The 56,896-nt window shown below is 72.0% G+C and carries 53 protein-coding genes, 1 tRNA gene and 3 pseudogenes (1 of these 57 cut by a window edge); 29 read left to right on the top strand and 28 right to left on the bottom strand.

Going from position 1 to position 56,896, the window contains the following annotated elements:
- Positions 1–32: 32 nt before the first annotated feature.
- From Voc01_RS34240 to Voc01_RS34250, 3 genes are all read right to left on the bottom strand, one after another.
- Positions 33–272 carry a helix-turn-helix transcriptional regulator gene (locus Voc01_RS34240; protein WP_203931791.1) on the bottom strand — a complete coding sequence of 80 codons (240 nt, stop codon included), beginning with the start codon at positions 270–272 and terminating at the stop codon, positions 33–35.
- Between the two features lie 3 nt (positions 273–275).
- The gene (locus Voc01_RS34245) at positions 276–1,109 is read right to left on the bottom strand and encodes an ABC transporter permease (RefSeq protein ID WP_203931792.1); all 834 of its coding nucleotides are present in this window, start codon (positions 1,107–1,109) and stop codon (positions 276–278) included.
- A gap of 61 nt (positions 1,110–1,170) precedes the next feature.
- The gene (locus Voc01_RS34250; protein ID WP_203931793.1) at positions 1,171–2,034 is read right to left on the bottom strand and encodes an ABC transporter ATP-binding protein; all 864 of its coding nucleotides are present in this window, start codon (positions 2,032–2,034) and stop codon (positions 1,171–1,173) included.
- Between the two features lie 65 nt (positions 2,035–2,099).
- Between Voc01_RS34250 and Voc01_RS34255 the strand changes: the two genes are divergently transcribed.
- Positions 2,100–3,680 (top strand): MFS transporter, encoded by a 1,581-nt coding sequence (locus Voc01_RS34255; protein WP_203931794.1) that lies wholly within the window; start codon positions 2,100–2,102, stop codon positions 3,678–3,680.
- Between the two features lie 138 nt (positions 3,681–3,818).
- Here the strand turns inward: Voc01_RS34255 and Voc01_RS34260 are convergent, their stop codons facing one another.
- Genes Voc01_RS34260 through bcp form a run of 4 tightly spaced genes read right to left on the bottom strand, consistent with a single transcriptional unit; the run spans position 3,819 to position 7,631 of the window.
- Entirely contained in the window at positions 3,819–4,637 is an 819-nt protein-coding gene (locus Voc01_RS34260) for a transglutaminase family protein (RefSeq protein ID WP_203931795.1), read from the bottom strand.
- A complete protein-coding gene (locus Voc01_RS34265; protein WP_203931796.1) occupies positions 4,637–5,578 on the bottom strand; it encodes an alpha-E domain-containing protein in 942 nt (313 codons plus the stop codon). The genes Voc01_RS34260 and Voc01_RS34265 overlap by 1 nt, the downstream gene beginning before the upstream one ends.
- Positions 5,572–7,140 carry a circularly permuted type 2 ATP-grasp protein gene (locus Voc01_RS34270; RefSeq protein ID WP_239160670.1) on the bottom strand — a complete coding sequence of 523 codons (1,569 nt, stop codon included), beginning with the start codon at positions 7,138–7,140 and terminating at the stop codon, positions 5,572–5,574. The genes Voc01_RS34265 and Voc01_RS34270 overlap by 7 nt, the downstream gene beginning before the upstream one ends.
- Before the next feature lie 23 nt (positions 7,141–7,163).
- Positions 7,164–7,631: a thioredoxin-dependent thiol peroxidase gene (gene bcp, locus Voc01_RS34275; protein WP_203931797.1), complete on the bottom strand. Its 468-nt coding sequence runs from the start codon at positions 7,629–7,631 to the stop codon at positions 7,164–7,166.
- 201 nt (positions 7,632–7,832) lie between these two features.
- Here bcp and Voc01_RS34280 point away from each other — a divergent pair, with 201 nt between their 5' ends.
- A complete protein-coding gene (locus Voc01_RS34280; RefSeq protein ID WP_203931798.1) occupies positions 7,833–8,570 on the top strand; it encodes an energy-coupling factor ABC transporter ATP-binding protein in 738 nt (245 codons plus the stop codon).
- Between the two features lie 9 nt (positions 8,571–8,579).
- A complete protein-coding gene (locus Voc01_RS34285; protein ID WP_203931799.1) occupies positions 8,580–8,963 on the top strand; it encodes a hypothetical protein in 384 nt (127 codons plus the stop codon).
- Between the two features lie 6 nt (positions 8,964–8,969).
- On the opposite strand, the gene Voc01_RS34290 is transcribed toward Voc01_RS34285, so the two are convergent.
- Both Voc01_RS34290 and Voc01_RS34295 read right to left on the bottom strand, forming a co-directional pair.
- A complete protein-coding gene (locus Voc01_RS34290) occupies positions 8,970–10,670 on the bottom strand; it encodes a copper resistance CopC/CopD family protein (protein WP_203931800.1) in 1,701 nt (566 codons plus the stop codon).
- Complete coding sequence (locus tag Voc01_RS34295; RefSeq protein WP_203931801.1) at positions 10,667–11,269, bottom strand: hypothetical protein; 603 nt, start codon at positions 11,267–11,269, stop codon at positions 10,667–10,669. The genes Voc01_RS34290 and Voc01_RS34295 overlap by 4 nt, the downstream gene beginning before the upstream one ends.
- Positions 11,270–11,337: 68 nt before the next feature.
- On the opposite strand from Voc01_RS34295, the gene Voc01_RS34300 reads away from it, so the two are divergent.
- The 3 genes and pseudogenes from Voc01_RS34300 (at position 11,338) to Voc01_RS34310 (ending at position 13,245) form a co-directional block, all read left to right on the top strand.
- Positions 11,338–11,958 (top strand): sigma-70 family RNA polymerase sigma factor, encoded by a 621-nt coding sequence (locus Voc01_RS34300; RefSeq protein WP_203931802.1) that lies wholly within the window; start codon positions 11,338–11,340, stop codon positions 11,956–11,958.
- Positions 11,955–12,351: pseudogene (locus Voc01_RS34305) on the top strand (MauE/DoxX family redox-associated membrane protein); the annotation flags it as partial. The gene Voc01_RS34300 and the pseudogene Voc01_RS34305, both read left to right, overlap by 4 nt.
- A gap of 111 nt (positions 12,352–12,462) precedes the next feature.
- Positions 12,463–13,245 carry a DsbA family protein gene (locus Voc01_RS34310; protein WP_203931804.1) on the top strand — a complete coding sequence of 261 codons (783 nt, stop codon included), beginning with the start codon at positions 12,463–12,465 and terminating at the stop codon, positions 13,243–13,245.
- Between the two features lie 197 nt (positions 13,246–13,442).
- On the opposite strand, the gene Voc01_RS34315 is transcribed toward Voc01_RS34310, so the two are convergent.
- On the bottom strand, positions 13,443–14,720 hold the full coding sequence (locus Voc01_RS34315) for a glycosyltransferase 87 family protein (RefSeq protein ID WP_203931805.1): 1,278 nt from the start codon (positions 14,718–14,720) through the stop codon (positions 13,443–13,445).
- 160 nt (positions 14,721–14,880) lie between these two features.
- Here Voc01_RS34315 and orn point away from each other — a divergent pair, with 160 nt between their 5' ends.
- Positions 14,881–15,498, top strand: coding sequence for an oligoribonuclease (orn, locus tag Voc01_RS34320; RefSeq protein WP_203931889.1), 618 nt, complete (start codon positions 14,881–14,883; stop codon positions 15,496–15,498).
- 68 nt (positions 15,499–15,566) lie between these two features.
- Positions 15,567–15,642, top strand: a tRNA-His gene (locus tag Voc01_RS34325).
- Between the two features lie 51 nt (positions 15,643–15,693).
- Here Voc01_RS34325 and Voc01_RS34330 read toward each other — a convergent pair.
- From Voc01_RS34330 to Voc01_RS34345, 4 genes and pseudogenes are all read right to left on the bottom strand, one after another.
- Positions 15,694–16,959: a WD40 repeat domain-containing protein gene (locus tag Voc01_RS34330; protein ID WP_203931806.1), complete on the bottom strand. Its 1,266-nt coding sequence runs from the start codon at positions 16,957–16,959 to the stop codon at positions 15,694–15,696.
- A gap of 93 nt (positions 16,960–17,052) precedes the next feature.
- Entirely contained in the window at positions 17,053–17,427 is a 375-nt protein-coding gene (locus tag Voc01_RS34335) for a globin (RefSeq protein WP_203931890.1), read from the bottom strand.
- Positions 17,428–17,988: 561 nt separating this feature from the next.
- Positions 17,989–19,359, bottom strand: a pseudogene (locus Voc01_RS34340) (MFS transporter); the annotation flags it as partial.
- Positions 19,360–19,582: 223 nt separating this feature from the next.
- The gene (locus tag Voc01_RS34345; RefSeq protein WP_203931808.1) at positions 19,583–20,713 is read right to left on the bottom strand and encodes a mechanosensitive ion channel family protein; all 1,131 of its coding nucleotides are present in this window, start codon (positions 20,711–20,713) and stop codon (positions 19,583–19,585) included.
- 235 nt (positions 20,714–20,948) lie between these two features.
- Here Voc01_RS34345 and Voc01_RS34350 point away from each other — a divergent pair, with 235 nt between their 5' ends.
- Entirely contained in the window at positions 20,949–21,485 is a 537-nt protein-coding gene (locus Voc01_RS34350) for an HNH endonuclease (protein ID WP_203931809.1), read from the top strand.
- A gap of 455 nt (positions 21,486–21,940) precedes the next feature.
- Here Voc01_RS34350 and kynU read toward each other — a convergent pair whose 3' ends face one another.
- Positions 21,941–23,197, bottom strand: coding sequence for a kynureninase (kynU, locus tag Voc01_RS34355; protein WP_203931810.1), 1,257 nt, complete (start codon positions 23,195–23,197; stop codon positions 21,941–21,943).
- 18 nt (positions 23,198–23,215) lie between these two features.
- On the opposite strand from kynU, the gene Voc01_RS34360 reads away from it, so the two are divergent.
- From Voc01_RS34360 to Voc01_RS34380, 5 genes are all read left to right on the top strand, one after another.
- Positions 23,216–24,607: an amidase gene (locus Voc01_RS34360; RefSeq protein ID WP_203931811.1), complete on the top strand. Its 1,392-nt coding sequence runs from the start codon at positions 23,216–23,218 to the stop codon at positions 24,605–24,607.
- Between the two features lie 59 nt (positions 24,608–24,666).
- Positions 24,667–24,981, top strand: a complete 315-nt coding sequence (gene ctaJ, locus Voc01_RS34365; protein WP_445009833.1) for an aa3-type cytochrome oxidase subunit CtaJ — start codon at positions 24,667–24,669, stop codon at positions 24,979–24,981.
- Positions 24,968–25,393, top strand: a complete 426-nt coding sequence (locus Voc01_RS34370) for a DUF5130 family protein (protein ID WP_239160671.1) — start codon at positions 24,968–24,970, stop codon at positions 25,391–25,393. The genes ctaJ and Voc01_RS34370 overlap by 14 nt, the downstream gene beginning before the upstream one ends.
- Before the next feature lie 87 nt (positions 25,394–25,480).
- A complete protein-coding gene (locus Voc01_RS34375) occupies positions 25,481–25,828 on the top strand; it encodes a hypothetical protein (protein ID WP_203931813.1) in 348 nt (115 codons plus the stop codon).
- Between the two features lie 69 nt (positions 25,829–25,897).
- Positions 25,898–26,125 (top strand): hypothetical protein, encoded by a 228-nt coding sequence (locus Voc01_RS34380; RefSeq protein ID WP_203931814.1) that lies wholly within the window; start codon positions 25,898–25,900, stop codon positions 26,123–26,125.
- Here Voc01_RS34380 and pepN read toward each other — a convergent pair.
- On the bottom strand, positions 26,093–28,654 hold the full coding sequence (gene pepN / locus Voc01_RS34385; RefSeq protein ID WP_203931815.1) for an aminopeptidase N: 2,562 nt from the start codon (positions 28,652–28,654) through the stop codon (positions 26,093–26,095). The genes Voc01_RS34380 and pepN overlap by 33 nt on opposite strands.
- Before the next feature lie 111 nt (positions 28,655–28,765).
- On the opposite strand from pepN, the gene Voc01_RS34390 reads away from it, so the two are divergent.
- The 4 genes from Voc01_RS34390 to Voc01_RS34405 all read left to right on the top strand — a co-directional run bounded on the left by Voc01_RS34390 (position 28,766) and on the right by Voc01_RS34405 (position 31,307).
- Positions 28,766–29,386, top strand: a complete 621-nt coding sequence (locus Voc01_RS34390) for a DsbA family oxidoreductase (protein WP_239160672.1) — start codon at positions 28,766–28,768, stop codon at positions 29,384–29,386.
- Positions 29,387–29,458: 72 nt separating this feature from the next.
- Positions 29,459–29,620 carry a hypothetical protein gene (locus tag Voc01_RS34395; protein WP_203931816.1) on the top strand — a complete coding sequence of 54 codons (162 nt, stop codon included), beginning with the start codon at positions 29,459–29,461 and terminating at the stop codon, positions 29,618–29,620.
- Between the two features lie 22 nt (positions 29,621–29,642).
- Entirely contained in the window at positions 29,643–30,824 is a 1,182-nt protein-coding gene (locus tag Voc01_RS34400) for a DUF1015 family protein (RefSeq protein WP_203931817.1), read from the top strand.
- Positions 30,825–30,836: 12 nt separating this feature from the next.
- Entirely contained in the window at positions 30,837–31,307 is a 471-nt protein-coding gene (locus Voc01_RS34405) for a ribose-5-phosphate isomerase (protein WP_203931818.1), read from the top strand.
- A gap of 7 nt (positions 31,308–31,314) precedes the next feature.
- On the opposite strand, the gene Voc01_RS34410 is transcribed toward Voc01_RS34405, so the two are convergent.
- Together Voc01_RS34410 and Voc01_RS34415 are read right to left on the bottom strand one after the other, a co-directional pair.
- Positions 31,315–31,587, bottom strand: a complete 273-nt coding sequence (locus Voc01_RS34410; RefSeq protein ID WP_203931893.1) for a hypothetical protein — start codon at positions 31,585–31,587, stop codon at positions 31,315–31,317.
- Positions 31,588–32,174: 587 nt separating this feature from the next.
- Positions 32,175–33,413 (bottom strand): GNAT family N-acetyltransferase, encoded by a 1,239-nt coding sequence (locus tag Voc01_RS34415; protein WP_203931819.1) that lies wholly within the window; start codon positions 33,411–33,413, stop codon positions 32,175–32,177.
- 70 nt (positions 33,414–33,483) lie between these two features.
- Between Voc01_RS34415 and Voc01_RS34420 the strand changes: the two genes are divergently transcribed.
- The 6 genes from Voc01_RS34420 (at position 33,484) to Voc01_RS34445 (ending at position 41,687) form a co-directional block, all read left to right on the top strand.
- Positions 33,484–35,058, top strand: a complete 1,575-nt coding sequence (locus tag Voc01_RS34420; protein WP_203931820.1) for a serine/threonine protein kinase — start codon at positions 33,484–33,486, stop codon at positions 35,056–35,058.
- A gap of 3 nt (positions 35,059–35,061) precedes the next feature.
- Positions 35,062–35,763, top strand: coding sequence for a tyrosine-protein phosphatase (locus Voc01_RS34425; protein WP_203931821.1), 702 nt, complete (start codon positions 35,062–35,064; stop codon positions 35,761–35,763).
- Complete coding sequence (locus Voc01_RS34430) at positions 35,760–36,962, top strand: MFS transporter (protein WP_203931822.1); 1,203 nt, start codon at positions 35,760–35,762, stop codon at positions 36,960–36,962. Before Voc01_RS34425 ends, Voc01_RS34430 begins: the two co-directional genes overlap by 4 nt.
- A 16-nt stretch (positions 36,963–36,978) precedes the next feature.
- Positions 36,979–39,174 (top strand): Hsp70 family protein, encoded by a 2,196-nt coding sequence (locus Voc01_RS34435; protein ID WP_203931823.1) that lies wholly within the window; start codon positions 36,979–36,981, stop codon positions 39,172–39,174.
- A gap of 99 nt (positions 39,175–39,273) precedes the next feature.
- Complete coding sequence (locus tag Voc01_RS34440; RefSeq protein WP_239160673.1) at positions 39,274–40,764, top strand: amino acid permease; 1,491 nt, start codon at positions 39,274–39,276, stop codon at positions 40,762–40,764.
- Positions 40,761–41,687 carry a universal stress protein gene (locus Voc01_RS34445; protein WP_203931824.1) on the top strand — a complete coding sequence of 309 codons (927 nt, stop codon included), beginning with the start codon at positions 40,761–40,763 and terminating at the stop codon, positions 41,685–41,687. The genes Voc01_RS34440 and Voc01_RS34445 overlap by 4 nt, the downstream gene beginning before the upstream one ends.
- A 12-nt stretch (positions 41,688–41,699) precedes the next feature.
- Here the strand turns inward: Voc01_RS34445 and Voc01_RS34450 are convergent, their stop codons facing one another.
- From Voc01_RS34450 to Voc01_RS34460, 3 genes are all read right to left on the bottom strand, one after another.
- Complete coding sequence (locus Voc01_RS34450; RefSeq protein WP_203931825.1) at positions 41,700–42,452, bottom strand: DUF1707 domain-containing protein; 753 nt, start codon at positions 42,450–42,452, stop codon at positions 41,700–41,702.
- Positions 42,453–42,521: 69 nt separating this feature from the next.
- Positions 42,522–42,980 carry a hypothetical protein gene (locus Voc01_RS34455; RefSeq protein WP_203931826.1) on the bottom strand — a complete coding sequence of 153 codons (459 nt, stop codon included), beginning with the start codon at positions 42,978–42,980 and terminating at the stop codon, positions 42,522–42,524.
- 265 nt (positions 42,981–43,245) lie between these two features.
- Entirely contained in the window at positions 43,246–44,094 is an 849-nt protein-coding gene (locus Voc01_RS34460; protein ID WP_307781600.1) for an alpha/beta hydrolase family protein, read from the bottom strand.
- Between the two features lie 179 nt (positions 44,095–44,273).
- Here Voc01_RS34460 and lon point away from each other — a divergent pair, with 179 nt between their 5' ends.
- On the top strand, positions 44,274–46,628 hold the full coding sequence (gene lon, locus Voc01_RS34465) for an endopeptidase La (protein ID WP_203931828.1): 2,355 nt from the start codon (positions 44,274–44,276) through the stop codon (positions 46,626–46,628).
- Positions 46,629–46,789: 161 nt separating this feature from the next.
- On the opposite strand, the pseudogene Voc01_RS34470 reads toward lon, so the two are convergent.
- Positions 46,790–47,653 (bottom strand): annotated as a pseudogene (locus Voc01_RS34470) (Sco1979 family transcriptional regulator); the annotation flags it as partial.
- A gap of 206 nt (positions 47,654–47,859) precedes the next feature.
- On the opposite strand from Voc01_RS34470, the gene Voc01_RS34475 reads away from it, so the two are divergent.
- The 3 genes from Voc01_RS34475 to Voc01_RS34485 all read left to right on the top strand — a co-directional run bounded on the left by Voc01_RS34475 (position 47,860) and on the right by Voc01_RS34485 (position 50,756).
- Positions 47,860–48,768: a TIGR03619 family F420-dependent LLM class oxidoreductase gene (locus Voc01_RS34475; protein ID WP_203931830.1), complete on the top strand. Its 909-nt coding sequence runs from the start codon at positions 47,860–47,862 to the stop codon at positions 48,766–48,768.
- Between the two features lie 9 nt (positions 48,769–48,777).
- Positions 48,778–49,392, top strand: a complete 615-nt coding sequence (locus Voc01_RS34480; protein ID WP_203931831.1) for a GrpB family protein — start codon at positions 48,778–48,780, stop codon at positions 49,390–49,392.
- Positions 49,393–49,577: 185 nt separating this feature from the next.
- Complete coding sequence (locus tag Voc01_RS34485) at positions 49,578–50,756, top strand: alanine--tRNA ligase-related protein (protein ID WP_203931832.1); 1,179 nt, start codon at positions 49,578–49,580, stop codon at positions 50,754–50,756.
- Here the strand turns inward: Voc01_RS34485 and Voc01_RS34490 are convergent.
- Positions 50,727–51,248 (bottom strand): GNAT family N-acetyltransferase, encoded by a 522-nt coding sequence (locus tag Voc01_RS34490; protein ID WP_203931833.1) that lies wholly within the window; start codon positions 51,246–51,248, stop codon positions 50,727–50,729. The genes Voc01_RS34485 and Voc01_RS34490 overlap by 30 nt on opposite strands.
- Positions 51,245–51,856 carry a TetR/AcrR family transcriptional regulator gene (locus Voc01_RS34495; protein WP_203931834.1) on the bottom strand — a complete coding sequence of 204 codons (612 nt, stop codon included), beginning with the start codon at positions 51,854–51,856 and terminating at the stop codon, positions 51,245–51,247. The genes Voc01_RS34490 and Voc01_RS34495 overlap by 4 nt, the downstream gene beginning before the upstream one ends.
- Positions 51,857–51,972: 116 nt before the next feature.
- On the opposite strand from Voc01_RS34495, the gene Voc01_RS34500 reads away from it, so the two are divergent.
- Positions 51,973–53,544: an MFS transporter gene (locus Voc01_RS34500; protein WP_239160675.1), complete on the top strand. Its 1,572-nt coding sequence runs from the start codon at positions 51,973–51,975 to the stop codon at positions 53,542–53,544.
- A 266-nt stretch (positions 53,545–53,810) separates the two neighbouring features.
- On the opposite strand, the gene Voc01_RS34505 is transcribed toward Voc01_RS34500, so the two are convergent.
- The 4 genes from Voc01_RS34505 to Voc01_RS34520 form a co-directional block, all read right to left on the bottom strand.
- Positions 53,811–54,611 (bottom strand): alpha/beta fold hydrolase, encoded by an 801-nt coding sequence (locus Voc01_RS34505; protein ID WP_239160676.1) that lies wholly within the window; start codon positions 54,609–54,611, stop codon positions 53,811–53,813.
- A 37-nt stretch (positions 54,612–54,648) separates the two neighbouring features.
- Positions 54,649–55,362, bottom strand: coding sequence for an SRPBCC family protein (locus Voc01_RS34510; RefSeq protein WP_203931835.1), 714 nt, complete (start codon positions 55,360–55,362; stop codon positions 54,649–54,651).
- Positions 55,355–55,963, bottom strand: a complete 609-nt coding sequence (locus Voc01_RS34515) for an ArsR/SmtB family transcription factor (protein WP_239160677.1) — start codon at positions 55,961–55,963, stop codon at positions 55,355–55,357. The genes Voc01_RS34510 and Voc01_RS34515 overlap by 8 nt, the downstream gene beginning before the upstream one ends.
- 557 nt (positions 55,964–56,520) lie before the next feature.
- Positions 56,521–56,896 carry the 3' end of a winged helix-turn-helix domain-containing protein gene (locus Voc01_RS34520; protein ID WP_203931836.1) on the bottom strand. The gene runs 863 nt beyond the window's last position, so the window shows 376 of its 1,239 coding nt (coding positions 864–1,239); its start codon lies off the right edge, out of view; the stop codon is at positions 56,521–56,523.

A 56,896-nucleotide genomic window follows, 5' to 3' on the forward strand; every position in this document is an offset into this window, starting at 1 on the left:
GAGGGGGGCCGCGGCGGGCCGCGGCGGCTGTGCTAGGCGGGTCGGTGGTCGGCGCCGAGCCTGGGGAACGGGGCGAGCGAGAACAGGACCTCCACCGGCACCTCGAAGTGCTGCGCGATCCGCAGCGCCAGGTGCAGGCTCGGGCTGTACTCGCCCCGCTCCAGGTAGCCCACCGTCTGGTAGTGGACGCCGAGCGCGTCGGCCAGCTGCCGTCTCGAGATCCCGCGTTCGGCGCGCAGCATCGCGATCCGGTTGTAGACGGACTCGTTCATCCCCTAGTAGCCCCGCGACATGATCCGTTGCTTGCTGGCCTGCACCGTCGAACCGGACTCGCGCCGCGCCATCCGCCGCAGCACCGCCGGCGCCAGCAGCATGCCGGCCACCGCCCACGCCCCGATCACCCCGGCAGCCTGCCACAGCCGCCACTCGCCGCCGAGTTCGGCCGCCGCCGCGGCGTCGGGCAGCAGTGCCGCCCGCACGCCGTGTCCGAGCCAGTACATCGGGAACACCTGCGCCACGGCCTGCAGCCAGCCCGGCATCGCGGTGACCGGGTAGAAGATCCCGGAGATGCCGACCAGCCCGCCGAGGATGAGGAACGTGAGCCCCGTGCTCGACGCCGACGACCTGGTCCGCGCGCCGATCATCGCGCCCCACGGCAGCACCGACGCGAGCCCCAGAACGACCACCCACGCCAGCACGAGCCAGTCGACGGTGAGGTCGTCGACGATGATCCGGCCGGCGGCGAGCATCACCACGATCGTGATGAGCGCGGTCGCGGCGGTGTAGACGATCCGCGAGACCAGGTACCCGACGATCCCGTTCGGGGTCGCCTTCGCCCGCAGCAGCGTGCCGTCCTCCCGGTCGTAGGCCAGCGAGCTCGACATCGCGAGGAACCCGCCGTAGGCGATCATGAGGCCGGCGAGGCTCGGCAGCGTGAGCGCGGCCAGCGGCAGCGTCGTTCCCTCGACCGTGGAGTCGCGCTGGAACCACAGCACCACGACCAGCGATCCGATCACGATGAGGTTGAACGCCCACTCCTGGAAGTCGGCGAGGCCGTGGCGCAGCTCGATGATCCCGCGCGCCAGCCCGGCCCTGATCGCGGCGCTCACGCTGTGCCTCCGAAATCCCGCACAGGCCCGCGGCCTGAACGCCTCCGCTCCGCTACGGCGCTCACGCCGCGACCGTCTCGTGTTCCCGGACCATCTTCATGTACGTGTCCTCCAGGCTGGCCCGGCGTACCTCGAGGTCGCCGATGCGGTCACCGTGCTGGGCGAAGAGTTCCCGCACGAAGCGGGTCGCGTCGTCGGAGGCGTGCACGAAGCGCTCGCCGCCGCGGGTCCAGCGCACCTCGGCGCGCGTCGACACCCGGCGGGCCAGCTCGTCGGCGCTGCCGTCGGCGACGATGCGGCCCCCGGCCAGGATCAGGATGCGGTCGGCCAGCTTCTCGGCCTCGTCGAGGTCGTGGGTGGTGAACAGCACCGTGGTGCCGTTCATGTCGGACAGGCGGTGCACCAGGTCGTGGAAGTCGCGGCGGGCCTCCGGGTCGAGGCCGGCCGTCGGTTCGTCGAGGAAGAGCAGCTCGGGACGCCCGACCACGCCGATCGCGACGTCGAGCCGGCGCCGCTGCCCGCCTGACAGCGTGCCGATCTTGCGGTCGACCAGCCCGGTGAGGCCGACGGCGGTGATCAGCTCGTCGACGTCGTACGGCGCGCCGTAGGGCACGTAGTACCGGGCGAGGTGCCGCAGCAGCTGGCCGACCCGCCAGCGGCGATGGTCGCGCCACGACTGGAGCACGATCCCGAGGCCGGCGCGCCACCGCTCGTCACCGTTCGCGGGATCGACCCCGAGCACGGTGACCTTTCCGGCGGACCGCAACCGGAAGCCCTCGAGGATCTCGATCGTGGTGGTCTTGCCGGCCCCGTTCGGGCCGAGCAGCGTGACGACCTCGCCCCGCGCGACGCTGAAGTCGACCCCGTCGAGCACGTCCACGTCGCCATAACGCATCCGGAGATCACTCACTTCGATCACGGTCATGCCTCATCTTGTAGTACACCTGCTATAGATCGCAAGACCATCATGAAGATGGGAGACTGATCAGCGTGAGCGAGGCGGTCTCGGCGTGGGCGCCGCTGCGCGTCGCAGCCTTCCGCAGCCTGTGGATCGCCCTCCTGGCGAGCAACATCGGCACCTGGATGCAGCTGGTCGGCGCCCAGTGGCTGCTGATCGACGAGCCGAACGCGTCGACGCTGGTCGCCGTCGTGCAGACGTCGCTCATGCTGCCCGCGCTGCTGCTGTCGCTGCCCGCCGGCGCCGTCGCCGACTCGTTCGACCGCCGCCAGCTGCTCATCGTCGTGCAGGCCTACCTGCTGATCGTCGCGGTGGTGATGACCGGGCTCACCGCCGTCGGCGAGATGCCACCGGCCCTGCTGCTGACGCTGACGTTCGGCCTCGGCGTCGGCCAGGCGCTCACACTGCCGGCCTGGCAGGCGCTGGTGCCCGAGCTGGTGCCGCGCGACCAGCTGCCGGCGGCGTCGGCGCTCGGCGGCATCAGCGTCAACGCCGCCCGCGCGATCGGCCCGGCCATCGCCGGCCTGCTGATCTCGCACGTCGGCGTCGCCGCCGTGTTCGGGTTCAACGGCGCCGCCTGCCTGGTCTTCGCGCTCGTCCTCGCGCTCTGGAAGCCCGACCGCAAGCGCCGCGACCAGGCCCCGGAGCGCTTCACCTCGGCCCTGCGCGCCGGCGACCGGTACGCCCGCCACTCGCCCGTGGTGCGGCGGATCCTCCTGCGGGCCTCGCTGTTCCTGGTGCCCGGTACCACGCTGTGGGCGCTGCTGCCGCTCGTGGCCAACAAGCAGCTGGGCATGGGGTCCAGCGGCTACGGCCTGCTCCTCGCGGCGCTCGGCATCGGCGCGATCGGTGGGGCGCTGGTCACCTCGTGGGCGCGCGCCCGCTGGCGGGGCAACCTCCTGCTCATGGTCACCACGCTCGGGTACGCCGCCTGCATGGCGGTGGTGGGGCTCTCGCGCAGCCCGGTGGTGGTGCTGCTCGTCCTGCTGCCGGCCGGCGCCATCTGGACCGCCGTGCTGTCGAGTCTCAACGCCGAGATCCAGATGTTCCTGCCGAGCTGGGTGCGGGCCCGCGGCATCGCCGTCTACCAGGTGGTGTTCGCCGGCAGCCAGGCCCTCGGCGCGCTGGCGTGGGGCCTGGTCGCCGACGTCGTCGACCTGCCGGTCACCCACCTCGTCGCCGCCGGGCTCATGGTCGTGGGCGGGCTCACCGTGCGTCTGTGGCCGCTACGGGACGTGCGTGGGCTCGGTCGCGAGCCCGCCGTCTACTGGCAGGAGCCGGAGCTGGTGGTCGAGCCGGCCGCCCACGACGGCCCGATCCTGGTGACCGTCAAGTACCTGGTGCTGCCCAAGTTCCAGGAGGCGTTCCAGATCGCCATGGACAACGTGCGCCTGGCCCGGTTGCGCACCGGCGCCACGCGGTGGGGCCTGTTCCGCTCCGGCGAGGAGAAGGACACGTTCGTCGAGGTCTACCTGATACCGACCTGGGACGTGCACCTGCGCCAGCACCACGGCCGCCTGACCGAGAACGACCGCCTCAACGAGGAGCGCGCCCACTCCCTGATCGAGGGCGACCCCCAGGTGACCCACCTGCTCCCCACCGACGCCGACTGACCCCCGCCGCCCCCGCCCCGGGGCGCAACCTCAGCCGTCGATCTTGCAGTTGTGGCCCCGTGTATAGCCCGATATAGCGCGATATGAGGGAGGCCACAAGTGCAAGATCGGCGGGGAACTGGCGGAGCCGGCGGGGAGCTACGTGACCCTCGTGATCTCCACCCGGACGCCGAGGTGGCTCGACGGCGGGCCGTGGTAGACGCCCTTCAGCGGCGGTACGTCGTCGTAGTCGCGGCCGCGTGCCACCACCACGTGCTGGGGGCCCACCGGGACGCCGTTGGTCGGGTCGTAGCCGACCCAGTCGCCGCACCACCACTCGACCCAGGCGTGGCTCTGACCCTCCACGGTCTGGCCGATCTCGGCCTCCCGCTTCGGGTGTAGGTAGCCGGACACGTACCGGGCCGGGATGCCGCGCTGCCGGAGCAGGGCGACGGTCAGCTGGGCGATGTCCTGGCAGACGCCCTTCCGCAGCGTCCAGGCCTCCTGCGCCGACGTCTGCACTCCGGTCGAGCCCGGCACGTACTCCACGTGCGAGCGCACGAACGAGGCGATCTCGAGCGCCACGTCGGACGGTGATCCGTCGAACGACGGCAGCACCGACGGGTCGACCGTCGTGCGCGGGGTGGCGGCGAGCAGCTCGGCGTGCTCGTCGGCGGCGGCCGCCAGGACCGACCAGTCCGCGGACACCACCGGCGCCGGCGTGTCGGTCTCCACCAGGCTCGACGCGACGACCTTCAGCTCGCCGTGCTGCCGCTGCAGGTCGAACGCGGTGACCAGCGTGCCCCAGTAGTCGTAGTACCGGTACAGGGACGCGGCCGGGTGCACCTCGACCTGGCTGAACAGGGTCACCTGCCAGGGCAGGGTCATCGGCGTCAGCCGGGCCTCGTTGTAGGACGTGTGCGCCTGACCCTCGTACGTGAACCCGGTGACGTGCCGGATCCGCAACCGCCACGCCACTAGAAGACCTCCTCGTGCGCCCACGACACCGGCGCCGACTCGGGGAAGTACCGGTCGGTGACCGCCGCCGAGGCCGCCGCGCACGCGTCCTTCAGCCGTTCCAGGTGCACGGGCAGGTCGGCCAGCAGCGAGCCCGACTCCGTGTACTCCAGCCGGGTGCGCACCTGGCCGATCGGCCGCCGGGCCGCGTCGTGCACCCCCGCACGCTCGACGAAGGGGTCGAGTTCGAGCAGGCACTGCTCGGCGGTGGTCAACGCGTGCAGGGCCGACCGGGGGAACAGCCGGTCGTGCAGCAGGAACTCCACGACGCGGTCGGCCCGGACGGTGCCGCCGTGCGTGCGCAGGAACGACTCGTCGGCGCCGCACGCGCGCAGCACCGTGCGCCACGCGGGATGGTCGGGCCGGGCCTCGACCTGGATCGACAGCATCCGCGCGGTCATGTCGACCCGCTCCAGCGAGCGGCCCAGAACCAGGAACCGCCAGCCGTCGTCGCGGCTCATCGTCGACTCGGCCAGCCCGGCCAGCACCGCGGCCCGCTCGCGCACGAACGCCAGGTACACGGCCGGGCCGAGGCGGTCGGCGGCCAGGCGGCGGGCGGGCAGCGAGTGCCAGGTGACGTTCAGGCACTCCCACATCTCCGAGGAGATCGTCTCCCGGGCTCCGCGCGCGTTGTCGCGCGCCGCCGAGAGGGCGCCGGCGATCGCGGACGGGTTGTCGGCGTCGAACGCGAGTACGTCGAGCACCGCCGCGGCGGTGACCCGGCCCTCGCCGGGCGCCGGCGCGCCGAGGATCGACAGCATGGCCCGGCCGCCGCGGTCCTCGTCGGACCAGGGATCCTCGAGGAGCCGGGCGAGCCAGGCGTCGAGGATGCGCGCGGTGTCGTCGGCGCGCTCCACGTACCGGCCGATCCAGAAGAGGGACTCGGCGATGCGGCTCAGCACGTCCCCTCCTGCTGTTGCTGTTGCTGCTGTTGAGCCGCGATCGCCGCTCCCGCCGGTCCCACGTCTCTGAAGTCCGGAGCGGCCGGAACCGCAACCGGAGCGACGGCCGGTACCACCGCGGGCGCCGGCGAACTGGCGGCGAGCACCCAGGTGTCCTTGGAACCGCCGCCCTGGCTGGAGTTCACGACCAGCGCGCCCTCCGGGAGCGCGACCCGGGTGAGGCCGCCGGGCAGCAGCCACACGTCGTCGCCGTCGTTCACCGCGAACGGGCGCAGGTCGATGTGACGCGGCGCCACCCGGTCGCCGACGAGGGTCGGCGAGGTCGACAACAGCACCGGGCGCTGGGCGATCCAGCCGCGCGGATCCTTCTCCACGGCCTCCCGGAGCGTGCAGAGGGTCCGCTCGTCGGCCCTCGGACCGATCACGATGCCCTTGCCGCCCGAGCCCTCCACCGGCTTGAGCACCAGCTCGTCGAGCCTCTGCAGCACGTCCTGGAGCACCTCGGGGTCGTCGAGCCGGTACGTCTCGACGTTGTCGATCAGCGGCTCCTCGTGGAGGTAGTAGCGGATCAGATCCGGCACGTACGTGTAGATGAGCTTGTCGTCGGCGACGCCGTTGCCGATCGCGTTGGCCAGGGTGACGTTCCCCGCCCGCGCCGCGTTCACGATGCCCGGCGCCCCGATCACCGAGTCGGGACGGAAGTGCAGCGGATCGATGAAGTCGTCGTCGACGCGCCGGTAGACCACGTGTACCGGCTGCTCGCCCTGGGTGGTGCGCATGTACACCCGGTTGCCGTGGCAGCGCAGGTCGCGGCCCTCGACGAGCTCGACGCCCATGAGCCGGGCGAGCAGCGCGTGCTCGAAGTAGGCCGCGTTGTAGACGCCGGGCGTGAGTACCACGACGCACGGGTCGGTGACCCCGTCCGGCGCCGCCTTGCGCAGCGCGGCGAGCAGCCGGGCCGGGTAGTCGTCGACCGGGTACACCGGCGCCTCGGCGAACAGCACCGGCATCGTCTGGATCATCGCGCGCCGGTTCTCGATCACGTAGCTGACCCCGGACGGGATGCGCAGGTTGTCCTCCAGCACCCGGAACCGGCCCAGCTCGTCGCGCACCAGGTCGACGCCGCTGACCTGCACCCGCACGCCGTTCGGCGGGTTGATCCCGTACGCCTCGCGCCGGAAGTGCGCGGAGGTGTAGATCACCTTCTTCGGTACCAGGCCGTCCTTCAGCACCTGCGCGGTTCCGTACAGGTCCGCGAGAAAGGCCTCCAGGGCGAGGACCCGCTGGCGCACCGCCCGGGTGAGCAGGTCCCACTCATGCGCGTCGATGATGCGGGGGATCAGGTCGAGCGGGAACGGCCGCTCCTCACCCGCGTAGGCGAACGTGACCCCGCGGTCGGTGAAGACCCGGGCCAGCTGGTCGGCGCGGAACCGCAGGTCGGACGTGGCGAGCGGCTGGATGGTGGCGAACACCGACTCGTACGCCGGGCGGGGCACGCCGGGCCGGACGAACATCTCGTCCCACGCCGCGGACATCGGGTAGGAGTCGAAGATGTCCGCCATGGCCGAAGCGTAATGAGCTTCTGTTACGAATCAATCCCCAGTTCACGGCGGAGTTTCGCCACGTGACCGGTGGCCTTCACGTTGTACATCGCCCGCTCGATCTTGCCGTCACCGTCGATGACGAACGTCGACCTGATCACGCCCTCGACGGTCTTTCCGTACAGCTTCTTCTCGCCGTAGGCGCCGTAGGACTTGAGCGTCTCCTTGTCCGGATCCGACACCAGCGGGAACGTCAGCATGTCGCGCTCGCGGAACTTCGCCAGCTTCGCCGGCTTGTCGGGGGAGATGCCGACCACCTCGAAGCCCTGCGCGTGCAGCGACTGCAGCGAGTCGCGGAAGTCGCACGCCTGCTTGGTGCAGCCGGGCGTCATCGCCGCCGGGTACACGTACAGGATCACCCGCTTGCCGCGCAGGTCGGAGAGGCTGAGCTGCTCCCCGGTGTCGGTGGTGAGGGTGAACTCGGGCGCGGGATCGCCGGTCTGCAGGGTCATGCTCCGCAATCTACCCGGCGCTACTGATGCGCTCGCTCCGCTCGCGCGGGCCTGGGGCCTTTTCGGCATCGCCTTCCCTCGTCGCTCCGGTCGCTGCGCTCCCTGCTCTCCTCGGTCCAGGCGACGCCAGCCCCAGGCCGCTCCCTGCTCTCCTCAGTCCAGGCGATCCCGGCCCCGGGCCGCTGCGAATAAGGTGGCGTGGTGACACTGGAGGTCGACGGGGTGACCTATGCCTACCCGGACGGCCGGGTAGCCCTCAACGGCATCGACCTGTCCCTCGACAAGGGCGAACGGGTCGCGCTCCTCGGCCCCAACGGTGCCGGCAAGACGACGCTGGTGCTGCACCTCAACGGCGTGCTGCACGGCGGTGCCGGCACGGTCACCGTCGACGGTGACCGGGTCGACCCGGCGGACCGGAAGGGGCTCGCCGAGATCCGCCGGCGCGTCGGCATCGTCTTCCAGGACCCCGACGACCAGCTCTTCCTCCCCACGGTCGAGGAGGACGTCGCGTTCGGCCCGTCGAACCTCGGCCTGCGCGGCGAGGCGCTGGCCGAGCGCGTGCGGGAGGCACTGGACGCCGTGGGCATGGCCGGGCACCGCGACCGCGCCCCGCACCACCTGTCGTTCGGCCAGCGGCGGCGGGTGGCCGTCGCCACGGTGCTGGCGATGCGGCCGTCGATCCTGGTGCTCGACGAGCCGAGCTCGAACCTCGACCCGGCGAGCCGCCGCGAGCTCGCGACGATCCTCGAGTCGCTGCCGGTGACGATGCTGATGGTCACCCACGACCTGCCCTACGCCCTGCAGCTGTGCCCCCGCGCGGTGATCCTCGACGACGGCCGGGTCGTCGCCGACGGCCGCACCGCCGACCTCCTCCGGGACACCGAACTGCTGGCGAAGCACCGCCTGGAGTTCCCGTACGGCTTCGCCGTGCGGGAATGATGTCGACCTATGTCGATCACCGCCACCCCGGTGCCGGTCCGTTCCTGCTACCCGGTGCGCGTCGTCGGAGCGGTCTGCGCCGTGGGCGCGCTGGTCGCCTGGGCGTGGACGCTCACCGAGCTGACCCCGCACATGCCGCGGATGCACGAGATCGCGCCGATGCCCGGTGGTGACGGCGAGCTGTTCCTCTGGGTGGCCGAGCTGCGGTGGGGCGCGATCCTGCTGGCGGCGCTCGGCCTGATGGCGGTCGCGATGCGGCCCGTGGCCGGGATCGCCGGTGCCGCGGCGCTGGTGGTCGCCGACGCCTTGGTCGAGCGCTCCGGGCCGGCCGGGAAGCTGGTACCGGGGTCTCCGTGCTGCCCAGCACGGTGGTCGCGGCGCTGGTCGGGCTGAGGTGGGTCAGTCGCCGATCCGCACCCGCTGGGTGACCGTGGCCTGGTCGATGTCCGACAGCCGTAGCGTGATCTTGATGTCCCAGTCGCCCGCCGTGGGGAACGTCGGTTCGGCGACCGCGTGGTCGGCGGTCACCGGGAGCAGCGGGATGTCGAGCGCGTCGATGCTGCCATCGGCGGGGGTGGCGGTGACGGTCCACTCGACCACGGTCTGCGGCTCGCCGTTCGGGTTGTACGCGTACAGGTGCATCGAGTTGCCGCCGGTCCGGGCCGGGTCGAGCTCCATCCGCACCCGGTAGAGGTCGGTGCTGAGCGTCACCGAGTAGGGCTCCGGCGGCGCGTCGGCCGCGCTGCGCGCCGGAGGCGTCTGCACCAGGGCCGCCGCGACCGCGAGCACCACGCCGGTGATCGCCAGCTCGGCGAGGATCGACCGGCGCAGGGGCTTCACCGGCGGCTCGTCGAGCTCCTCGTCGTCGTCGGCGGGCCCGCCGGCGCCGACCAGCGCCTTCCGCGCCGGCGCGAGCACCAGCCGCCGCGAGAAGTAGGCCACCACCAGCACCAGGGCCAGCAGCGCGACCTTCGCCAGCACCAGCCGGCCGTACCGGGTGTCGAACAGCGGCCCGAACGACGCCACCTCGATGATCGCCTGCGCCACGCCGGTCAGCGAGAGCACGATCACCGACATCATCGCCCAGTTCGACCACACCGGCAGGATCGCGCCCAGCTCGCGGGCGTTCGCCTTCGGCAGCAGCACCGCGACCAGGACGACCAGCCCGCCCAGCCACACGCCCATCGACGCCAGGTGCGCCGCGTCGGCCACCAGCGACACCGCCGGCGCCGGCGACACGCCCGCGTGTCCGGACAGCGGCCACGTGCCCAGCCCCACCACCGCGAAGAACGACACCACGGCGAGGTCGATCGTCGACGGTCCCTGTGGCCGGACGAACGGGCGCAGCAGCACCGCGATCGCGGCCAGGACGCCGAGGCGCACCGTGTGGGTGGTGCCGTACGACCCGCCCAGCGCGTTCATGATCGCGTCGGCGTCGGCGCCGAACAGGCCGGTGCCGGCCGTGTAGGGGCCCTGGAGGTACATCTCGGCGACCGTGCTGAACGCGAGCAGGCCGAGCCCGGTCGCCACCAGCTTGGCCGGCACCCGGCGCGAGAGCCGGGCGGGCCAGAGCCGGGCCAGGAACAGCATCGGACCGATCAGCAGCACCAGGCCGACGTAGCCCAGGTAGCGGACGGCGCCGAGCGCCCAGACCACGGCCGGGTCGGCCTTCGTGACCGCGGCCTCGCCCTCCTGCGGCGGGTCGATCGACGGCGCGCCGACGTGGAAGACGAAGCTGCCCCCGATCGGGTGGCTGTCGGCCGAGATCACCCGGAAGGTGACGAGGTAGGTGCCCTTGCCGGCGTCCCGGCCGAGCGGGATCACCAGCTTCGTGCCGTTCGAGGTGGGCGACCCGCCGTTCACCACCGACCGGTCCGGCCCGATCACCTTGATCCGCGCCGGGACCGGCCGGACGGCCTCGGTGAACGTGAGCGTGATCTGGTCGGGTGCGCTGGCGAGCACCTGGTTCTGGGGCGGGTCGGTACTGGCCAGGGTCGCGTGCGCCGCCGCCGGCGACGCGCCCACCAGGGCGAACGCGAAACCGAGGAGCACTCCGACGAGTACACCCAGGCCGAACCTGCGCGAGCCGCGCCCGATCACCGCACCGCCACTTCCTCCCGCCGGCCGTGGCCCGGCTGGTTGGGGGTGGGGTTGCCGGGCCGGTACGCCAGCGCCACGAGCATAGCGGCCGGGACGATCGTCATCAGATGGCCCGCCTGATGGGCGAGCGTCGACTCGCCGCGCGACAGGTCCAGCACGGCCGAGAGCACCAGGCAGCCGGCCAGCACGACCGCCACCGGCGCGTACGGCCGCGCCAGCGCCGGCTTGAACGCGGCCAGCAGGAACGCGACGGCCACCGCGGCCACCTCGTGGTGCGCGTGGGTGCCCTCGAGCCCCAGGACCCCCGGCAGCGCCAGCAGCAGCTGCACCGCGGCGAGGCCGCCGAGCACGAGCCGCAACGCGTCGGTCCACCACACCCGCCTCGCGACCGTCGCGGCGGCGGATGCGGCCCGGTCGGCCGCGACCCGCGCGAGCACCAGCTCGGTGAGGTCGGGCGTCGGCGTCGGCACCCTCGTCATGGCGGCCAGTGCCGACGCCCGCTCGAACCACTCCCGGCAGCCGGCGCACCTGCGGAGGTGGTCGTCGGGGTCGAACCCCGGGTCCTCGCCGTCGAGCCGGGCGGACAGAGCGATGCGCACCTGCGAGCACGTCATGGGATGCAAGTCGACCGGACCGGGCCGAAAGTTCCCACCTGTAGGCTCACGACGTGATCCCGGCCCAGCGTGACGACCTGGAGGCCGTCGCGGCCGCCGCCGCCACGGGCGACCCGATCGCGCAGGGCGCGTTCGTGCGGGCGACGCAGGCGGAGGTGTGGCGGCTGGCCGCCGCGCTCGTCGACCGCGACACCGCCGACGACCTGACCCAGGAGACGTTCCTGCGGGCGCTGAAAGCGCTGCCGTCCTTCGAGGGCCGCGCCGGCGTACGCACCTGGCTGCTGTCGATCGCGCGCCGCACCTGCGCCGACCACCTGCGCGCCACCGTGCGCCGGCGCCGCCTCGGCGACCGCCTGCTCTCCGCCCCGGCCGACCCGGGCCCCGACGACACCGGCCTGGTCGACGCGCTCGACCTGCTGCACCGCCTCGATCCGCCTCGCCGGGCCGCGTTCGTGCTCACGCAGGTCACCGGCCTCTCGTACGCCGAGGCGGCCGCCGTCGAGGGCGTTCCGGTCGGCACGATCCGGTCGCGCGTCGCCAGGGCAAGGGCAGAGCTTGTGGACGCGCTGGGGACATCGCCGCTCGAACCAGCTTCGCGGGGAACCGTGCGGCAACCCTGTGAGAACACACAGGCTGGAACCGATCACGAACCCGCTGCGACCAAGTTGTCGTGAGCGGTTGGGTTCGGCTGGCGGCGCGGTTGCTGCTGGCCGGGGTGTGGCTGGTCGCCGGTGGCACCAAGGTGGGCGACCTGCAGGGGTCGGTCCGCGCGGTGCACGCGTACGACCTGCTGCCCTACGAGCTGTCCAAGGTGGTCGGCGCGGCGCTGCCGTTCGTCGAGATCGCGGTCGGGGTTCTCCTGGTGGCCGGGTTCGCCACGCGGGTCGCGGCGACCGCCAGCGCGGCGCTGCTGGTGGTGTTCATCGGCGGCATCTCGGCGGCCTGGGCGCGGGGGCTGAACATCGACTGCGGGTGCTTCGGCGGCGGCGGCCAGCTCGCCGCGGGTGAGTCACCCTCCTACTTCTGGGAGATCGCGCGCGACGTGGCCCTGCTCGCCGTCGCGGTGCACCTGGTGTGGCGCCCGGTCAGCCGGCTCGCGGTCGACAACCTTTTCGGGACGGAAGAAGACGACGATGGCGAAGACGACCCCTGGGAAGAAGACAGCTCCGACGGTGAGCATGAAGAAGCCCGCCCGGCCGGCGACGGGGGCTGGCACTCCGACGCGGCCGGCCAGGGCCGCGGCGCGGCCGGCCAGGGCGGCGGCCCGGGCAGGTAAGCGGCCGCGGTCGGTCGTCGCGCGCCAGCGCCAGCGGGAGCGGCTGCGGCAGCGGGCGTTCGTGGTCGGTGCGGTCGCGCTGGCCCTGCTGCTCGTGGCCGGGGTCGGCGGCTGGTACGCCTACCAGCAGCAGCGCCCCGAGCCGTCGGCCGCGGCACCGCCCGCCGGCGCCGACGCGGGTGGCGTGAAGGTGGGCACCGGCCCGGTCACCGTCGATGTGTACCTCGACTTCATGTGCCCGCACTGCAAGGACTTCGAAGACGACGCCGCCGCGACGCTCGACACGCTGGTGAACTCGAACTCGGCCACCGTGGTCTACCACCCGCTGGCCTTCCTCGACCGGTACTCCACCACGAAGTACTCCACCCGGTCGGCCGCGGCGGCGGGCTGCGCCGCCGACGCCGGCAGGTTCGTCGAGTACGCCAAGGTGCTGTACGCCAACCAGCCGCCGGAGAACTCCGCCGGCCTCGACGACGCCAAGCTGATCGAGCTGGCCGGCACCGCCGGCATCGACACGGGCACGTTCGGCCGGTGCGTCCGCGACGGCACGCACACCTCCTGGGTCGACGGGGTCACCGAGGCCGCCACCAAGCGCGGCGTCACCGGCACACCGACGGTTCTGGTCAACGGCAAGGACGTCGACCCGACGCCCGACGCGATCGACGCTGCCGTCCAGGCGGCCTGAGCCGGCGGCGGAAACGACCCGGCGGCGGAAACGACCCGGCGGCCTCGCACGGGGGGAGCGAGGCCGCCGGATCACCGGGGGGTACCACGCCACGGGGGAGGTGGCGGCGGGCCGACCGTGACCGGGGGGTCAGCGGCAACCCGACGTTCCGACTGTAGGACTGTCCCGTGGTGGGTGGTAAGCGCCCGATCGGGCGATCACCCAGGGTGGGGTGACGTTCCGACCATCACGGGCAGCCGCGGCGTAACCGGACGTTCCGGCTCGGCCGGCACCGCCACGGGCCGGGCCCGCACGGGCAGCGCGACGATGAGCACGGCCGTCAGCAGCACGTACCAGTTGACGATGAGGAACCCGGGCACGCCGTCGGCGAAGAGGCGCTTGCTGAGCCCGAGCTCGAACAGCGAGATCACGCTCACGGTGACGCTGGCCCAGCACAGGCCGGCCAGCACGAACAGTCCCGGACGCCGGTGGCTGCCGCCCTGCCCGGCGGCGACGTCGACCAGCACCAGCAGCGCCGGCACGAACCAGAACAGGTGGTGCGGCCACGTGATCGGGCTGACCAGCCCGCCGACGAACCCGGTGAGGGTCAGGCCGACCACCTCGTCGCCGGCCAGGGCCGCCTTCCGGGCCCGCCACAGGCCGTATCCGGTCACGACGGCCACCAGGGCCAGCCAGACCAGCCGGTTGGGGTCGGCGGGGTCGCTCAGGCGCGCCAGCACCCCCAGGATCGACTGGTTCGCGATCCGGTCGGTGTGGCCGACGCGGCCGGTCTCCCAGAGCGCGGCCGTCCAGAAGTGCCAGGAGTCGTTCCAGGCGACGGCGGCGGCCAGGAGCGTGGCGCCGGCGGCGGTGGCCGTGGCGGTGAGCGCCGCCCGCCACCTCCGGGTGATGAGCAGGTACACGATGAAGATCGCGGGCGTCAGCTTGATCGCGGCCGCGACGCCGATGCCGATGCCGGCGAGCTTCGGCCACCGCGGCGCGATGATCAGCAGGTCGGTGAGCACGAGCAGCACGAGCAGCATGTTGATCTGCCCGAAGTTCACCGTCTCGCGGATCGGCTCAAGCGTGCTCACCAGCGGCAGCGCCAGCAGCAACGCGAACCACAGCGGCGTGCCGTGCTTCTTCGCGATCGGCTTCACCAGCCAGAACGTCGTGACGATCACCGCCGCCGCCGAGCCGGCCCAGAACAGGAACACGCTCGCCCGGAAGCCGATCACCCCGAGGGGTGCCAGCACGAGTGCCGCGAACGGGGGATAGGTGAAGCCGAGCCGTCCCTGGATCGGGTCGTCGTGGGCGAACTCGTACAGCGGATGGCCGTCGTGCCACCACCGCATCGCGTTGACGTAGATGCGCAGGTCGAGGAAGTGGTGCCGGTTGCCGTACCAGACCTGGGCGGCCACCACCGCGGCCGTGACCACGAGCAGCAGCAGCAGCCTGCGCAGCAGGGCCCGGCGCGGGCTGGTGGTGGGCGACATGCGGCGCGGTTCCTGTTCCCTGGTTGAGCTGACGCCTGTGTCAGGACGCGGCGAGCGTCAACTGCACGACGGGTCGCGGCAACCTTAACCAACCCTTGCCCGTTGTGTGGGCGAGGTATGCGGTACGCGTCGCACGCGATGCGTTCGTCACACTAGGCTGATCGGCGTGAGTGATCTTCTGGTCTGGATCGACTGCGAGATGACCGGTCTCGATCTGAAGCGCGACGCGCTGATCGAGGTGGCGGTGGTGGTCACCGGCGCTGACCTGGTGCCGCTCGACGCTGGGCTCGACGTGGTCATCAAGGTGCCCGACCAGGCGCTCGACGGCATGGTCGACGTCGTGCGCGACATGCACGACAAGTCCGGCCTGACGGCGGCCGTGCGGGTCGCCACCACCACGCTCGAGCAGGCCGAGAACCAGGTGCTCGAATATGTGCAGAAGCACATTCCCGAGCCGCGCACGGCGCCGCTGTGCGGCAACTCCATCGCCACCGACCGCGGTTTCATCTCCCGCGACATGCCCCGCCTCGACGCGCACCTCCACTATCGGATGATCGACGTTTCCTCCGTGAAGGAGCTGTGCCGCCGCTGGTACCCGCGGGCCTACTTCGGCCAGCCGGCCAAGGGCCTGGAGCACCGGGCGCTGGTCGACATCCTGGAGAGCATCCGCGAGCTGGAGTACTACCGGCGCGCGATCTTCGTGCCGTTCCCCGGTCCCGACGTCGAGACCGGCAAGTCGATCGCCGCGGCCCTGGTGGCGGAACAACGCCAGCAGTAATCCCACTCGACGGCGGGCCGTGCCATGCCGCTATCATTGGTCGTCGCCCACCGCATGGTGCGCGCATGGTGGCTGTAGCTCAGTTGGCAGAGCACCGGGTTGTGGTCCCGGGTGTCGGGGGTTCAAATCCCCTCAGTCACCCCACCGACGAAGAAGGCCCCCTCCGAGCCGGAGGGGGCCTTCTTCGTGTGCTCGCTACAGCGGGAACATCCCGAGGCGGCCGTGGTACTCGCGGCCGAGCTGCTCGGTGTCGGAGCCGACGATCAGGCCGGCCGGGGTGGCCAGCATCGCCCGCACCCCCACGCCGCGCAGCCGGGTCGGGTCCCAGGGGGTGGCGAGGCCGGTCACCGGGTCCACCGCGGCGATGCCCTTGCGCGACACGGCGCCCTTGCCGGCGTTCTCCCTGCCGTACGGGTTGTTCATCCAGCGCTGGTGGCCGCCGACGTACACCGAAGCCCCGGTCACCGAGACGGTGTACAGCGAGTCGCCACCGGTGTGGTTCACCCAGACGGGCGACTGGGCACCGGTCCCGGCGGTGTTGAACCGGGCGACGGTGTCGCACATGCGCTTCGGGCCGGAGGCCCGGCCGGTGGTCACCACGGCGAAGTAGGAGCCGTCGGGCGCGAAGTCGACGCCGCGCAGGTAGGTCTCGAAGCCGGCCCGGCACGGGCCGGTGTAGGCGTCGGTGTACCAGGGCGAGAGCGTGTTCGCGGCGAGGTCGAGCATGGCGAGCTGGGTGCGGCGCTGCCCACCGGCCTGCTGGATGGCGCCGACCGCGACGAGCCGCGTCCCGTTGGGGCTGATCGCGAAGTCCTCGACGCGGGCGCGGGTGAGGCCGGGTGCGGCGATCCGTGCGTCGAATGCCGGGTCGGCCGCGCCGGTCGCGAGGTTCACCCGACCGAGTGCCGACCGGGCCAGCCCGCCGATCGCGCTGAACGAGCCACCCGCGTACAGCCAGCCGCCGGAGATCTTCAGCTCCCGGATGTCACCCCAGTTGATCTGACCGGTGAACGCGGCGTCGCGCACGCCGGTGCCGATCGCGATGCGCGCCAGTCCACGCTGCGGGGTGCCGTTGACCTTCTTGAACGCGCCACCGGCGTAGACGGCGGAGCCGTCGGGGCTGCCCGCCACCGCGTAGACCGCGCTGTCCATCGCCGGGGCGAACGGCAGCACCGCGCCGGTGAAGAGGTCGTAGGCGAAGATGTTCTTCCGGTCGAAGAAGGTCTTGCCGGCGGCGTCGCTGACCTCGGAGAAGTCGCCACCGACCACGACGGTCCGCGGTCCGACCAGGGCGACGTCCCACACCGTGCCGTCGAGCACGTGGGGAGTGAAGTCCACCGGGTCGGCGGACACCGGCCGTGGGTGGGCGAGGTCCGCGGCCGCCGGCGCGGCCGCTGCCACGTTCATCGCGAGAGCGGCCATCAGACCGGCGGCGGCAGCGGCTATGGGACGACGACGCATGCGGTAACCCCTCGTTGGTACGAATATCCCTTTTCGGTACGTTCGCACCAACGAGCGGCATTCAGGCCTGGACGCGCCGCTGTGACCAGTTAATCACTCTTCGAACGTGTTGACCATGAAGTGCGCGGCCCGCTCCAGGTACTCCCAGAGCTGCTGCTCCTGGTCCACCGGAAGGGCGAGACTGTCGACGGCCCGGCGCATGTGCCGCAACCACGCGTCGCGCTCAGCCGGGCCGACGCGGAAGGGCGCATGCCGCATCCGGAGGCGCGGATGCCCGCGGTTGTCGGAGTACGTGGTCGGCCCGCCCCAGTACTGGATCAGGAACAGCCGGAACCGCTCGTTGGCCGGGCCGAGGTCCTCCTCGGGGTACAACGGCCGGAGGACGGGATCGGTCGCCACCCCGGCGTAGAACTCGTCGACGAGCTTGCGGAACGTCGGCTCGCCGCCGACGGCTTCGTAGAAGGTCATCTCGGGCCGGGGCCGTCCCAGAGGCAATGTCACGAATCCATGGTGCCAGGCGTGGCGACCGGCACCGCCGGGCGTGGTGCCCTGTTACGGGCGCTGGTCGCCGTGGTGGGACTGCTCCGCGCGCTGCTGCTGGTGGGCGGCGTGCTGCTGGACCGCGCGGTGGTGGGCCCGCTGCGGGTCCCAGCTGGTCTGGTTCGGCGCCGGCCACTCGTCGGTGCCCGGCGGCTCGGCGAGCGGGTACCACTGCGGGTCGGTCGCGGCCGGCTCGCCCAGGAGGCCGGCCGCCGCCGCGGCGCCCATGAGATCGGTACCGGGGGCGCCGAGCGGCTCGATCGGCTCGTCGCCGGCAAGACCGGGCGGGCGGATGCGGCTGGGCCGCGACACGTTCTGGTCGGCGTCGGGACGTGCCGCACCGGTCGAGTAGATGCGACCGACCGGGCGGGAGATGCGCCGGCGGCCGTGCCGGCCCGACGGCTCGTCGGCGTAGCCGGGCCGTCCGCCGGCGACGTCGCCCCACCGGTCGTCGGCGTGGGTCACCACGCGGGCCCGGCCGATCGCGCGTCCGAGCGGGCTGCCGCCGGGGAAGCCCCAGATGTCGCGCTCGGCGTCGGGGCGGTCGGGCGGCGACGGCGCCTCGTCGGAGGCCGCTTCGGCCTCCTCGCTGGCCTCGTTCATCGCCTTCGCGCGGGCGATCTCGTCGCTGATCTGCTCGACGCTCGGCCAGGTGACGATCGCCACCACCATGAGCGCGATGCCGAGCAGCCCCCACGCACCCACCACCATGTGCAGCGAGAACCGGTCGGCGAGGTAGCCGGTGACGAACACCCCGAGCCCCTGCAGCACCTGGATGCCGCTCTTCATCACGCCGAACGCCCGGGCCCGGTACGCGTTCGGGAGGGCCTGCACGAACAGGCCGTTGGTCGCCGGGATCACGGCCGCCGTCGCCGCTCCGCACAGGAACGACATCACGACGACGCCGGCGACCGGCGGGTCGAACAGGGCCGGCGCCAGCGACGCCGGTACGGCGACCGCGAACAGGCTGATCAGCCGCTGCCGGCGCTTCGGGCCGAGGAGCCGGCCGACCACGATGCCGCCGATGATGAACCCGACCGGGTTCGAGATCATGATCGCGCCCTGCACCCAGCCGCGGGACTGGTCGCCGGCGGCAAGTTCGGCCGCCCACCCGGCGGCGAGGCCTTCGGGCACCACGGCGAACAGCGCGGTGAGGAACACCACGATGGCCACGCCCCGCAGCAGGGGAGCGGTGAACACGAGCTTGAGCCCGGCGGCCGTCTCGTGGAGCAGGTGGGTGCGGTCCGCCTTGGCCAGCGCCGCCGGGCGGTGCTCCACCTGGAAGACGACCAGCAGCGCGGAGACCCCGAACGTGGCGGCGTTGAGCAGCAGCGCGACCTGCGCGTTGACCGCGGCCAGGCCCGCGCCGCTGAGGTACCCCGCGACCTGCGCCGCCTGGTGCGACGTGGCCTGCAGGGTCATGCCGACGACGTACCGGTCGCCGGTGAGCACCTTGGCCAGCAGTGCCGACCGGGCGGCGTCGAACGGCGGGTTGCCCAGCGAGGTGAGGAACAGCAGCCCGATCATTGCCCAGACGGGCATGCCGGGGATGGCCACCAGGGCAACCAGCACCATCCGGCCGAGGTCGGCCGCGACCATCGTGTGCCGGTACGGCAGCCGCTCGGCGAGAGCGGCCAGCACGGGACCGAAGCCCAACCACGGAACGTAACTGATTGCGAAAGTGGCGGCCGAGGCCGCCACCGATCCGGTCTGCTGGTAGACAAGCGCCGTGATGGCCGCCCTGGCCACGTAATCGCCGAACCAGGACAACGCGCTGGCGAGGTACAACGCACGGTACTCGCCGCTGGCCAGAACCTCTCGGAAGGTCGCTGGGCGGTCGGCGAAGTCCTGGTCGGACACCGGCGGGCCTCGCTGTTCACTGTTACCGGTTGTGCAACGTGTCGTCGCGCCACATGGCTAGAGCTGGGTTCGACCGAGGGTACGACAACCCATTGGCCGAACGGCTCATCAACGCACCTAACCGAACGGACCATAGCTGAACGCACGGTCAGTGCGCGACCCCGAGCGGCAGAGTGATCATCGGACGGGTGGAAATTCCGACAAAGTCCGCCCTTCTTCGCGATCAGGGACCAGCTGGCGGGTCCAGGTGCCGCTGGATCGCAGTGGAGATCCCGAGCTGAACCGCGTTCGGGTTGATCGGCGGCCCGGCCGGTGCGGCGGGCGCCGGCGCGGCCGGCGGCGGGTCGGTGGGACCGGAGCCGTCGGTCGCCGGCTGCACGTGCACCCCGGCCTCCGTGATCTTCTCGGCGATCCCCGCCTCGGCCAGTGCCTCGGTGAGCCGGCGCCGCAGCTCGCGGGCGGCCCGCCACTGCGCCTCGGCCGGGGTCTTGACCGTCGTGCGCACCACCGCGCCGTCGGTGGTGACCTCCTCGACGCCCACCACCTCGGGCGCCTCGATCACGTCGGGCTTCCACTCCTCCGACTCGGCCCAGTCGATGGCCGCCCGCTGGAGCACCTCGACCGCGTCGTCGATCTTCGTGAACCCGATCGGGATGTCGACCATGACCAGCGCCCAGCCCTGGCTCTTGTTGGCCAGCTTCTGGATCTCGCCGTTCCGGATGTACCAGACGGTTCCCGTGGCGTCGCGCACGGTGGTGATCCGCAGGCCCACCGCCTCGACGGTGCCCTCGACCTCGCCGATGGCGACCAGGTCGCCCACCCCGTACTGGTCCTCGAACAGCATGAACAGACCGGAGAGGAAGTCACGTACCAGGTTCTGCGCGCCGAAGCCGATCGCCAGGCCGAGGATGCCCGCGCCGGCCAGTATCGGCGCGAGGTTCACCCCCAGTTCGTCCAGCACCAGCATGAACGCGACCCCGAACACCACCGCCGACGCGATGCTGCGCAGGATCGACCCGAGCGCCTCCGCCCGGGCCCGGCGCCGCTCCGACACGCCGTTGTTCGGCGGCGCCGCCGGCAGCCGGTTGCGCAGCGGGCGCAGGGCCGCGATGCCGGGGCCGGGTGTGGCGGCCGAACGGGCGACCCGGGAGATCAGCCGGTGGATCAGGAACCGGATCAGCACCGCGATCAGGATGATCAGGACGATCCGCAGCGGCTTGATCAACAGGTAGTAGCTGCCCGAGGCGAGCCAGTCCCAACCCGTCCACTGGTAGATCTGTTCGCACAGGTCACGCGCGTCGGTGCAGTCGGCCGACGGCGACGGCTGGCTGGGTACCGCGAGCAGGGTCGGCATGGACTCAGGGGACAACGTGCTCTTCACCTTCCGGTCGTCGGGGGTTCGCCGGGTAATGCGGTGCAGGTCAACGGCCGTCCGCTAGGCCGGGATCGGCCGCAAATAGTACGTGCAATATTGCGATCCATCGGGGACGATTACCGCACGGAAGTGCGCACCGCGTACCTCCGTACCGCCCTGACAGACCCCCACCCTGGGAGAACCGCAGATCAGCTCAACCTAGGAGGACGGCGCGATGCCTGACATACGACGCATGGTCGCGAGCACGTCGTTGGTGCTCAATGCCACGTACGAGCCCCTATGTGTCGTTTCTGTCAGACGAGCCACGATCCTGATCCTGTCGGCCAAAGCGGTCTGCGTCGCCGATGGCGAGGGCATCCTGCACAGCGCCCGGACGAGCCTACCCACTCCCTCCGTCGTCCGGCTCACCCGGTACGTCCGGGTGCCGTACCGCACACACGTAGGCATGTCCCGCCGGGCGATCTTCGCCCGCGACGGCTGGCGCTGCGCCTACTGCCACGGCAGCGCCGAGACCATCGACCACGTGCTGCCACGCAGCCGGGGCGGGCGGCATGCCTGGGACAATGTGGTGGCCGCGTGCGCGCGCTGCAACCACACGAAGGGCGACAAGACGCCAGCCGAGATCGGCTGGCGTTTACGTGTGACCCCCATGGCGCCCAAGGGCCTGGCCTGGCGTGTGCTGGGCCACCGCGCCCCCGACCCCCGCTGGGCCGACTGGCTCGACCTCCCCGAAACCCCCGCCGCCGCCTGACCCACCTCCCGGCCCCTCAGGCCGCCGGGTGTCCTCGGCCGCCCGGTGCCGCCGGGTGTTCTCGGGCCGCCCGGTGCGCTGGGTCGCGGGGTGCGCTGCGGCCGCCCGGTGCGCTGGGATCCGGGTGTGCTCGGGCCGCCGGGTGCGCTCGGGCCGCCCCGTGCTTCCGCGTCGCCCCGTGCCTCGGGCTCCGTGCCTTGGGCCGCCCCGGGCCCCATCTCCGCGCCGATCTTGCAGTTGTGGCCCCTGACAAAGGTGGATAAAGCACGACATAGGTGAGGCCACAAGTGCAAGATCGGCGTCGTCGGACGCCCCGTGCGGCGCCCGTGCGGCGCGGGGAACGAGGGGCGTATGCGCGGCGCGGGGCGCGGGTGCGGCGCGCGGGGGCAGTGGGGCCGCGCAGGGGCGGGGTGCGCAGGGCCGGGGTGCGCAGGGCCGGGGTGCGCAGGGCGGGGTCAGGTGACTCGCGTGCGTTCGGCCGGGTGGTTCTGGTGGTGTCCGGTGCGCATGATGTCCCGGAGGCGGACGAACCCCTCGTACACATCCGCGAACCGCGTGTACAGCGGCGCCAGTCCCACCCGGAGCCGGTCCGGCGTGCGGAAGTCGGGCACCACACCCGCCGCCAGGGCGGCCTGGGTGATCTGCCACGCCTGGGGATGGTGGAGGGTCACGTGGGCGCCGCGGAGGTCCGCGTCCCGGGGGGTCGCCACCGAGAAGCCGTACCCGGCCAGCCAGGCGTCGGTCAGGGTGATCGCGTAGTCGGTGAGGGCGGCGCCCTTCGCGGCGATCGCGGCCATCCCGGCCTCGGCGGTGATCCGCGCGCCCTCCAGGGCGGCGTAGGCGCCGAGTACCGACGGCGTACCGACCGCGAAGCGCTCGATCGAGTCCACCGGCGCGTAGGTCGGGCCCATCGCGAACTGGTCGGCCTGGCCGAACCAGCCCCAGATCGGCTGCCGCAGCGACGCCTGCAGGTCGGAGCGCACGTACAGGAACGCGGGCGCACCCGGTCCGGCGTTGAGGTACTTGTACGTGCACCCGACGGCCAGGTCGGCACCCGACGCGCGCAGGGGCGTCGGCACCGAACCGGCCGCGTGGGAGAGGTCCCACAGCGTCAGGGCGCCGGCGTCGTGGGCGCGCGCGGTGATCGCGCGCATGTCGGCCCGCGCCCCCGAGCGGTAGCCGACATGGGACGCGCACAGCAGCGCGACGTCGTCGTCGAGTACCCCGTCGAGGTCGGCGACGGTGAAGCCGCGGTCGAGGTCGACCGGCACCACGCGGAGCTCCAGCCCGCGCGCCGCCGCCAGGCCCTGCAGGACGTAGAGGTCGGTGGGGAAGTTGTCGGCCTCCACGACGATGGCCCGCCGGTCGGCGCGGGCGTCGAGGGCGGCCGCGGCCAGCTTGTACAGGTTGACGCTGGTGGAGTCGGCGAGCACCACCTCGCCCGGGTCGACGTCGAGCACGCCGGTGGCGAGCACGTCGCCCACCTGGCGTGCCAGCTCGATCCAGCGTGACCAGCCGCGTACCAGGTCGGCGCCCCACTCCCGGTCGACCACCGCGCGCAGCCGGTCGCGGGTGGCGACGGGCAGCCGGCCCAGCGAGTTCCCGTCGAAGTACACGACCCCGTCGTCAGGGAAGACGAACCGGTCGCGGAAGCCGGCGATCGGATCGGAGCGGTCGAGCTTCTCCGCGTGGGCGAGCAGATCATCCGGCATCAGGCAACGATAGGTGGCGTGCCAGACCTCCACGACCTCACCGCGCTGGAGCAGGCGGCCGCCATCGGCCGCGGCGAGCTCGACCCGGCCGACCTCACCGCCCACTACCTCGCCCGCATCGCGGCCCTCGACAGCCAGGTCGGCGCGTTCGTGACCGTTCTGGAACCCGGATCGGTCCCGTCCGGGAACGGCCCGTTGGCCGGTGTGCCCACCGCCATCAAGGACCTGTCCCCGCTGGCCGGGGTGCGCACCACGCTCGGCTCCCGGGCCTATGCCGACTGGGTGCCCGACTTCGACGCGCACGTCGTCACCGCCGTGCGGGAGGCCGGCATGCCGATCCTCGGCAAGACGGCCACGTCGGAGTTCGGCTGCGCGTTGTACTCCGAGACGGAGATCGGCCCGCCGGCCCGCAACCCGTGGCGTCTCACCGACACCGCCGGTGGCTCCAGCGGTGGCGCCGCGGCGGCCGTGGCGGCCGGGTTCCTGCCGGTGGCGCACGGCAGCGACGGGGGTGGTTCGCTGCGGATTCCGGCGGCGCTGTGCGGGGTGGTCGGGTTCAAGTCCAGCCGGGGTGTGGTGCCGCTCGGCCCGGGCAACTTCGGCGCGTTCGGGCTGCCGGTGCAGGGCGGCATCGCGCGGACGGTCGCCGACGTGGCCGCGTTCACGTCCGTCCTCGCGCGGCCGCGACCCGGTGAGCCCTACCCGTCGCCGCTGCGCGCCGCCACGGACCTCCTCCGCCTCGAACCGCCCAGGCCGCTGCGGATCGGCCGGTTCACCCGTCCGGTCCTCACCGACGCCGACGTCGACCCGGCCTGCGTCGCCGCCGTCGACACCCTGGCGACCGTGCTCAGCGACCTCGGGCACGAGGTCGTCGACGTCGGCCCGCCGTTCGACCCCGACGTCCTGCCCCTGTTCGAGACGGTGTGGGCGGTGCTGGCCGCGCTCCCACCACCCCGGGGCGGGTCGGAGGAGGCGTTCACGCCGCTGGTCCGCTGGCTGCGTGATCGCGCTCACCGTGCGTCCGCCATGGATCTGAGCCTGGCCCTCGGCGGCCTGCAGGCACGCGTCGCGACCGCGACCACGCGACTCGCCGGCGTCGACCTGACCCTGTGCCCGACGATCGCCGGCACCGGCGCCGCGATCGGCGCGTTCAGCGGGGAAGGAGACCCGGCCGCCGACTTCGCGGCACAGGCCCGGTTCTCGCCCTACTGCGCCGGATTCAACCTGCTGGGCGCCCCGGCGATCTCCCTGCCGGTCGGTGCGACCCCCGACGGACGGCCGGTGGCGGCGATGCTCGCGGGGCGGATGGGGTCCGACGCGGTGCTGCTCGGGGTGGCCGCGGCGGTCGAACGGGAGCGGCCGTGGTCACATAACCACCCCGAGATATGGCACGCCAGGCCGCACAGCTAACGTGAGCTTGGCATTCTGTGGGTAGTTCGTTGTCGAGTGTCCTGCGACGCCTTGGGGGCATGAGGTTGTCCATCATCGAGACGCTGGTTGTCTTCGCCGGCATACCGCTGGCGGTCGTCGCTGTGATCTACGGGTTGACCTACGCGGGCAGCGCGCGGTCGAACGACCGGAGGTACCGGCCCGGTCGGCCGTTCGACTTCACGCCGGTCTGGTTCCTGTCGGCTCCGGAGCATCAGGCCGCGTCGGCCAACGGGCACGCCCCGTCGACGCCCGCGGTCAGCGGTGCCAACCGGCAGGCGCTGACGAAGGCCGAGGAGAATGCCGCGGGTGGTCCCGTGGGCGACACGACCGGAGGCGCAAGTGACCGCTGGTGACGAAGGGATCGGCACGAAGCAGAACGTGCCGCTCCCCGAGCAGCCGACCGGGTTCGAGGGGCCGTTCACGACCCGCCAGCTGCTCCGCCTCGACGAGGCGATGCGGTTGGCCGACCAGTCCACCGGCCTGGTGTTCAGCATCTACGTCGGCGGGCTCGACGAGCCGTCGCGCGAGCACGCCAAGAAGCTGCACGGTGAGCTCTCCGACCCGGCGAGGTCGGTGCTGATCGCGGTGTCGCCCAACGACCGGGTGCTCGAGATCATCACCGGTGCCACGGCCCGCAAGCGCCTGCCCGACCGCACCTGCAAGCTGGCCGCCCTGTCGATGGTCGCCAGCTTCGGCGGCGGCGACCTCACCGGCGGCCTGGTGAGCGGCCTGGCCCAGCTCGCCGACCACGCGGGCCGCGCCTGACCGCGAGCGTCGGCGGTACCGTGACCGTCCCATTGGTGACGGTCGACATAATGGCCCCGTGACGGAACGTCGAATGGGGGCGGCGCAATGACCTATCCGTACGGGGACCCGGGGCCGACCCGGCCGGGGGTGGCCGGCGGCGCGGTGGCGAGCCTCGTGCTCGGTGTCGTCGCGGTGCTCGGCATCTGCGGGATGTTCGTACCGGTGTACCTCAATCCCGACGTGCCGGTGATGACGCTCGTCGGGGCCGTGCTCTTTGTCGGGCTCGGCGCGGGTGCGGTGTTCGCCGGGGTCGCCGCGCGGCGGCGTATCCGGGTGGGCGACGCGACCGGCAACGGGCTGGCGATCACCGGGATGGTGCTCGGCACCGTCGCGATCGTCGTGATCCTGTTCCTGCAGGTGGTCCTGCTGCTGGTGCTCAACCGCTACAACTGAGTACCCGTACCCGGGCAGGGCCGAGCGCCAGCGTCGATGTCCGGTTGACGTCGTCGGGCGTGACGAGCGGTGCGTCGGCATCCCCGGCCGCGCCGCCTCCAGGGCGAGGCCGACGGTGCCGGCTTCGCCCTGGCGGGCATCCTCATGGGCGCGGTCGGGATCGTCGCGACGATCGGCTACCTGGTGCTGTCGGTCATCTTCGTGCTCTCGGTGTACGTCATCGCCGCCATGCTGGACGGCGGTGACATGTTTCCCGAGGAGGCCCTAGCTGCCGCCGTCCTTGGCGCGGGCCTTTAGCGCCCGCTGGACCCCGTCGCGGCCCTCGGCGATCAGGCGACGCAGGGGAGCGGGCTCGCCCGGGTGGTCGGCCAGCCACGCGTCGGTGCGCCGGATGGTGTCCTCGTTGACCTGCTGGCTCGGGTAGCCGAGCAGCGCGAACTCCTGGGCCGGGTCGCCGTCGCGGTGGGCCCAGACCTCGCTGATCACGGCGAAGTACTCGGCCGCGTACGGTGCGGTCAGCTCGGTCTGCGCGGAGTGCTGGAAGCCCTGCAGCATCGAGCGCTGCAGCCAGTTCGGCAGGGCGTGGTCGCTCACCAGCCGCCGCCAGGTCTCCGCCTTCGACGCGGCCGTCGGCACCAGCGCCCGGGCCAGCGCCGCCTCGCGCTCGCCGGTGGCGGTGCGGTCGGTGTCGAGCTCGGCGTCGATCTGGTCGGGGCCGGCCGCGCCGAGCGCCACCAGCGCCTGGAGGATCTCCCAGCGCAGGTCGGCCTCGACCCGCAGGCCGTCGGGCACGTCGACGCCGTCGAGCCAGCCCTGCAGCGTCATCAGGTCGGTCGGGCCGCGTCCGGCGACCGCGAACGCCCGCGCCCACGCCAGCTGGAACCCGCTGCCGGGCTCGGCGGCCGCGAGCGCGGTGACCGCCGCGTCGGCCAGCTGCCGCCAGCCGGTGGGCGCCCACTCGGGGTCGGCGTACATGACCAGCGCGGCCTGCGCCTGCCGCAGCGTGGCGGTGACCAGGTTGATGTCCTTCTCGGCCGGCAGACCCGAGCAGACCAGCGTGACGTAGTCGCGCGCGGACAGTTCGGCGTCGCGGGTCATGTCCCACGCGGCGGCCCAGCACAGCGCCCGCCCCAGCGAGTTGTCGAAGCCGCCGATGTGCCGCACCACGGTGGTCATCGAGCGCTCGTCGAGGCGGAGCTTGGCGTAGGTGAGGTCCTCGTCGTTGAGCAGCAGCACGTCGGCGGCGCGCGTGCCGACCAGCTGGGTCAGGTCGGTGCGGGCACCCTCGACGTCGACCTCGATGCGCTCGCGGCGCACGAGGTGGTCGCCGTCGAGGTCGTACAGGCCGACGCCGATGCGGTGGGTGCGCAGCGTCGGGTACTCGGCCGGCGCCTCCTGCAGCACGGTGACCGACGCGTACTTGCCGTCGCTGATCGTGAGCTCCGGCCGCAGGGTGTTGACCTGCGCGGTCTCCAGCCACTGGGCGGAGAACTTGCGCAGCTCGCGGCCGGAGGCCGCCTCCAGGGCCGACAGCAGGTCGTCGAACGTGGCGTTGCCCCACGCGTGCTTGCCGAAGTACGCCCGCAGCCCGGCCAGGAACGGGTCGAGCCCGACGTACGCGACCAGCTGCTTGATGACGCTGGCGCCCTTGGCGTAGGTGATGCCGTCGAAGTTGACCTCGACCGCCGCCACGTCGGGCGTCTCGGTGTACACCGGGTGGGTCGACGACAGCTGGTCCTGCCGGTAGCCCCAGTTCTTGCGGACCGACAGGAACGTGGTCCACGCGTCGGTGAACCGGGTGGCGTGGGTGTTGCACCAGTGACTGGCCCACTCGGCGAACGACTCGTTCAGCCACAGGTCGTCCCACCAGCGCATGGTGACGAGGTCACCGAACCACATGTGGGCCATCTCGTGCAGGATCGTGTTGGCCCGCTGCTCGTACTCGAAGTCGGTGACCGGCGAGCGGAAGATGTAGTACTGCTCGGCGTGCACGATGCAGCCGAAGTTCTCCATCGCGCCGGCGTTGAACTCGGGCGAGTACACCTGGTCGTACTTCGGGAGCGGGTAGCGCACGCCGAACTGCTCGTGGAAGAAGTCGAAGCCCTGCCGGGTCACCAGGAAGATGTCGTCGGCGTCGAGGTAGCGGGCCATCGAGCGGCGGCAGAACACGCCGAGGTCGATGCCGTCGTGGGTCTCGCGCACCTCGTGGTAGGGACCGGCACAGAGCGCCGTGACGTACGTGCTCATCCTCGGTGACCGGGCGAACACGACCGTCTTCGCGCCCTCGACACCCTCGACGGCACCCTCGCTCTCGCGGGGCATGTTCGAGATGACGTTCCAGTGCGCCGGAACGGTGGCCCGCCAGGTGAAGTCGGCCTTCAGGTCGGGCTGGTCGAAGCACGCGTAGAGGCGCTGCGCGTCGGCGGTCTCGAACTGGCTGTAGAGGTAGATCTCCTTGTCGACCGGGTCGACGGAGCGGTGCAGGCCCTGGCCGGTGCTGGAGTACAGGAAGTCGGCGTCGACGACGAGCACGTTGTCGGCGGCCAGCCCGGGCAGGCTCAGGCCGCCCTCGGCGCTCCAGGCGGAAGTGTCGACGGGTGCGCCGTTGAGCGTCGCCGAGCGGATCGACTCCGCCGCGACCTCGATGAACGTCGTCGCACCCGGCTCGGTGCAGGTGAAGCGCACCTCGGTCGTCGACCGGAACACGCGGTCGCCGGGGTAGCCGGCACCGTCGGTCAGATCGAGATTGATGTCATAGTGCGAGACGTCGAGCAGGCGGGCGCGATCCGCCGCCTCCACCTGCCTGAGGTTACGTACACCCGCCACCAGCAACTCCTGTCACACTGTCCACGCCGTGCGTCCCGCCCGTGGTCGACGGGGTTACGAAGCGAGTGTTCCACGTTGGTCGGCGGGCCGCCGAGCCGGTACTGATTGTTCATGACCTTTGCAGACATGTGGTTCGACCCGCGGTGCCCCTGGGCGTGGATCACCTCTCGATGGCTCCTCGAGGTCGAGAAGGTGCGTGACGTCACCGTGCGGTTCCACGTGATGAGCCTGTCCATCCTCAACGAGGGCCGCGACCATCTCCCCGAGGACTACAAGCGTGGGCTCGCGACCGGCTGGGGCTCGGTGCGGGTCTGCATCGCCGCGGAGCAGGAGTTCGGCGCCGAGGTGCTGCGCGATCTGTACACGGCGCTCGGCACCCGCCGGCACCTGGAGAAGCGCGACCTGAACGACGCGGCGACGCTGCGGGAGGCCCTCGCGTCGGTCGGTCTGCCCGAAAGGCTGGCCGAAGCGGCCGAGAGCACCGAGTTCGACGAGGCGCTGCGGGCCAGCCACGACGCCGGCATGAAGCCGGTCGGCCTCGATGTCGGAACGCCGACCATTCACGTTCCGGGTGCGAACGGCGAGAACATCGCGTTCTTCGGACCGGTCGTGACCCCGGCGCCGAAGGGCGAAGCCGCAGGTCGGCTGTGGGACGGATGCCTGCTGGTCGCCGGCACGCCGGGCTTCTACGAGATCAAGCGGACCCGCGACGCGCAACCGATCTTCGACTGAGTCGCACCCGTTGTGCGAACGATCCGGCGGCAATCTTCGTAACTCAGGGTAGAGGTTTCCCGAGGAGGCGAAGTGTCCACGATCACCGAAAGTGTCGAACCGTTCCCCAACGACGTCGTCGCGAGTGCGCCGGCCGCCGTGTGGGCCGTCGAGACGGGGGTCTGGACGGAGCTTCCCGACGACGTCGTTGCGCTGGTCGCCACACCTTTGGTGGTGTGTGCGGAGTCACGCTGACGCGCTGGGTAACGTCCCGCGCATGACGGTCGCGCATCCCATCGCCCACGGCTGGCTCTCCACCGGTGGCACCGGAGCCCAGAACTACGACGAGTTCGCCTCCGACGCCGAGATAACCGAGATCATCGCCGCCAACCCGGCGAGCGCCCTGGCGGTGGAGATGCCGCACCGCGAGCCGGCCAGCGTCGGACGATCCTTCCGGGACTGCCTGCCCGACGCGGTCACCCGGTTCCGTGACGCGACCCGGGGCGGCCGGTACGCACCGGCCGAGGACGTGGTGGCCCTGTACCGGGTCAGCTCGCCCGACGGAACCGCCACCGGCTACGGCCTGTGGTGCCTGGTCGACACCGACCAGATCTCGACCAGCGCCGACGAGCCCGGGCTGGTCATCCGCAACGAGGACGTGTTCGTCGAGAAGGTCCACGAGCGGGTCGCGCTCGTGCGGGCGCTCGGCGCCATGCTGTCCCCGGTCCTGCTGCTCCAGACCGCGCGCGGCCAGGACCTGCACGCGGCGCTCGCGCGCGCGACGGCGGCCGCGGGCACTCCCGCGGTGACCGACCGCGACCAGGCCGGGCGCACCCACGAGGTGTGGGGGCTCGGACCCGGCGCCACCCGCGACGAGCTGCTCGAGCTCGCCGCCGCCGGCGAGCTGGTGGTCGCCGACGGCAACCACCGCAGCCTCGCCTCCCAGGAGGCCGGCCTCAAGCGCTTCCTCGCCGTCGTGACCACGCCGGAGTCGGTGGCGATCCAGCCGTACAACCGCCTGGTGACCGACGTCGACGTCGCCGCCCTTCTCGAAGCCCTGCCCGGCGCGGTGCGCGTCGAGGCGACCGACCCGGTGATCAGCGGCACCGTGCACCTGTACACCCGCGAGGGGACGTGGGCCGTGTCGCTGCCCCGCGACCCGACCGTCCCGGTGGTGGCGAACCTCGACCACACGCTCGTCGAGAAGATCCTGTTCGGCGAGGCGCTCGGCCTCGAACCCGGCGACAAGCGCATCACCTACGTCGGCGGCGACTACCCGGCGTCCTGGTTGCGCGACGAGGTCGACGCCGAGCGGGCCGACCTGGCGGTGCTGATCGCTGCGGTCGGGGTGGACGAGTTCGTGGCCGTCAACCTGGCCCGGGACAAGATGCCGCGCAAGAGCACGTGGTTCACACCGAAGGCCAGGGCGGGTCTGGTCGTGGCCGCGGTCGAGTCCTGACAGACTCCTCCTATGCGCGTCTACCTGGGTTCCGATCACGCCGGCTACGAGCTGAAGGTGCATCTGGCCAGCTACCTGCCCACACAGGGGTTCGAGGTGGTCGACGTGGGTCCGCACGCGTTCGACCCCGACGACGACTACCCGGTCTTCTGCTTCCACGTCGGCACCCGGGTCGTGGCCGACCCGGGCAGCCTGGGCGTGGTGATCGGCGGCTCGGGCAACGGTGAGCAGATCGCCGCGAACAAGGTCCCCGGTGTCCGGGCGGCGCTCGCCTGGAACCCGGAGACCGCCCGCCTCTGCCGCGAGCACAACGACGCGAACGTGGTCGGGATCGGCGCCCGCCAGCACCCCCTGGACGAGGCGACCAAGATCGTGGTCTCGTTCCTCGCCACCCCGTTCTCCGGCAACGTGCGGCACGCCCGGCGCATCACCCAGGTCGGCGAGTACGAGCAGTCCCACAAGCTGCCCGACCTGCCGGCCTAGCCAGCACTCAGTGGGTGCGGGGGAGCTCGTCCCTCGGCACCCAGCCCCGGCGCACGATCGCCAGCTCGGCCTCGGCCGTGGCCAGGTCGTCGTCGGTGGGGCGCGACGCGTCCCTGGCCCGCATCGCGGCCGTCACGCTGACCTGGGACGACCCGCCGCCGACGAGGCCGCGCAGGCCGCGTTCGCCGGCCGGGTCGTCGAAGCGGTGGTCGTGGTGGTGATGGTCGGCGCCCGGCGCCGGTGACGCGCTCGGCGCGGCTGCGGGCTCGGGGTCCTGCACGCCGGCGGTGAGGGCGAACGCCCCGGTCAGGTCGGCGAGGTCGGCCGGGCTGGGGCGGTGCTGCGGCGGTGGTCCGGGTCGTGGCGGACGCGGGCGTCCGGCGGGCGCCGGCCGGGGCCGCGGAGCCGCCCCACCGCGCTCGGTCCCGCCAGCGCCGGCCCCACCGGGGGCGGCGGCACCGGCCGGGTCGGGTTCGGCGACGGCGGGCAGGTCAGGCGTGTCAGGCGCGTCGGGGGAGCCCGCCGCGGGCCTCGCGCCGTCCGCGACGGCGGGTTCCCCGGCAGCGGATCCCCCAGCAGCGGATTCCTCGGCAACGGGGTCCTCGGCAGCGGGTGCTTCGGCAACGGGGTCCTCGGCGGGGGTGCCCTCGGTGGCCGGCTCCGGTGGGGGAGCGGCGTCGTACGGCGTCCGGCCCGTGCGCCTCAGCCGGCGCCGGCGTCGCTCCCCACCCATTCCGGCACCCTACCGAGCGCCCGTGTCGAAGGGGAGCCGTCCGGTGTCGCGGGTTCGAGCGCGGCCGAAGATCGCCGTCCGAGGAACGAACGTGAAGTCCCACTGCACTTTCGTTCCTCAAACGACGATCTCGACTAGAACACCTCAGTGGCCGACGGTGCCCGCGGGCTCAGGAACGCCACGCTCGCCCGGTCGAGGGCGCCCGGGGTCAGCTCGCGTACCCGGCCGGCGGCGGCCAGCGCGACCAGCGCCGTGCCGCCCAGGTAGGCCGCGCCCAGGTCGGACACGTCGCACACGAGGTCGGCCGCGTCGTCGGTGGGTACGCAGGTGGCCGAGCCGTCGGCGGCCGCGTCGAGGCGCCATGTGCCGGCGTTCTCCGGCAGCAGCTTGTCGTCGACCTCGAACACCACGGACAGCGGCGTGGAGTAGGCGCGGGCGGTGAGGGCGGCCGGCAGGTCGGCGATCCGGACCCACAGGCCGTCGGCCACCTGCGCCCGTAGCCGGCGCGGCTCGGTGACCATGTGCAGCAGCGGCTCGTCCATCGCCGCGCACCAGAAGTTGACCTTGCGGGTCAGGTCGACCGAGAACAGGAACCGCCACAGCTCGGTGTACGCCGCCGGCGTGGCCGCCACCACCTCCCGGACGGCCACCTCGCCCTGCGGGCCGTGGTCCCACTCCTCCTTGGACCGCCAGATCGCGTAGCCCTCGAGGCCGTCGGCGCCCTCGTACAGCAGCGCGTGCCGCGCGGTGGCGCCGCCCCGGTGGGCCGGCTTGTCGTTCAGGACGTAGTCCCACCACGCCTCGGTGCGGTCGGACCAGCCCACGCGGGTGACGCGGACCCGCTCGTACAGCGCGGCCAGGTCCTTCCGGGCGTCCTCGAGCGACGCCTCGCGCAGGCGGCCGCCCGCGGTCGCGAACCGGGGGAGCAGGGTGATGTCGCGCCGGTCGGCGACGAACGCGAGGCGCTGCGCCGCGTGGCCGTAGCCGAAGCGCTGGTAGATCGTCCCCTCGCTGGCCCACAGCAGGGCGATCGGCTCGACCCCGCCCTCGCGGACGTCGCGGAGCTGGCGGTGCATCATCCGGCTGAGCAGCCCGCGCCGCCGGTACGTCGGCAGGACACCGACCATGGTGACGTGTGCGGCGGGGATGACGGCCCCGGGCACCGTGAGCTCGCGGGTGAAGGCGCCGGCGTTGGCGACGATCCGGTCACCGTCGGCGAACACCAGGCTGCGGTCGGGTTCGAAGATGCCCGCGCCCGGGCCGCCCTCGTCGGGTTCGTAGGGCTCGCCGAAGGCGCGGGCGAGCAGGTGGGAGACGGCCTCGTATTCGCTGGCGGTGGCGGTCCTGAGCTGGAGATCATCGCGCGGCGTCATCACCCTGCCTGTCTATCGCGCCATCTGTATCTACCGCGACCCGGTTTCGCCGTGTGGATAGGCTGGGGAGATGGACCTTGTGTGCGGGCCGGCCAGCCCTCTGCCGGAAACGCACCAGCGCTACCGGCTGGTCGCCCACATCGGGTCCGGTGGTCAGGCCGAGGTGTACCGGGCCGTGCGGGTCACGGGCGGCGTCAGCAGCGCGCCGATGACGGTCAAGGTCTTCCGGGTCGACCCGCGCCGGCCGCTGGCCGACGAGCTCAGGTCGTGGGACAAGGGCGACGCCGTCCTCATGGACCTCAACAACCGGGGCGTCACGGGCATCTGCCGGCGGTCCGACGGGTTCTACGGCCCGCCGCCGCACCGCCCGGGTGAGGCGCCGCGCGGCGACGCCGTGCCGTACCAGGTGTACGAGTACCTCCACGGGCTGAACCTGCGCGAGTACGTCGCCAGCCGGGGGCAGTGGTCCGGTCCGCGGGTCAACGCGCTCTCGGTGCTGCGCACGCTGGCCGGTGTGCTCCGCGAGCTGCACTTCCCGCAGCTCGGCGGCGCCACCCCGGTGCTGCACATGGACATCAAGCCGTCGAACGTGATGGTGCTGCAGAACAGCGGCGAGGTCCGGGTCATCGACTTCACGGGTGCCCGCTACTGGCGCGAGGCGGAGATCACGCAGGTCTCGTACACGCCGGAGGCGGGTGGGCCGGAGGCGTTCGGCGGTGCCCGCGCGGTGAGCCCGGCCTACGACGTGCACGGTTTCGGCGCGGTGGCGTACTTCCTGGTCACCGGCGCGTATCCGCGGGTGGAGTCGGCGGCGGGCCCGTACGGGGAGTCGTCGGCGCCGCCGTGGTCGACGCTGCGGCGTCACCCGATGCTGGAGAAGACCACGCGCCTGCGCGACCACCTGCACGCCCCGGTGGCCGACCAGCCCGGTGAGCGCCCCGACACCCGCGACCTCCTCGCCTGGACCGAGAAGCTCGCCGAGCTGGTGCGCGCTTACGGGGTCCAGGACACGGGTTGCGACTGGAACGAGCCCGGCGAAGCGCGCACCTCGCCGCGGCGCGCAACGACCGCGGCGTCCGCGCGGGTCAATGCCACAGCGGCGGTGTCGGCCACGCGTGTGGAAGGTCCGATGGGACGCACGGACCCACCGCCGGTCGACCTGAGGCGCGGCGAGTCTCCCAACGGGCAGCCCGTCCGGGGACGCGCGTCGGTGCCGCCGCCGCGACCGGCGCGGGCCGATACCGGGGTGATGCCGATCGACCCGACGCACCCGTCGGAGCCGCCGCCCCCGCCGTGGCAGCAGACGAGCGAGGATCCGCGCACGCTCAAGCTCGGCTGGGAGTACTCCGGCGTCGGCGGTGCGTTCGCGTTCGTGTGCTGGGGCATCTGGGCGGCGTCGAGCGGCGGTGACCTGCTGAGCCAGCTGATCGCGTTCATCGTGGTGCTGGTGGTGGCCGGTGGTGTGTTCGGGCTGTCGCGGCTGATCGGCCGGCTGGTGCTGGTGCAGCGGATGGGCCGGGTGCGGCACACGGCGCGGGGTGCGCACGCCGCCGCGGGTGTGTTCCTCGCCATCGCGGGCATCGCGTATCTGCGGCAGACTCCGTGGGTCGTCGACGTCTTCACCTGGATCCAGGGGCTGTTCTGACCCGTGTTCGAGAACCTGTTGAACTTCCGTGACCTCGGCGGGAGGGTGACGGCCGACGGTGCGACGGTCCGGCCCGGCCTGCTGTACCGCAGCGAGTCGGTCGCGTACCTGTCGGCCGCCGACACGTCCCGGCTGATCGACGACCTGGGCCTGGCCACGGTCGTCGACCTGCGCGGCGAGCGTGAGGTCGTCCGCAACGGGCGCGGCCCGTTGGAGCACCAGCCGGTGCGGTACCTGCCGGTGCCGATCACCGACATCACCCGCGGCATGAGCAACGCGGCGACGTTCTACCTCGACGTCCTGGTCAAGCGCGGACCGGAGGTCGTCGGGCTGCTGCGGGCGCTGCTCGAGCCGGGCGCGCTGCCCGCCGTGGTGCACTGCGAGGCCGGCTGCGACCGCACGGGCGTGGTCGCCGCGATCGTGCTGGGCCTGCTCGGCGTGCCCGACGACGACATCGTCGCCGACTTCGACGCCACCCAGGAGGCGTTCCCGGCGATGAACGCCCGCTGGAAGGACCTGTTCGTCGGCCGCGGCCACCCGCCGGAGAAGTTCGTCGAGGAGACGTGGGTCGAGCGGGAACGCGCGATGGAGCTGACCATCGCGGCGGTCCGGGAGCGTTGGGGCGGGTGGGACGGCTGGGCCGAGGCCAACGGGCTCACCGCCGACGACCTGGCGCGGCTGCGCAAGCTCCTGCTCGACGCGTGACCGGGCCGTCCCGGGGGCGGGCGGTTGCCGCGCTGCTGGCGCTCACGCTCGGGTCGTTCGCGTTCGTCACCACCGAGAACCTGCCGATCGGGCTGCTGACCCTGATGGCCGACGACCTCGACCGGTCGTTGACGTCGATCGGGTTCCTGGTCACCGGGTTCGCGGCGGTGGTGGTGATCGCCTCGGTGCCGCTGACCCACGTCAGCCGCAACGTGCCCCGGCGGGCGCTGCTCGGTGGCCTGCTCGCGCTGTTCAGCGCGGCGTCGGTGGTGTCGGCGGTGGCGCCGAACTACGAGACACTCTTCGGTGCGCGGCTGGTCACGGCGCTGTGCCAGGGGCTGTTCTGGTCGGTGGTGAACGTGACCGCGGCGGCGATGTTCCGGCGCGAGGTGCGCGGGCGCGCGTTGTCGGTGCTGAGCGCCGGCGGCACGCTCGGGCCGGTGCTGGGCGTGCCGGCCGGTACGTGGCTGGGCCAGCAGACGTCCTGGCGGGGCGCGTTCGTGGCGATGACCGTGCTCGCGGCGGTGACGTGCCTCGTGGTGATCGCGCTGCTGCCCGCCGACTCGGGACTGGCCTCCGACGCGTCGCACGGCGCGTCACCCGACCGCCGGCGGTTCTGGCTGGTGATCGCCGCGACCGCGGTTGCCACCACCGGGTATTTCACGACTTTCACGTATATCACGGCCTATCTCCTTGACGTGAGCGGGTGGCCTGAGCCGGCGCTCGGGCCGCTGCTGTTCGCGTCGGGCTCGGCCGGGCTCCTCGGTGTGTTCCTGGTGAGTGCCCTGGTGGACCGGAGGCCGCGGCTGACGCCGGTGCTCGCCGCGGTGATCATCGCGGCGGCGCTGCTGGGGCTGGCGGTGTTCGGTGGGACGCGGTGGGCGGCGGTCGTGTTCGCCGGGCTGGGCGGGGCGGGGCTGAGCGCGTTCGCACCCGCGGTGGCGAACCGGATGATGCAGGTCGCTCCGGGACGTACCGACCTCGCCGGTGCGGTGCTGTCGAGCGGGTTCAACGTCGGGATCGCGGCCGGGTCGTTCATCGGCGGGGCGCTCGTGGCGACCGCTGGCGTGCGGAGCGTGGCGTTCGCGGGCGGTCTCATCACGGTCGTCGCGCTGATGATCTTGTCCATTGAACCCTTGCTTTTTGGCCGGTCACAGGCGTCTACCTACCGACTCGGACGATCGGACGCGCACGTGTGATCCGTATCCTGGCGCTGTGAACGCACCTGGTTACCGGCTCGGGATCGACTTCGGCACCTCGAACACGGTCGCGATGCTGGCGTGGCCGGACGGCCAGGTGCGTCCGTTGCTCTTCGACGGTTCGCCGGCGCTGCCCTCGGCCGTCTACGCCGACGCGTCCTCGGGCCTGCTGGTCGGGCGCGACGCGGCGCACGCCGCCCGGGTGAGCCCGGAGCGGTACGAGCCGAACCCGAAGCGGCGCATCGACGAGCCGGCCGTGCTGCTCGGCGAGTCCGAGGTCTCGACGGTCGACCTGATCGCCTCGGTGCTCGGCCGGGTGGTGGTGGAGGCGCGGCGGGTCGCGGGTGGAGCTGTCGGCGGCGCTGTCGGCGGCGCGACGATCACCTACCCGGCGGCCTGGGCGCAGACCCGACGCGGCGTCCTCGTGGCGGCCGCCGAGCGGGCCGGCCTGGCGCCGGTGTCGCTGGTCCCGGAGCCGGTCGCCGCCGCGAGCGTGTTCGTGGGGATGTCCGGGGCTCCTGTCGGCGCCACATTCGTGGTCTACGACCTGGGCGCCGGCACGTTCGACGCGACGGTGGTGCGCCGCACCGCCGACGGCGGCTTCGACGTGCTGTCGACCGAGGGCCTGCCCCAGAGCGGCGGCCTGGACATCGATGCGGCGATCGTCGCGTACCTGGGCGCCGTGTACTCCACGCGCGACCCCCAGCTGTGGGGCCGCCTGCTGCGCCCGACGTCGACCGCCGAGCGGCGGGCCAACCGCCTGCTGTGGGAGGACGTGCGGTCGGCGAAGGAGATGCTGTCGCGCGCCTCGTCCACCATGATCCACATCCCCCTCGCCGACGAGGACGCGCCCCTGGGACGCGACCAGTTCGAGCAGCTCGCCCGCCCGATCCTCGACGCCACGGTCAACGCGACGAGGGCCGCCATCGCGGCGGCCGGCCTGCCGGCGGGTGGGGTGAGCGGCATCTTCCTGGTGGGTGGCGGCAGCCGGATCCCCCTGGTGGCGACGCTGCTCCACCAGGCCTTCGGCGTCGCGCCGACGGTGGTGGAGCAGCCGGAACTGGTGGTCGCCCAGGGCAGCCTCGGCGCCTCGGCGTCGGCCGCGGCTGTCTCCGGCGCCGGACCTGTCTCCGGTGCGGGCCCTGTCTCCGGTGCGGGCCCTGTCTCCGGTGCGGGCCCTGTCTCCGGTGCGGGCCCTCGCTCCGGTGCCGGTCCGATCTCCGGTGCTGCCGCCGTGCCCGGTGGCGGACCCGCGGCGCCGGTGTCCGGTGGCTACCCGGCCGCGCCCACCTCGGGAGGCTATGCGGGCGGGTACCCGGATCCCGTCGCGCCCGTGTCCGGTACCGGTGCCGGCTCCGTGCCGGTGTCCAGCGTCCCCGCCGGCCCGTATCCGCCGCACTTCGCGGGATCCGGCCCGGTGTCGGCTCCGCCGTCCGGCCTGGCCGGCCCGGTCTCCGCCCCGCCCGGTCCCGTGTCGGCTCCGCCCGGTTCCGTGTCCGGCCCGCCGGGGTCCGTGTCGGCCCCGCCCGGCTCGGTGTCCGGGCCGCCCGGTCACACTTACGGCGCCGCGGCGTCGGTTCCCGGCCGTGCCGCGGTGCCGAGCACCGGCACTCCCTACGGCGAGCCCCGGCCGGCGCCGAACCAGCCGAACCAGCCGGGCCAGCCGAACCGGGCCGGCCGCTCGAACCGGACCGGCATCCTCGTGGCGGTCGCGGTGGTGGCCGTGCTCCTCCTGGGCCTGGGCGGTTTCGCGATCACCCAGCTCAACAAGGACGACCCGGCCAACAACACGTCGCAGGGCTCCGGCGACACCACCGACAGCGGCGGCGACACCGGCGGCGACACCACCGACAGCGGCGACAGCGGCGGCGACCGCGGCAAGGCGGCGACCCGGCCGACCGCCGACTACTACGACGAAGGCACCGACTGGAGCACCACCGCCGAGGCGTACAACGACAGGATCGGCGATGCCATCGCGTTCGAGTGTCCGGCCAGCGGAACGCCCGGCACCGTGTGGGGGTCCGAGCCGTTCACGTCGGACTCGTCGGTGTGCACGGCCGCTGTCCACGCGGGCTGGATCTCCCTGGAGGACGGTGGCTGGATCAAGATCAAGATGCAGCCCGGCGTCGACTCGTACCAGGGCAGCAAGCAGTACGGGATCGAGACCACCGACTACGGTCCCTACGAGTGGGCGTTCTCGTTCACGGGCTGAACCACCCATGAGCCGCTGATTCCGCGTCCGGTGGCGCGTCATCGATAGATCTCTTAGTCTCGATGAACGTGACGTGACGTGAACGGCAGGTGATGCCTCGTGACCACTCCGAACGTCAAAAAGCCCGGGCTGTTCGCGATCCGGGACGTGTCGTCGCTTCTCACCGAGACGCGCGAGTCCGGTCACGAGTTGAAACGCTCGGTCGGCGCCCTGCACCTCACGGCGATGGGCGTCGGCGCCATCATCGGGACCGGCATCTTCGTGGTCATCGGCGAAGGGGCGGGAATCGCCGGGCCGGCGGTGATCCTGTCGTTCGTGCTGGCGGCGGTCGCCTGTGTGTTCTCGGCGCTGTCGTACGCCGAGCTGGCGTCGTCGATCCCGGTCTCCGGCAGCGCGTACACCTACGCGTACGCCACACTCGGTGAGATCGTCGCGTGGATCATCGGCTGGGACCTGATCCTCGAGTACGGCGTCTCGGTGGCGGCGGTCGCGGTCGGCTGGGGCGGCAACTTCAACGTGTTCCTCGACGCGGCGTTCGGCGTCCAGCTGCCCGATGCGATCTCGCAGCCGCCGGAGGAGGGCGGGGTCTTCAACCTGCCCGCGGTGCTGGTCGTGCTGGCGATCACGGTGCTGCTCGTGCGCGGTGTGCGGGAGAGCGCCCGGGCCAACCTGGTGATGGTCGGCATCAAGCTGCTCGCGCTGCTGTTCTTCATCGTGATCGCGATGACGTCGTTCAGCACGAAGAACTTCACGCCGTTCTTCTCCGAGGGCACCGGCAGCGTCACCACCGCCGCGGCGATCATCTTCTTCGCGTACATCGGGTTCGACGCGGTCTCCACCGGCAGCGAGGAGGCGATCAAGCCGCAGCGCGACCTGCCGCTCGCGATCATCGGCTCGTTGATCATCTGCACGATCTTCTACGTGCTCACCGCGGTCGGCGCGATCGGCATCGCCTCGCCCGACCAGTTGAAGGAGAGCGAGGCGCCGCTCGCGACCGCGCTCAACGACGGTGCCGGGATCAGCTGGGCGGCGTGGGTGCTGGCGTTCGGCGCGCTGGTCGCGATCACCAGCGTCATCCTCGTGATCATGTACGGGCAGACGCGCATCTTCTTCGCGATGTGCCGCGACGGCCTGATGCCGGAGAAGCTGGCCAGGGTGCATCCCCGCTTCGGGACGCCCGCGCTGCTCACGATCATCCTGGGCAGCCTGATCGCGGTGCTGGCCGCGCTGGTGCCCCTGAACGAGATCGTGCAACTGGTCAACATCGGCACGCTGTTCGCGTTCGTGCTGGTGAACATCGGCGTGATCGTGCTGCGCCGCACGCGTCCCGACATGCCCCGCCCGTACCGGGTGCCGTGGTCGCCGCTGCTGCCGGTGCTCGGCATCGCGTTCGCGATCTACCTGATGGCCGACCTGCCGCTGGGTACCTGGATCCGGTTCGTGGTCTGGCTGGCGCTCGGCATCCTGATCTACGTCCTCTACGGCTACCGCAACTCGCGGGTGCGCCGCGCCGGCGTCGCGCAGGCCGGGCCCGACGCGCTCCGGAAGGCGGACGCGCCGCGGCGGACCGACGAAGACCCGGCGCCGTGACCGCCGCGACGGTACGGCCGGTCGTCGTCGGGTTCGACGCCAGCCCGGCGGGCGCCGACGCGGTGACGCTCGCGCAGGCGTACTGCCGCACGGTCGGCGCGCACCTGATCGTCGCGACCGTGCACCCGGCGCCGGCCGCGATCAGCCCGGGCCGGGTCGACGCCGAGTGGATCGCCGACCGGCACCGGCTGGCCAGCGAGGTGCTCGCCCGGGCCCGCGAGGTCGCCGGTGAGGACGCCGACTACCGGGTGGTCGCGTCGTCGTCGGCCGCGCACGGGCTGCACGACCTGGCCGAGGAGGTCGGCGCCGGGCTGATAGTGGTGGGGTCGCACCGCGAGGCGCCCGCCGAGCGGCTGTTCGCGGGCAGCACGGCCGAGCGTCTGCTCTCGGGCAGCATGTGCCCGGTCGCGGTGGCGCCGGCGGGCATGCGTTCCCGGCCGGTGAACAGCCTGCTGCGCGTCGGGGTCGCCTACATCGAGGAACCGGAGGCGATCGCGGCGCTGAGTGCCGCCGCCGCGTTCGCGGCGATCGCGAACCCCGTGCCGGTCACGGGCGACGCGGCGGCCTTCGCCGAGTCCGGGCGTCCGCACCTGCGGCTGTACACGGTGGTCGCGGCCGAGGCGGAGGTACTGCCGTTCGGCATCGGCCGGGACGCCGAGCGGGCGTTCCTGGCGTCGGCCCGCGAGACGTACCAGTCGGCCCTGCAGGCGGCGACGGCGCGCCTGCCCGAGGGGCTGGCGGCCAGCGGTCACCTGCGCACCGGCGACGTCGTCGAGGTCCTCGCCGACCTGGACGCCACCGAGATCGACCTGCTGTTCTGCGGCTCCCGCGGGTACGGGCCGGTGCGGCGGGTGCTGCTCGGCGGGGTGTCGTCGCGGCTCGTCCGCCGGGCCCGCAGCCCGGTGGTCGTCGTGCCGAGGTGAGCCACCGGGCCGCTACAGCAGGATGCCGGCGCCGATCGGGACCAGGGTGACGGCGACGGCCAGCATGACCAGGAGGGCACAGCCCGACAATTTCCGGGTGGCGTCCGGACCGGAACGGCTCATCGAGGCGGCCGTTCCGGAACGGCTCATCGAGGCGGCCGTTCCGGAACGGCCGGCCGAGGGCGCCGGAGGAGCCACGTCGATGGCGGCCTCGTCCAACGGTGTGAGGTCCGCGAGGACGCGGTCGAGATCCCGGTAGCGGCGGACCCGTTGCAGCGCGCGACCCAGCCCGGCGTGGTCGTCGCGGGTCAGGCGGTCGTCGGCGAGCGCCCGGTCGATCCGGGCCGCCGCGTGCCGGCGGTCGGCGTCGGTGACCAGCAGCCGCCCGCGGTCGGGTGGGCCGGGCGGCCCGGGTACGCCGTCGAGCTGCCGCTTGAGGGTCGCGTAGGTCAGCGTTCCGGCGATCCGGGTGAGCCGCTTCCGGTACTCCTCGGGGGTCAGCGCGCCGGTGGTCAGCGCCTCGCCGAGGTACATGGCGGCGTGGTGGAGGTCGAGCGCACGCACGCGGTGCGCGTCGGTCCACGCGGGTTCACCGGCGCGTGCCGGCAGGTCGGCGACCAGTTCGGCCAGCCGGAGGTCGATGTGCGCGTCGTACGCGGCGGCCACCCGGTCGCGGTGCTCGGCGGTCGTCAGCCGGCCCTCGGCCAGCGCGACGTCGAGCCGCTCCACGGTGGTCCGCCGCCGCTCGGCGATGTCACGTCCCACGCGCCGGATCGTATCCCGTGGATGCACACGATCCGGCGCGCGTCGGTGGCGTCCGGGGGAATGCGGGCGTCAGACGGTGACGTCGACGTGCTCGCCCTCCAGCACGGGTGCGGCGCGCTCGACCGGGTCGACCCCGGCGCCGGTGGCCGGACCGGCCTGGCGCTGCTCCTGGCGCTGCTCGACGTACTTCACGATGAAGCCCCACGGCGGCATGCCCTCGGGCGTCACCTTGCCGCCGGCGGTGATGTAGTAGCCGGTCGCGCTGGCGATGGCCTGGCGGTCGCTGGTCGACAGGCCGGGCATCGTCGGTGCCTGCGGCTGCTGCGTCTCCCGTGTCCGCTCCGTGCGCTCCGTGCCCTCGACGGGGCGCGGAACGCCGGTCTCGCCGACCGCGGCCCTTCCCGCCATGTCGGCCGATGCGGCACCCGTGCTCCTGCCGGTCACCGCGGCCGCGGTTGCCGGTTGGCTCCGGTTGCTGGCCGAGCCGACGCTGAGGTCGGTTGCCATCATCGTGCGTTCAACGCGCATGATGCTCTCCGTAGCTGGTCGATCCTTCCCTGGTGAAGTAAAGAGTCCAGGGCGTCGGTGGCAGCGGGGGTGCCGGCGGGTTGCGGTTACGGTGCGCGACGGGTGCCGCGCGGTTGCACCACGCGGGGGAGGGACTATTCCGGACTTGTCGTCATGAGACCGGCCAGCTACCTGACCGTTCGGATGACAGGTCTTCAGAACCGCTACAGAAAGTATGCATCAGCGGCGGCCGCCCGGTGGGCGACCGCCGCTGATGGTGGGTGGGTCAGCAGGCGTTGCTACGGAAGTCGGAGACCGCCAGGCCGCCGAAGCCGCAGGTGAAGGGGACGAAGCGCTGGTCCTGGTTCAGGTAGCGCTTGAACCAGGAGACGATCGCCCGCGACAGCGTCGCGTTGGTCGTCTGCGGGAAGAAGTGGCTGGCGCCCGCCAGTTCCACGTAGCCCTTCGGCCCGCGGACGCTGTTGTAGAACGGCACCGAGTGGGTCGCCACCGGCGCGATCGTGTCGGCCGAGCCGCCGACGATCATGACGGCCTCGGAGATCTCGGTCCACGTCTTGTCCGAGTTCCACGGGGCGATCGGCACCGCCGCCTGGATGTTCGACGACGCCGACAGCGCCTCCAGTGAGCCGCCGCCACCCATCGAGTGGCCGGCGACGCCGCGTCGCGAGCCGTCGGCCCGCGAGCGGACCGCCGTCGGGGCGGACGAGCTGACGGCCCAGTTCAGGGCGGCGATCAGCTGCGAGCCCCGGGACGCCGGCTGGTCGAGGGTGCTGTTGGTCTCGATGCCGACCACGACGAAGCCCCACGACGCGAGCCGCGGGCCCAGCCAGCTGATGCTCGACCAGCGGGCGGTGAAGCCGGGTGAGATCGCGACCACGGGGTACTGACCGGCGGTGTTGGGGTAGTACGCCACGCCGCCGCCGAAGCCGCTCACCAGGCTGGAGATGCTGCTGGAGGAGACGGAGAAGCTGCCGTTGCCGGTGATGTTGGACGAGGTCGGCGCCTGGCCGATCTGGTCGGCCGAGGCGGGTGCCGCCACGGCCAGGCCGCCGCCGGTGAGCGCCAGAGACAGCGCCGCGGTGGCCAGGAGACGGGTGGAGAGGAACTTCTTCACAGTCGGCACTCCCTGGGGGTGGGGGTCGGAACTGCGCACAGTCAACGCCTGCACCGGGAGGCCCCGCATCGGCAGAATTACCTGTCACCGACGGTGACCGCCGTCACAGCGGGAACAGATCAGAAGGCGCAGAACTTGAGCCAGTAACACTAAAGTTGAACGCTCAAGGGAGATGCACTGTGGCTACTCTGCCGGTTCTTCCCCTCACCGATGATGTGCTCCTGCCCGGCATGGTCGTCCCCGTGATCCTCGACGCCACGACGCAGGCCGCGGTCGACGCGGCCCGGGCCGGCGCCGAGAAGAACAGGTTGCTGACCGTGCCGCGGATAGACGGCGAGTACGGCCCGGTCGGCACGATCGCGACGATCCAGAAGGTCGGGCGGCTGCCCAGCGGCGAGCCGGCGGCGCTGGTCCGCGGCGAGGCCCGGGCCCGCATCGGCTCCGGCGTGCCCGGTCCGGGTGCGGCGCTGTGGGTCGAGGCGACCCTGATCGTGGAGCCCGAGCCCGCCGGCAAGGCGCGGGAGCTGGCCCGCGAGTACAAGGCTTTGATCACCGCCGTGCTCCAGCAGCGCGGCGCCTGGCAGGTCATCGACGCGGTCGAGCGGATGACCGACCTGTCCGAGCTGGCCGACAGCGCCGGCTACGCACCGTGGCTCACGCTGGAGCAGAAGATCGAGCTCCTCAAGGCCGAAGACGTCACCACCAGGCTGGAGCTGCTCACCAACTGGGTGCGCGAGCACCTCGCGGAGCAGGAGGTCACCGAGCGGATCAACACCGACGTCCGCGAGGGGCTGGAGAAGTCGCAGCGCGAGTTCCTGCTACGCCAGCAGCTGGCCGCGATCCGCAAGGAGCTCGGTGAGGACGAGCCCGACGGCTCGGCCGACTACCGCGCCCGCGTCGAGGAGGCCGACCTCCCCGACAACGTGCGTGAGGCCGCGATGCGGGAGGTCAACAAGCTGGAGCGGTCCAGCGACGCCTCACCCGAGGCCGGCTGGATCCGCACCTGGCTCGACACGGTTCTCGAGATGCCGTGGTCGACCCGCACCGAGGACAACACCGACCTCAGGGAAGCGAAGAAGCAGCTCGACGCCGACCACACCGGTCTCGAGGACGTGAAGGACCGCATCCTCGAGTACCTGGCTGTCCGTAACCGGCGTGCCGCCCGCAACCTGCAGGTGGTCGGCGGTCGTGGCTCCGGCGCCGTGCTGGCGCTCGCCGGCCCTCCCGGGGTCGGCAAGACCAGCCTCGGCGAGTCGGTCGCGAAGGCGCTCGGCCGGAAGTTCGTGCGGGTGTCGCTCGGCGGTGTGCGCGACGAGGCGGAGATCCGGGGTCACCGGCGGACGTACGTCGGCGCGCTGCCCGGTCGCATCGTGCGGGCGCTGCGTGAGGCGGGTTCGATGAACCCGGTCGTGCTGCTCGACGAGGTCGACAAGCTGCAGGTCGGCTTCTCGGGTGACCCGGCGGCCGCCCTGCTCGAGGTGCTCGACCCGGCGCAGAACCACACGTTCCGCGACCACTACCTCGAGGTCGACCTCGACCTCTCCGACGTCCTGTTCCTCGCCACGGCGAACGTGATCGAGACCATCCCCGGTCCGCTGCTCGACCGCATGGAGCTGGTGACGCTCGACGGCTACACCGAGGAGGAGAAGGTCGCCATCGGCCGCGACCACCTGCTGCCGCGTCAGCTCGACCGCGCCGGCCTCACTCCTGACGAGGTGTCGGTGTCCGACGAGGCGCTGCGTCTGGTCGCCGCCGAGCACACCCGCGAGGCGGGCGTGCGGCAGCTGGAGAGGGCGATCGCGAAGATCCTGCGCAAGGCCGCGGTGAAGCTCGCGGTGTCGACCGACAAGATCACGGTGGACCGCGTGAGCCTGGCCGACTACCTCGGGCGCCCCCGGTTCACGCCGGAGTCGGCCGAGCGGACGGCGGTTCCCGGTGTCGCCACCGGCCTGGCGGTCACGGGCGTCGGCGGCGAGGTGCTGTTCATCGAGGCCACCTCGATGGACGGCGAGCCCGGCCTGACCCTCACCGGTCAGCTCGGCGACGTGATGAAGGAGTCGGCGCACATCGCGCTGTCCTACCTGCGCTCGCACGGGCGGGAACTGGGTCTCGACCCGAACGAGTTGGCGGGACGCCGGATCCACCTGCACGTGCCGGCGGGCGCGGTGCCGAAGGACGGCCCGAGCGCGGGTATCACGATGGTCACGGCGCTGGCGTCGCTGGTCTCGGGACGCCCGGTGCGGCCGGAGTTCGGGATGACCGGCGAGGTGACCCTCAGCGGACGCGTACTGCCGATCGGCGGCGTGAAGCAGAAGCTGCTGGCGGCCCACCGGGCCGGCCTGACCGAGGTGATCATCCCGGCCCGTAACGAGCCCGACCTCGACGACCTGCCCAAGGAGGTGCGCGACGCGTTGACCGTGCACACCCTGGCCGACGTCGCCGACGTGCTCAAGCTGGCCCTGCGCCCCGTGGAGGCCGGCACGGACACCGGCACCGACACGGCCGCGGGCACGCCGGAGCTGGTCGCCGCGTAGGGCCGCACATAAACGACGCTCTATCCAGTGCGGGTTTCGCGCCCGGAAGCACACTGGATAGAGCGTCGTTTATATCGAGACGGTTCGGCGCAAGGCCGTTCGGCGCAAGGCCGTTCGGCTCAGGCCGGGACACGGCGTGAACGGACGAAGCGCCCACCGGACTATTCCGGGTAGGCGCTCTGCCGTAGGTCGGCCAGCCGTGCGGCGGTCTCCTCGGGCGGGGTGGCCTCGACGGCCAGCCGCTCCATCGTGACCGCGTAGTGGTCGACGTCTTCGCGCTTGTCGAGGTACAGCGCGCCGGTGAGCTGCTCGATGTAGACCACGTCGGGCAGCTCCCGGTCGGCGAACCGCAGGATCGTGTACGCGCCACCGGCGGCGGCGTGCCCGCCGACCTCGAACGGCAGCAGCTGCACCTGCACCCGGGGATGCGCGGTCGCGGCGATGAGCGCGTCGATCTGTTCGCGCATCACGTCGGCGCCGCCGATCGGCCGGCGCAGGGCCGCCTCGTCGATGACCGCCCACAGCCGGGGGCCGCTCTCGCGGTCGAGGACCTTCTGCCGCTCGACGCGCAGCGCCACGCGGCGGTCGAGCTCCTCGGCGGACGCCTTTCCGTGTCCGAGGAGAATGACGGCGCGGGCGTAGTCGGGCGTCTGCAGGAGACCGGGAACGAACTGCACCTCGTAGCTGCGGATCACCTTCGCCGCGGTCTCCAGGCCCAGGTACGACTGCAGCCAGGTGGGCAGGACGTCGCCGTAGCCGTTCCACCAGTTCGGGGCGTTGGCCTGCTTGGCGAGCGCGAGAAGCGCCGCGCGCTCGTGCTGGTCGGTGACCCCGTACAGAACGAGGAGATCGGCGATGTCGCGTTCCTTGAAGCTGACGCGACCGAGCTCCATCCGGCTGATCTTGGATTCGGACGAGCGGATCTCCCAACCCGCCTTCTCCCGGCTGATGCCCCGCCGTTCGCGGAGACGCCGAAGCTGCCCACCAAGCACCATCCGGAGGACGGTGGGATCTTCCGCAGATCCGTTCCCAGTGCCGCTTTCCGCACCGTTCCCTGCACCGCTCTCCGGGGATTGAGCAACCGCCACGGCTCTACCCTTCGTTGGTTGCTGCCTCCGCAACCAATACTGTCCGCGGGTCAGCATGCCATGACTGAAAGCGATAGGTATCACCCGGACGGTCAGATGAGGCAATGATCACCCTAAGTGATCATGATGGGAGCGGTACCACGATGGACCTGGGAATTGGACTGCCCACCGCCGGCTCGTTCGCGTCGCCGGCGAACATCGCGCGGCTGGCACGGGAGGCCGAGGATCTCGGCTACGCGTCGGTGTGGACGTTCGAGCGGCTGTTGCGGCCGCTCGAACCGGTGTCGATGTACGGGGGACCGGCACAGCCCGTCCCCGAGGTGTACTCGTTGGTCTACGAGCCGCTGGAGACGCTCTCCTGGGTCGCGGCACAGACCACCCGGGTGCGGCTGGGCACGAGCGTCATCGACGCCCTGCTGCACCCGCCCGTGGTGCTCGCCCGCCGCTTCGCCGCGCTCGACCAGTTCAGTGGCGGCCGGGTCGTCGCCGGTCTCGGGCAGGGATGGATGCCGCAGGAGTTCGAGACCGCCAACGTGCCGATGAAGCGCATGGGCGCCGGAATCGACGAGGTGGTCGACGCCATGCGCGCCTGCTGGGGCCCCGACCCGGTGTCGTACAGCGGTCGCTTCTACCGCATCGCCGAGTCGGAGCTGAACCCGAAGCCGGTTCAGGAGCGGATCCCCGTGCTGCTCGGTTCGATGACCCCGGCCGGAATCGAGCGTGCGGCCCGCATCGCCGACGGGCTCAACCCGATCGCGTTCTCCGCGGAGCAGATCCGCGAGACCGTGGCGGCGTACCGGTCCCTCGCGCCGGCGTCGGCGACCGTGGTGGTGCGGGCCAATACGACGTTCTCCGTCGAGCCGCTCGGTGAGAAGCGGCCGTACCTCGGCGGCTCGCCGGAACAGATCGCGGAGGACCTGGCCGGCCTCGACGGCGCCGGCATCGACGAGGTGCTGCTGTCGACGGTCGGCCGGGTACGGCACGACCTCGTCACCGAAATACGGCTCATGGAACGGATCCGCGAGACAGCGGTCATGGTCAATTGGAGTTAGCCTGCTCCGGTGAGCGTGCTCACGCGGTCCCACCACGGGCTGGAACCCTACGACAAGCGCAGGCCGCACCGCGGCGCGCAACTGGTCGCGGCGCTGCGTGCCGCGCTGGGTCCACTCGCGCCGCGGCTGGAGCACGTCGGCGGCACCGCCGTTCCGAACCTGGCCGCGACGCCGGTGTTCGACGTGCAGGCGAGCGTGCCCGACCTGGCCGGCGGCACGGAGGCGTTCGACGGGCCGCTGGCCGCACTGGGACTGCGGCGCCGGCCGGACGCGACCGACCACATCCCGGCCGGCCGGCGCGACGACCCGCGGCGGTGGGCGAAACGGTGCTGGGCCGGCACGATCGCCATCCGCGACGCCGCCCGACCCGGCGACGCGCTGCGCACCGAGCGGGTGCGGCTGCACGTACGCGTGGCCGGCGCGCCGAACGAGCGGCTGGCACTGCTGCTCCGCGACTGGTTCCGGGCGCACCCGGAGACCGTGCCGGCACACGGCGGCTTCGCGCTCAAGCTGGCCGAGGCTCTCGCGTCGCTCGACGGCGGCGCGGAGGTCACCGACCCGCTGGTCGACCTCGTCGTCGTCACGGCCGAGGCGTGGGCCGACAGAACGGGCTGGCGGGCGTGAGCCCCGGGCGGCTACGCTTGTCCGTCATGGAGCGCATTTCCGTTCTGGCCGCCGCACGAGCTATCCGCTCGTCGGCCGCCTGACCGCTCCCTCCCAACCGGCGACCGATTCCCAGGGGTCGCCGGATTTTTTGTGCCCTGTGGCGGCCTCTCCCTCTCTCGAAGCCCTCGTGAAAGGCCTCCACTGTGGACACCAGGCAGACCATCGACACCTTCATCGAGTTCTACCGCTCGCGCGGCCACGAACGCATCACCGGTAGCTCGCTGCTCACGTCGCCCGACGACCCGGTGCTGTTCACGTCGGCGGGCATGCATCCGCTGACGCCCTACCTCGAAGGGACGCGGCCGCATCCTTCTGCGCGGCGGCTCGTCAACAACCAGCGGTGCCTGCGCACCACCGACCTCGACGAGGTCGGCGACCCCACCCACCTCACCGTGTTCGAGATGCTCGGGTCGTGGTCGCTCGGCGACTACCCGCACTCCGACTCGCTCCGGTGGGGCCACGAGCTGCTCGTCGACGGGTTCGGGCTCGATCCGGGACGGCTGCACGTCACCGTGTTCGGCGGCGACGACGAGGTGCCGCCCGACACCGGCTCGATCGAGGTGTGGTCGGACCTCGGCGTGCCGATCGAGCTGACCATCGAGGACAACTGGTGGTCCAACGGTCCGGTCGGGCCGTGCGGCCCCGACAGCGAGATCTTCGTGTGGACCGGCAACGGCCCGCCGGTCGGCACGCCGACCACCGATCCCCGCTGGGTCGAGGTGTGGAACCACGTGTCGATGCGCTACCGGCGGTTCCCCGACGGGCGGCTGGAGCCGCTACCTGTGTCCAATGTGGACACAGGGATGGGGCTGGAGCGCATGCTGACCGTGCTGCAGGGCCGCCGCTCGGTGTTCCAGACCGACCTGTTCCGCCCGTGGACGCTCGTACTGCCCCGCCTGTGGCCCGGCCTGGACCTGGCGGGGGAGCGGCTGGTGCTCGACCACCTCCGCTCGGGCGTTGTCGTCGTCGGCGACGGCGTACGCCCGTCGAACACGGGTCGCGGCTACGTGCTGCGGCGCCTGGTCCGACGCGCGCTGACCACGTTGTGGCGCCTCGATCCCGGCATCTCGCTCGGCGACCTGCCCGACGAGCCGGTGCGGCACACACTGGACCACTTCGGCCAGGACTCGCTGCCGGTGGTGCGCGAGATCCTGGTGTCGGAGGAGCGGCGCTTCCGGGCGCTGCTGGAGCGCGGCCGCACGGTGGTTTCGCGGCACCGGTCCCGCAACGGCGGTCCGCTCGACGACGGTGACTTCCACTACCTGCACGACACCCACGGCCTGCCGCGCGACCTAGTGGTCTCGCTGCTGAACGAGGGGTAGGCGGTAGCGGACGGTCGTGATGCTGCGCCAGGGTTCCGTGACGCCCTCGTCCAGCACGAAGCCGACGTGCTCGTAGAACCGGCGGGTGCGGGTACTGGGCTCGGCGACCCACAGGATGCACTCGGGGTAGCCGGCGGCGGCGAGCCAGCCGAGGGCATCGGCCATCAGCGCCTGCCCGATGCCCTTGCCGTGCCGGCTCGGCCGGACGTAGACAGCGTAGACCTCGCCGGCGCCGTCGACGCCCTCCCCGCGGGCCGGGCCGCTGACGGCGAAGCCGGCCACGCCGTTGTCGTCCTCGGCCACCATGAGGTGGCTGCCTTCCTGCGTGGCGATGCCGGCCCAGTTCTCCGTGCTGCGGTCGAGGTCGTAGCCGTCCATGACGTCGGGGATCCACCGGGAGTAGGTGTCGGCCCAGGTCTCCTTGTGGACCTCCGCGATGGCGCGGCCGTCGGCGGGCGTGGCGGAGCGGATCTCGAACGTCATCGGGGTCATGGGCGAAGCATAGGCATCAATGCGTTGTCGACAAGTCGTTTCGGGTAGCCCTCGTCGACCTCGCCGCCGCACACCTTGGAGCGGTACATCATCATCGCCGGGCCGAGGTCGGCCAGCAGGTCGATGTCGGTGTCGGCGCGGACCTCGCCGCGGGCGACACCGCGCCGCAGCACCTCGGCGGTGACCGACCGGCTCGGGTCGAACACCAGGCGCTGCACCAGTTCGTGGAACACCTTCGCGTGGTCGTGCTCGATCTCGTTCATGATCGCGCGGAGCGCGCAGCCGGGCGGTGAGTACATCGCCTCGCGGACTCGCTCGATGAGGAACAGCAGCTCCTTGCGGATGTCGCCGAGGTCGGGCACGCCGGGCGGGTCGGGCAGCGTGCTCTCGATCGCCGCGACGACCAGATCCTCCTTGGACGCCCACCGGCGGTAGAGCGCGGCCTTGCCGGTGTGGGCGCAGGCGGCCACGCCCTCCATGGTGAGGCGGCGCCATCCGACGTCGCGGAGCTGGTCGAGCGCGGCGGAGAAGATGGCGCGTAGCAGAGCTTCCCCGCGACGGCGGGTACCCGGTTCGCTACTCGACATGTCGGCTGGCGGGGCCGTCATCGTCTCCTCCGTCACACCTCTTAAAAGACGCTTGCGTTCACTATCGACTCCAGGTTAGCGTCGCTCCGTTGTGAACGCTACCGTTCACTACCGTGCGACCCGGGGGAGTTTCTCTAGTGTCTACCTCACAACTCGCGGCGCCAACACCAGCGCCGTCATCGGGTGCCAAGGGCGAGGCCTCGGAGCGGCGCAAACGCATCGCGCTCCTGGTGATCGCCACCACCCAGCTCATGGTCGTCCTCGACGCGACGATCGTGAACATCGCGCTGCCGCACATCCAGACGGCGCTCGGCTTCTCGACCACCAGCCTGTCGTGGGTGCTCAACGCCTACACGCTCACGTTCGGCGGTCTGCTGCTGCTCGGCGGCCGCGCGGGCGACCTGCTCGGCCGGCGTCGCGTGCTGATGACCGGCATCGCCCTGTTCATCCTGGCCTCGCTGCTCGGCGGGTTCGCACAGGAGTCGTGGCAGCTGCTCGCCGCGCGCGTGCTCCAGGGCATCGGGGGCGCCATCGCCTCGCCGACCGCGCTCGCGCTGGTCACCACCACGTTCAAGGAGGGTCCGGAGCGCAACCGGGCGTTCGGGGTGTTCGCCGCGGTCTCCGTCGGTGGGTCGGCGATCGGCCTGCTGGCCGGCGGCATGCTCACCGAGTGGCTCGACTGGCGCTGGGTGTTCTTCGTCAACGTGCCGATCGGCGTGCTGATCATGGTGCTGGCCCCGATGTTCGTCGACGAGTCCGAACGCCACACCGGCCGGCCCGACATCGCCGGCGCGCTCACGTCGACGCTGGGCATGGCCTCGCTCGTCTACGGCTTCATCCGTGCCGCCGACGACGGCTGGCGTGACTCCTGGACGCTCGCCGCGTTCGGTGTCGCCGGGGTGCTGCTCGCCGCGTTCGTGCTCATCGAGTCGCGCACGAAGGAGCCGATCACGCCACTGCGCCTGTTCGCCGACCGCAACCGCGCCGGCTCCTACGCGATCATGCTCAGCGTCGCCGCGGCCATGTTCGGCATGTTCTTCTTCATCACGCTGTTCGTGCAGAACGTGCTCGGCTACACGCCGATCCAGTCCGGCCTGTCGTTCCTGCCGGTCTCGGTGGCCATCTTCATCGCGGCGGGGCTCACGAGCCGGTTGCTGCCGCGGTTCGGGCCCAAGCCGTTCATGGTGGTCGGCACGCTCCTGTCGGGCGCTGGCATGGTGTGGCTGTCGCTGATCGACACCAGTTCCACCTACGTCACCGGGGTGCTCGGTCCGACGGTGCTGTTCGGCTTCGGCATGGGTCTGAACTTCGTCACGCTGACGCTCACCGCGGTGTCCGGCGTGGCCCAGGAGGACTCGGGTGCGGCGTCCGGGCTGCTCAACGCGACCCAGCAGGTGGGTGGCTCACTCGGTCTGTCCATCCTGGTCACCGTGTTCGGTACGGCCAGCCGCAACGAGGCCGAAACCCAGGTGCCGGCGTTCATGGCCGGCGCGTCGCCCGAGCAGCAGGCCCAGTTCGCCCAGACCGGTCAGCTGCCCCCGCCGTGGGGCCACGAGATCCTGGCGTCCGGCATCTCGAGCGCGTTCCTGGCGGCCGTCGGCCTCTTCACGGTGGCCTTCGTCATCGCGGTGGCAGTGATCAAGGCCCGCAAGACCGACCTCGACCGCCTCCGCGGCCAGCAGGACGGCGCTCCCGCCGCCCTCCACTGATCCCCGCGGTCGATCGTGGACTCCCGGGAACGCCACGGCGCGCCCGGGAGTCGACGCTCCCCCTAGGGTGCACGCTCCCCGAACCGCACGCACCGTGGACGTCGCGATCGGGGTTGGCGCTTGTCGCCAGCGGTGATCAGAGGTGGCCGGCGAGATCGGCGCCGATGCCGGTCAGTGGCGGGTGGCCGGGGCGGGTCAGGCCGCGGTGGCGGGGAGCCGCCGGCTACCCGGATCGAGACGGAACCTCCCGCGCCACGTCAGCTTCGTCAGTTCCTGAAGTGGCGGGCCAGCACCGGCGCCAGCGCGGCCGGCTTGACGATGTGGGTCTGGCCCGGGAGGTCGTGGTGTTCGGCGCCCGGGATCACGGCCGCCAGCTCGCGCATCGCGGTTCGCATCCAACGCGGGCTCTTCGTGCCGGCGACCACCGCGGTCGGCACGGTGACGCCGGCCCAGCGGTCGCGGGGCAGCGGCTCACCGCGCTGCAGCGGGGCGGTGAAGCCGGTGTCGTAGGGAAGGGTGTGCGCGACCGCCTTCAGCTTCGACCACGCGGGCATCAGGTGCATCATCGCCACCACGAACCCGGGCAGGCCGACGCCCTTCGACATGAACAGCGACACCGCGGCGCCGCGCCTGCCCTGTGCCACCAGGGTGTCCATTGTGGACTCGTAGTCGTCGGGGATGAGCCTGCGGCTGCGGTCTACGACGTACGGGACCTCGTACAGGGCCAGCTTGCGTACCGGGAGACCCGCTGCCACCGCGTCGAGGGCGAGCGCGCCGCCCGACGAGATCCCGTAGAGGTAGGGGTCGCCGCCGGCCTCCTTCACCAGCGCCTCCAGGTCCTCGTACTCGCGCTCCACGGCGTAGGGCGCGGTGTCGCCGCTCTCGCCGCGGCCCCGCCGGTCGTAGGTGTACACGGTGAACCGGTCGGCGAGCGCGTCGGCCAGGGCGTCGTTCGGACCGTTGCCGCGGTAGCACATCGCACCGTCGACGAGGATCAGGGCAGGGCCGGAACCTTTGCGTTCGAAGGCGATCCGCGTTCCGTCGGCGGAGGTGAGGTACTCGGTCACGTCGAAGACCTTTCTGGGACGGGCGTGAGCGCGGTCGTCATGTGAGTGCTCCGTCGAGCCAGTGCTGCCAGTCGGATTCGGTGTCGTCGCCGGCGAACACGTGGTGGGCGGCGATCATCCGGCCGCCGAAGCCGCGCAGGAACCGGTACAGCGCGTGGGGGGTGCGCACACCGAGGGTGTCGCGGTTCTCGAAGTACACGGTTCCAACGGCGGAGGGTATTCCCCGGCCGGCCAGGCTTACGCCGTCTCCTCTCCTTCGCAACGCGACCGAGAGCGAGTGCCAGGCGGCCTCCCACTCGACGACGGCCGGGCCGAAAACCGTGACGGGACGGGCGGTGCGGCCGGCGAAGTGGTGGAGATACTCGACGAGCGTGCGGTGGAACATGGCGTTGCCGAACGTCATCGCGTCGTACTCGGCCTCCCAGTCGTCGCCGGGGAGGAAGCCGCTCGTGACCGTGCGGATGACGGTGCTGCCGTTGGCGCGGCCCTCGATGAGGAACTCGAACGCGACGAAGCGGCCGTCTTCTGCCGGGTCGCTGGCGTAGGCGAGCCTCGCGTTCGGCTCCCAGGCGGTGACCCGGTGCTCCGGCGTGTAGTCGCCGAACGCCGTGCGCACGGTCCTTCCGGGCTCGACCTCGGAGCGGCCCATGAACCAGGAGTCGATGCCGGGTCCGGTGGCGATGGCGTCCCAGACCTGCTCGGGCGTGGCGTCGACGGTCAGGTCGGTCTCGTTGCTGAAGTCCCTACTCATGGGGCACCGGGTGGACGGCGACCACCAGCCGGTAGGCCCGCCCGTCGTCGTCGTGGTAGCGGCTCACCAGGTTCGTGACCGCCTCGGCCAGGTCGGCGGCGAAGGCCGCCCGCTCCCGCGGCGATGCGAACCGCACCTCCCCGTCGATGCCGAACGTGGCGACCGGCTTGCCGGCCTTCGTGGCGCCGGTGATGAGCGCACCGACGTCGCGGACGAGCCGCGCCGCGAGCGCGAGCAGCCAGCGGGCGGAGAGGCGGTCGGGCGCCCTGTCGGGGTCGGGGGCGACCTCCTTGAGGACGGCGGGGGAGATGACATAGCTGGCGGCCGTGGCCCGCAGGACCCGCTCTGTCATGTTGCCCTTGCGCCGCTCCTCGACCAGCTCGACGAGGCCGTGCTTCTCCAGCTCGCGGAGGTGGTAGTTCACCTTCTGCCGGGGCAGGCCGACGGCGGTGGCGAGTGCGGTGGCGGACAGCGGCTCCACGAGCGCGGCGAGCAGCCGGCTCCGCATCGGATCGAGCGACACCCCGGCCGCGACCGGATCCTCGATGACGGCAACGTCGAACATGTCGTCGACGGTGTCACCGACAAATCTGATTGTCAAGACAGCTTGTTTTGTCGGTGGGCCGCTCGCGCGCCGATCTTGCAGTGGTGGCCGGGACGAATGGGGTCTCGGCGGGGCAAATGGGCGGCCGTGAGTGCAAGATCGGCGCGGGAGCGGCGTGGCGGCGGGCGGGGAGGGCGTGGTGGCGGGCGGGGCCGGCGGAGTGCGGCGGCCGGAGGGGGTCGTGGCGGCGGGCCGGGAGCGGCGGGCGGAGGTGTGGCGGCGGGCTGGAGTGGCGGCGGGGCCTGCGGGGTGGCGGCGTGGTGGCGGGCTGGGCGTGGCGACGGGCTGGGCGCGCGGGGCGGAGGTGTGGCGGCAGGGTGCCGGGTAGAGGCGCGGCTGCGGTAGGGGCGGCGGGCAGAGCGCGCGGGCAGAGCGCGCGGGCAGGGTACGGCGGGCCGTCGGGGTGCTTCTTGATCGCCGTCCGCGGAAAGAAGGTGGAGCCACGCTCCAGGTTGCTTCCTGGGATCGCGATCTTGGCAGAGCGTGGCGGAGCGCGGAGCGCGGAGCGCAGCGCGTGGCGGAGCGCGGAGCGGTGGCGGCGAGCGGTGGTGGTGTCAGAGGGCGTCGTCCAGTAGTGGGGCCAGATCGCCTCGTGCGATTACCTCGACGGTGTCGAGCGCCAGCCACGATGCCAGGGTCCGCAGCTCCTCCGCCAGTTCCGCGGCCACCTCCCCGGTCGCCCGTCCGGGTTCGGCGTGGGCGGCCTGCACGAGGAGCGTCCCGTGGGGGCGGTCGGCCTTCAGGTCCACACGGGCCACGAGCTCGTCACCCAGCAGGAAGGGCAGCACGTAGTAGCCGTACGCGCGTTTCTCGGGCTTCACGTACAGCTCGAAGCTGTGCCGGAAACCGAACAGGCGCTCGACCCGGTCGCGTTCGAAGAGGAGGGAGTCGAACGGGCAGAGCAGGGTGCGGGCCCGCACCGGGCCGCTC

Origin of the sequence: Virgisporangium ochraceum, from assembly GCF_016863655.1 — a bacterium.
Taxonomy (GTDB): Bacteria; Actinomycetota; Actinomycetes; order Mycobacteriales; family Micromonosporaceae; genus Virgisporangium; species Virgisporangium ochraceum.

Coding starts and splice junctions, on each gene's coding strand:
- Voc01_RS34240 (WP_203931791.1), bottom strand. CDS start 272: ATGAACGAGTCCGTCTACAACCGGATCGCGATGCTGCGCGCCGAACGC.
- Voc01_RS34250 (WP_203931793.1), bottom strand. CDS start 2,034: ATGACCGTGATCGAAGTGAGTGATCTCCGGATGCGTTATGGCGACGTG.
- Voc01_RS34270 (WP_239160670.1), bottom strand. CDS start 7,140: ATGGCGGACATCTTCGACTCCTACCCGATGTCCGCGGCGTGGGACGAG.
- bcp (WP_203931797.1), bottom strand. CDS start 7,631: ATGACCCTGCAGACCGGCGATCCCGCGCCCGAGTTCACCCTCACCACC.
- Voc01_RS34285 (WP_203931799.1), top strand. CDS start 8,580: ATGTCGATCACCGCCACCCCGGTGCCGGTCCGTTCCTGCTACCCGGTG.
- Voc01_RS34310 (WP_203931804.1), top strand. CDS start 12,463: ATGAAGAAGCCCGCCCGGCCGGCGACGGGGGCTGGCACTCCGACGCGG.
- Voc01_RS34315 (WP_203931805.1), bottom strand. CDS start 14,720: ATGTCGCCCACCACCAGCCCGCGCCGGGCCCTGCTGCGCAGGCTGCTG.
- Voc01_RS34330 (WP_203931806.1), bottom strand. CDS start 16,959: ATGCGTCGTCGTCCCATAGCCGCTGCCGCCGCCGGTCTGATGGCCGCT.
- Voc01_RS34335 (WP_203931890.1), bottom strand. CDS start 17,427: ATGACCTTCTACGAAGCCGTCGGCGGCGAGCCGACGTTCCGCAAGCTC.
- Voc01_RS34345 (WP_203931808.1), bottom strand. CDS start 20,713: ATGCCGACCCTGCTCGCGGTACCCAGCCAGCCGTCGCCGTCGGCCGAC.
- Voc01_RS34350 (WP_203931809.1), top strand. CDS start 20,949: ATGCCTGACATACGACGCATGGTCGCGAGCACGTCGTTGGTGCTCAAT.
- kynU (WP_203931810.1), bottom strand. CDS start 23,197: ATGCCGGATGATCTGCTCGCCCACGCGGAGAAGCTCGACCGCTCCGAT.
- ctaJ (WP_445009833.1), top strand. CDS start 24,667: ATGAGGTTGTCCATCATCGAGACGCTGGTTGTCTTCGCCGGCATACCG.
- Voc01_RS34375 (WP_203931813.1), top strand. CDS start 25,481: ATGACCTATCCGTACGGGGACCCGGGGCCGACCCGGCCGGGGGTGGCC.
- Voc01_RS34390 (WP_239160672.1), top strand. CDS start 28,766: ATGACCTTTGCAGACATGTGGTTCGACCCGCGGTGCCCCTGGGCGTGG.
- Voc01_RS34400 (WP_203931817.1), top strand. CDS start 29,643: ATGACGGTCGCGCATCCCATCGCCCACGGCTGGCTCTCCACCGGTGGC.
- Voc01_RS34405 (WP_203931818.1), top strand. CDS start 30,837: ATGCGCGTCTACCTGGGTTCCGATCACGCCGGCTACGAGCTGAAGGTG.
- Voc01_RS34415 (WP_203931819.1), bottom strand. CDS start 33,413: ATGACGCCGCGCGATGATCTCCAGCTCAGGACCGCCACCGCCAGCGAA.
- Voc01_RS34420 (WP_203931820.1), top strand. CDS start 33,484: ATGGACCTTGTGTGCGGGCCGGCCAGCCCTCTGCCGGAAACGCACCAG.
- Voc01_RS34455 (WP_203931826.1), bottom strand. CDS start 42,980: ATGCGCGTTGAACGCACGATGATGGCAACCGACCTCAGCGTCGGCTCG.
- Voc01_RS34475 (WP_203931830.1), top strand. CDS start 47,860: ATGGACCTGGGAATTGGACTGCCCACCGCCGGCTCGTTCGCGTCGCCG.
- Voc01_RS34490 (WP_203931833.1), bottom strand. CDS start 51,248: ATGACCCCGATGACGTTCGAGATCCGCTCCGCCACGCCCGCCGACGGC.
- Voc01_RS34495 (WP_203931834.1), bottom strand. CDS start 51,856: ATGACGGCCCCGCCAGCCGACATGTCGAGTAGCGAACCGGGTACCCGC.
- Voc01_RS34510 (WP_203931835.1), bottom strand. CDS start 55,362: ATGAGTAGGGACTTCAGCAACGAGACCGACCTGACCGTCGACGCCACG.